Source organism: Microcystis sp. LE19-8.1F, from assembly GCF_027531715.1.
In the GTDB taxonomy this organism is placed as follows: Bacteria; Cyanobacteriota; Cyanobacteriia; order Cyanobacteriales; family Microcystaceae; genus Microcystis; species Microcystis wesenbergii_A.
On record NZ_JAPZSO010000078.1, the window covers coordinates 1 to 40400 of the forward strand.

Annotated in this window: 35 protein-coding genes and 1 pseudogene; 11 read left to right on the forward strand and 25 right to left on the reverse strand. The window is 45.0% G+C overall.

Translation table 11 applies throughout. From position 1 onward, the window contains the following. Window positions 1-27: 27 nt before the first annotated feature. The 14 genes from O9334_RS07945 to O9334_RS08010 all read right to left on the reverse strand — a co-directional run bounded on the left by O9334_RS07945 (window position 28) and on the right by O9334_RS08010 (window position 16507). Window positions 28-324: a DUF4164 family protein gene (locus O9334_RS07945; protein WP_045358785.1), complete on the reverse strand. Its 297-nt coding sequence runs from the start codon at window positions 322-324 to the stop codon at window positions 28-30. Between the two features lie 85 nt (window positions 325-409). Continuing rightward, window positions 410-709: a replication protein RepU gene (locus O9334_RS07950; protein ID WP_045358786.1), complete on the reverse strand. Its 300-nt coding sequence runs from the start codon at window positions 707-709 to the stop codon at window positions 410-412. Window positions 710-776: 67 nt separating this feature from the next. Next, complete coding sequence (locus O9334_RS07955; RefSeq protein WP_190358322.1) at window positions 777-1841, reverse strand: glycosyltransferase family 4 protein; 1065 nt, start codon at window positions 1839-1841, stop codon at window positions 777-779. Window positions 1842-1919: 78 nt separating this feature from the next. Beyond that, window positions 1920-3203 (reverse strand): serine hydroxymethyltransferase, encoded by a 1284-nt coding sequence (glyA, locus tag O9334_RS07960; RefSeq protein WP_287999794.1) that lies wholly within the window; start codon window positions 3201-3203, stop codon window positions 1920-1922. Between the two features lie 689 nt (window positions 3204-3892). Continuing rightward, window positions 3893-6949 carry a phosphoenolpyruvate carboxylase gene (gene ppc, locus O9334_RS07965; RefSeq protein ID WP_045358790.1) on the reverse strand — a complete coding sequence of 1019 codons (3057 nt, stop codon included), beginning with the start codon at window positions 6947-6949 and terminating at the stop codon, window positions 3893-3895. 303 nt (window positions 6950-7252) lie between these two features. Continuing rightward, entirely contained in the window at window positions 7253-7441 is a 189-nt protein-coding gene (locus O9334_RS07970; protein WP_045358791.1) for a hypothetical protein, read from the reverse strand. Continuing rightward, the gene (gene minE / locus O9334_RS07975) at window positions 7438-7725 is read right to left on the reverse strand and encodes a cell division topological specificity factor MinE (protein ID WP_045358792.1); all 288 of its coding nucleotides are present in this window, start codon (window positions 7723-7725) and stop codon (window positions 7438-7440) included. Before minE ends, O9334_RS07970 begins: the two co-directional genes overlap by 4 nt. Window positions 7726-7754: 29 nt before the next feature. Next, a complete protein-coding gene (gene minD, locus O9334_RS07980) occupies window positions 7755-8555 on the reverse strand; it encodes a septum site-determining protein MinD (RefSeq protein ID WP_045358793.1) in 801 nt (266 codons plus the stop codon). 180 nt (window positions 8556-8735) lie between these two features. After that, window positions 8736-9563 carry a septum site-determining protein MinC gene (gene minC / locus O9334_RS07985; protein ID WP_045358794.1) on the reverse strand — a complete coding sequence of 276 codons (828 nt, stop codon included), beginning with the start codon at window positions 9561-9563 and terminating at the stop codon, window positions 8736-8738. Window positions 9564-9740: 177 nt separating this feature from the next. Beyond that, complete coding sequence (locus O9334_RS07990) at window positions 9741-10649, reverse strand: LysM peptidoglycan-binding domain-containing M23 family metallopeptidase (RefSeq protein ID WP_045358795.1); 909 nt, start codon at window positions 10647-10649, stop codon at window positions 9741-9743. A 19-nt stretch (window positions 10650-10668) separates the two neighbouring features. Continuing rightward, the gene (locus O9334_RS07995; protein ID WP_045358857.1) at window positions 10669-11967 is read right to left on the reverse strand and encodes a homoserine dehydrogenase; all 1299 of its coding nucleotides are present in this window, start codon (window positions 11965-11967) and stop codon (window positions 10669-10671) included. A 384-nt stretch (window positions 11968-12351) separates the two neighbouring features. Beyond that, on the reverse strand, window positions 12352-13515 hold the full coding sequence (locus tag O9334_RS08000) for a putative hexosyltransferase (protein ID WP_287999795.1): 1164 nt from the start codon (window positions 13513-13515) through the stop codon (window positions 12352-12354). Between the two features lie 340 nt (window positions 13516-13855). Beyond that, window positions 13856-15211 carry a (Fe-S)-binding protein gene (locus tag O9334_RS08005; RefSeq protein WP_045358796.1) on the reverse strand — a complete coding sequence of 452 codons (1356 nt, stop codon included), beginning with the start codon at window positions 15209-15211 and terminating at the stop codon, window positions 13856-13858. 9 nt (window positions 15212-15220) lie between these two features. Beyond that, window positions 15221-16507, reverse strand: a complete 1287-nt coding sequence (locus O9334_RS08010; RefSeq protein ID WP_287999796.1) for an FAD-binding oxidoreductase — start codon at window positions 16505-16507, stop codon at window positions 15221-15223. Window positions 16508-16884: 377 nt separating this feature from the next. Between O9334_RS08010 and O9334_RS08015 the strand changes: the two genes are divergently transcribed. Then, window positions 16885-18072 carry an aspartate aminotransferase gene (locus O9334_RS08015; RefSeq protein WP_287999797.1) on the forward strand — a complete coding sequence of 396 codons (1188 nt, stop codon included), beginning with the start codon at window positions 16885-16887 and terminating at the stop codon, window positions 18070-18072. 97 nt (window positions 18073-18169) lie between these two features. Then, complete coding sequence (gene radC / locus O9334_RS08020; protein ID WP_287999798.1) at window positions 18170-18901, forward strand: RadC family protein; 732 nt, start codon at window positions 18170-18172, stop codon at window positions 18899-18901. An 83-nt stretch (window positions 18902-18984) separates the two neighbouring features. Here the strand turns inward: radC and O9334_RS08025 are convergent, their stop codons facing one another. Then, the gene (locus O9334_RS08025) at window positions 18985-19275 is read right to left on the reverse strand and encodes a DUF4164 family protein (RefSeq protein ID WP_287999799.1); all 291 of its coding nucleotides are present in this window, start codon (window positions 19273-19275) and stop codon (window positions 18985-18987) included. 502 nt (window positions 19276-19777) lie between these two features. Here O9334_RS08025 and purM point away from each other — a divergent pair. Beyond that, complete coding sequence (gene purM / locus O9334_RS08030) at window positions 19778-20803, forward strand: phosphoribosylformylglycinamidine cyclo-ligase (protein ID WP_287999805.1); 1026 nt, start codon at window positions 19778-19780, stop codon at window positions 20801-20803. A gap of 29 nt (window positions 20804-20832) precedes the next feature. Here purM and cofH read toward each other — a convergent pair whose 3' ends face one another. The 3 genes from cofH to O9334_RS08045 form a co-directional block, all read right to left on the reverse strand. Continuing rightward, the gene (gene cofH / locus O9334_RS08035) at window positions 20833-21969 is read right to left on the reverse strand and encodes a 7,8-didemethyl-8-hydroxy-5-deazariboflavin synthase subunit CofH (RefSeq protein WP_287999800.1); all 1137 of its coding nucleotides are present in this window, start codon (window positions 21967-21969) and stop codon (window positions 20833-20835) included. A gap of 137 nt (window positions 21970-22106) precedes the next feature. Next, the gene (psb29, locus tag O9334_RS08040; protein WP_287999806.1) at window positions 22107-22793 is read right to left on the reverse strand and encodes a photosystem II biogenesis protein Psp29; all 687 of its coding nucleotides are present in this window, start codon (window positions 22791-22793) and stop codon (window positions 22107-22109) included. A gap of 11 nt (window positions 22794-22804) precedes the next feature. Further along, window positions 22805-22936 (reverse strand): hypothetical protein, encoded by a 132-nt coding sequence (locus O9334_RS08045; RefSeq protein ID WP_274518336.1) that lies wholly within the window; start codon window positions 22934-22936, stop codon window positions 22805-22807. Window positions 22937-23009: 73 nt separating this feature from the next. Between O9334_RS08045 and smpB the strand changes: the two genes are divergently transcribed. Then, on the forward strand, window positions 23010-23474 hold the full coding sequence (smpB, locus tag O9334_RS08050) for an SsrA-binding protein SmpB (RefSeq protein WP_045358804.1): 465 nt from the start codon (window positions 23010-23012) through the stop codon (window positions 23472-23474). A gap of 118 nt (window positions 23475-23592) precedes the next feature. After that, window positions 23593-24141: a DUF2808 domain-containing protein gene (locus O9334_RS08055; RefSeq protein ID WP_287999801.1), complete on the forward strand. Its 549-nt coding sequence runs from the start codon at window positions 23593-23595 to the stop codon at window positions 24139-24141. 111 nt (window positions 24142-24252) lie between these two features. Here the strand turns inward: O9334_RS08055 and O9334_RS08060 are convergent, their stop codons facing one another. Continuing rightward, window positions 24253-24570 carry a KGG domain-containing protein gene (locus tag O9334_RS08060; RefSeq protein WP_045358806.1) on the reverse strand — a complete coding sequence of 106 codons (318 nt, stop codon included), beginning with the start codon at window positions 24568-24570 and terminating at the stop codon, window positions 24253-24255. A gap of 884 nt (window positions 24571-25454) precedes the next feature. Here O9334_RS08060 and O9334_RS08065 point away from each other — a divergent pair. Further along, complete coding sequence (locus tag O9334_RS08065; RefSeq protein ID WP_045358807.1) at window positions 25455-26636, forward strand: cysteine desulfurase family protein; 1182 nt, start codon at window positions 25455-25457, stop codon at window positions 26634-26636. A 212-nt stretch (window positions 26637-26848) separates the two neighbouring features. Here the strand turns inward: O9334_RS08065 and pdhA are convergent, their stop codons facing one another. Continuing rightward, entirely contained in the window at window positions 26849-27883 is a 1035-nt protein-coding gene (gene pdhA / locus O9334_RS08070; protein ID WP_045358808.1) for a pyruvate dehydrogenase (acetyl-transferring) E1 component subunit alpha, read from the reverse strand. A 247-nt stretch (window positions 27884-28130) separates the two neighbouring features. On the opposite strand from pdhA, the gene O9334_RS08075 reads away from it, so the two are divergent. Beyond that, window positions 28131-30374, forward strand: a complete 2244-nt coding sequence (locus O9334_RS08075) for an IMS domain-containing protein (RefSeq protein WP_190380765.1) — start codon at window positions 28131-28133, stop codon at window positions 30372-30374. 366 nt (window positions 30375-30740) lie between these two features. Here the strand turns inward: O9334_RS08075 and O9334_RS08080 are convergent, their stop codons facing one another. Then, window positions 30741-31487 (reverse strand): SIMPL domain-containing protein, encoded by a 747-nt coding sequence (locus O9334_RS08080; protein ID WP_045358810.1) that lies wholly within the window; start codon window positions 31485-31487, stop codon window positions 30741-30743. A 747-nt stretch (window positions 31488-32234) separates the two neighbouring features. On the opposite strand from O9334_RS08080, the gene ffh reads away from it, so the two are divergent. Beyond that, the gene (gene ffh / locus O9334_RS08085) at window positions 32235-33671 is read left to right on the forward strand and encodes a signal recognition particle protein (protein ID WP_045358811.1); all 1437 of its coding nucleotides are present in this window, start codon (window positions 32235-32237) and stop codon (window positions 33669-33671) included. Between the two features lie 3 nt (window positions 33672-33674). Here ffh and thiL read toward each other — a convergent pair whose 3' ends face one another. The 3 genes and pseudogenes from thiL to O9334_RS08095 form a co-directional block, all read right to left on the reverse strand. Next, on the reverse strand, window positions 33675-34643 hold the full coding sequence (thiL, locus tag O9334_RS08090) for a thiamine-phosphate kinase (RefSeq protein WP_045358812.1): 969 nt from the start codon (window positions 34641-34643) through the stop codon (window positions 33675-33677). A 319-nt stretch (window positions 34644-34962) separates the two neighbouring features. Next, a pseudogene (locus tag O9334_RS23125) lies at window positions 34963-35180 on the reverse strand (hypothetical protein). A gap of 145 nt (window positions 35181-35325) precedes the next feature. Beyond that, window positions 35326-35997: an MBL fold metallo-hydrolase gene (locus O9334_RS08095; protein ID WP_190381894.1), complete on the reverse strand. Its 672-nt coding sequence runs from the start codon at window positions 35995-35997 to the stop codon at window positions 35326-35328. Between the two features lie 104 nt (window positions 35998-36101). Here O9334_RS08095 and O9334_RS08100 point away from each other — a divergent pair, with 104 nt between their 5' ends. The 3 genes from O9334_RS08100 to cax all read left to right on the forward strand — a co-directional run bounded on the left by O9334_RS08100 (window position 36102) and on the right by cax (window position 39483). Beyond that, window positions 36102-37586: a site-2 protease family protein gene (locus tag O9334_RS08100; protein ID WP_287999802.1), complete on the forward strand. Its 1485-nt coding sequence runs from the start codon at window positions 36102-36104 to the stop codon at window positions 37584-37586. A 157-nt stretch (window positions 37587-37743) separates the two neighbouring features. Further along, the gene (locus tag O9334_RS08105) at window positions 37744-38367 is read left to right on the forward strand and encodes a YdcF family protein (RefSeq protein WP_287999803.1); all 624 of its coding nucleotides are present in this window, start codon (window positions 37744-37746) and stop codon (window positions 38365-38367) included. Window positions 38368-38394: 27 nt separating this feature from the next. After that, entirely contained in the window at window positions 38395-39483 is a 1089-nt protein-coding gene (gene cax, locus O9334_RS08110; protein WP_045358817.1) for a calcium/proton exchanger, read from the forward strand. Here the strand turns inward: cax and rsmG are convergent. Then, a complete protein-coding gene (gene rsmG, locus O9334_RS08115; RefSeq protein WP_287999804.1) occupies window positions 39480-40163 on the reverse strand; it encodes a 16S rRNA (guanine(527)-N(7))-methyltransferase RsmG in 684 nt (227 codons plus the stop codon). The genes cax and rsmG overlap by 4 nt on opposite strands. Window positions 40164-40400: the final 237 nt, after the last annotated feature.

Here is a 40400-nt window from a genome sequence, read left to right on the forward strand (position 1 = left end):
GCTTATTTTATCTCTAAAGGACAACTTTTAGGGATTAGGGAAAAAGACGATTTTTCCCAGAATGCCTAGTATTCCTGTCACCAAAATTCCGACAATGCCAAGAAATCCATTAGTGGTAATATTCACCCTTGCATTCAGGTCGTCAATACGCTTTTCTATTTCCATAACTTTAGAATCTAGGGCTTTAATATCCCCTTTTATTTCCGATTGTCCTATCTCTAGCTTAGTGAGACGCTCATTAACATCTCTTTGTAAAGAGTCGATTTTTCCCTCAATCCTTGTCAGGACCGTTTCAAGGGAATAAGTTACAGTTTCGTTAGACATTTGCTAAACTCCTACTTTTGATAACTTTAATTAGGGCTTGCTGAAAAAATAAGATAGGAAAAATTTATGATGCTAAGGGCAACTTCTAGGGGTTGCCAATAAACCCAAAAAGTTTAGCTGCTCCTCCTAAAATAGCAACAACAAGGGCGATCAAAATGCCTCGATTAGTAAACTCTTGATAGGCAACTCTAGCGGTCAATCCGTCAATTTTTGTGCTTAGTCGCTCATCTAAAGCTTTAATTTCTCCTTTAAGTTCTGCCTGTCCGATTTCTAATTGTGTCAGACGTTGATCGATTCTATCAGCTTTGTGGTTGACTTCCTTGATGCTGTCTTTGATTTCCTTAAGAACCGTTTCAAGGGAATAAGTTACAGTTTCGTTAGACATTTGCTAAACTCCCAGAGTTATCCTGCCGCTATCTTAATTATTAATCTTTTTTCTAGTTTAAGATGGCTTACGGTTCACCGCCACGATTGCGCCAGACTTGCCAACCGACGTAACCGAGGAGGAGAGTCGCACCAAAGGCAAAACCCCAACCACTGGGAACATTGGAGAAACCGAGGGCTAAACTGCCCACCCAGAGAGTTAGGGCGTAGATAAATAACACTGTCAGACGGTGAGAGATACCAGCTTTCAGTAAACGGTGGTGTAAATGACGTTTATCAGCCACAAAAGGGGATTTTCCGCGTTTGAGACGGGAAATAATCACCGTGGACATATCGAGGAGAGGAACCGCAAGGATGAGATAGGGCAATAGGACGGCGGTAACGGCAACAGTAGTCACAGCAGTAGTTTTCGCCAATCCAATCACCGCCACACCCGCCAGGGTAAAACCCATAAAATAGGCCCCACCATCCCCCATAAAAATTTGAGCGGGGTTAAAATTGTAACGCAGAAAACCCAAGGCCCCACCCGCTAAAGCGGCGGCGATAATAGCGGCGGCCGGTTGTCCCATCACCAAAGTTACAATCAAAATCACCACGGCAGATATACCCGAAACTCCCGCTGCTAATCCATCTAAACCGTCAATCCAGTTAATAGCGTTAGCCATCCCCACTAACCAGAGGAGAGTAATCGGTAAACTTAGCCAATGAATTTGTAATAAATCGCCGAAGGGAATAGAGAGGAAATCGATCCTCACCCCAGCTTGCCAAGCTAGAAAAGCGACGCTAAACTGCATTACCAGACGATTGAGGGGCGAAAGATTAAAAAGATCATCCGCTAGACCGATGAGGAAAAAGCCCAAACCGCCTAGGGTTACGCCCCACACTTCCCATTCTCGATCGCTGTTTAAACCAGCAAACCCTCCTAACCACCAAACGATCAGGAGGGCAGTTAAAGCGCCGATAAAGATCGAAACTCCCCCCAGTCGAACCATAGGCTTTTCATGGACCTTCCTTTCGTTGGGTTTATCGACGTAACCGCTTTTCAGTCCGACGGTTCTGACGAGGGGGGTACTCCAAAGTACCACGGTATGGGCGATCAGAAAAGCAATTAGATAGTATAAATCTCCGGACATGGGAATTGGGGGGCGATTTAATTCACAATTGGCAACTGACGGGCAATCGCCAATTATGAGTTTTTATTATCTCTCGTTTTAGGCCAAGGCGGGGACGGAAATATGGAGATGGGGATAGAGGGGGAAGCTTTCACAGAGTTTAGCTACCCGTTGACGGCAAGCAGTTCTCAGGGCTTCATCACCAGGATTAAGGAGAATATCGGCGATGATGTTGCCAATCTCGATAAATTCCGTTTCTCCTAGTCCTCTGGTGGTCATAGCCGGGGAACCCAAGCGCAGACCACTGGTGACAAAAGGAGACTCGGGATCGAAGGGAACAGTGTTTTTATTAGCGGTAATATTGATGGTACTGACCAAGCGATCGGCTTCTTTCCCGGTCATGCCCACGGATCTTAAATCGAGTAACATCAAGTGATTATCCGTACCATCGGTGACAATTTTAATCCCTCTAGCCTTCAACTGACCGGCTAAAGCTTGGGCATTAGCGATTACTTGGCCCGAATAGATTTTAAACTCCGGTTTCAGGGCCTCCCCAAAAGCCACCGCTTTCGCCGCGACCACGTGTTCTAGGGGCCCGCCTTGGGTACCGGGGAAGACGGATTTATCGAATTTTTTGCCTAATTCCTCGTCTTTGGTCATAATTAAACCCCCCCTAGGACCGCGCAGGGTTTTGTGAGTGGTGGTAGTGACCACATCACAGTGGGGTAGGGGGTTAGGATGATGACCGGTGGCCACTAAACCGGCAATATGGGCGATATCTGCCATCAGGTAGGCCCCCACTTCGTCAGCGATGGCCCGGAATTTCTCGAAATCAATCCGGCGCGAGTAGGCAGAATAACCGCAGATAATTAGTTTTGGTTTTTCCTTGCGGGCGATGTCAAGGATGAGATCGTAGTCGAGGAGTTCGCTTTCGGGACTTACTCCGTACTGTACTACTCGGAACCATTTTCCGGAAACGTTAACGGGGGAACCGTGGGTAAGATGACCCCCGTGGGAGAGATCCATGCCCATAATCGTATCGCCGGGCTGCAAGAGGGTCAGGAAAACGGCGAAATTAGCTTGGGCGCCAGAGTGGGGTTGTACGTTAGCGTGGTTTGCCCCAAATAGTCGTTTAACCCGATCGATCGCTAATTGTTCCGCTTCATCAACGTATTCGCAACCGCCATAGTAGCGTTTTTTGGGCAGTCCTTCCGCGTATTTGTTGGTTAAAACCGAACCTTGGGCGGCCATGACGGCAGCCGAGGTAAAGTTTTCACTAGCGATTAATTCTAGGTGATCTCTTTGACGTTGCAGTTCTTTTTGCAGAATCCCCGCGATCGCTGGATCGGTCAAGGATAGTATATCTAAGTTCGTATCAGTCACGGTTACTCGATCCTTTCTTTAACAATTTACCTGTAATCATTGGGTCACTTTCTCCATTTTGGCACAATCTCTAATCTTCCGACACACCAGGGAGCTTAATTGCTTCTCTTCGGGATCGATGATCAATTGTCAACTGTTAGCGGTAAAATCTTCATTTTTAGTCAATAAGTGATATAGCGTTTTTCAGTCTGCTGAGGTACAAAAGTTATGGGTTTTAGGCAAAAGGCAAGAGGCAAAAGTCAAAAGGGAAGAAAAATATGTGTACCTCACTAGCTTAGGAAACGCTATAGTAATATTAGCCAATAGAACCCCCCAAAAGCTGGGATTGAGTGATAAAATCGGAAGTAATGGCCAATTTTATCGGGGAGTTTCCCTTTAAAAATAACAACTCAGTAGAAGTTCTACAAAAAGTTGACAAATCACAAAAATGGGGTGGATTACCTTCAAGACAATCCCCCCGAAAACTACCATTAATTAGGGTTGGCTGAATAAATCTAAAAACCTTGTTGGGTAACATTTTTAGACTTTTTTCCCCTCAAAAAGTGCCAGCCATTGCGGGTATCGGAGGGAAATTTCAAGGACTTTTTCCCTGAAAATTAGGTGGTTGACCCCCTCAAAATCCCTACACCCTACACCCCACACCCTGCCCCCACCAATACACTTTTTCAGCACACCCTAATTATCTGTAATCAACCAGTATTTCTCATCCCTGCGGCAATACCATTAATCGTCATTAAAGCACCCCTTAATAACTCCTCTTTAGAATAGCGGAAATGAATCACACCGGATTGAGCTTGACTATTGTATTGACGTAAACGCTTGAGGAGAGACACCTGTAGAAAACCGAGGGGAACGATCGAACCGTTGCGTAACTGCACCGAGCGCTGTAAATTCGGATCATTATCTAATAAATGTTTCTCGCCGGTGATCTGGAGAACAATCTCGCTAGTGCGATTATATTCCTCTTTGATCCTTTCAAACAGACGTTGAAAACGTTCTCGATCTTCCTGTTTAGAAAGTTCACTGACGTAGTGATAGGCCATCTGTAGGTCCACCTTCGATAGAGTCATGTCTGCCTTAGAAATCACCATCTGGAAGAAAGGCCACTTGTGATAAAAATGGCGTAACAATTCCAAATTTCTGCTAGGAGAATCATCGAGAAACATCTGTAAAGCTGTCCCTAAACCATACCAAGCCGGTAAAAGAAAACGGGTTTGGGTCCAACTAAATACCCAGGGAATTGCCCGCAGGGTAGTTAAATCCTGTTGACCACTTTTCCGGCGCGCCGGTCGGGAACTAATCTGTAAAAGACTAATTTCAGGAATGGGAGTTACAGACAGGAAGAAGTCTAAAAAGTCCGGTTCTTCATAAATCAAACTGCGATAGGTTTGCCGTGAACGGGTGGCCAACTCCTCCATGATGCGATTCCAGGGTTCGAGATCATCAAAACCACTGCCCAGTAAACTTGCCTGTATGACTGCCGTTACGGCCGTTTCGAGGTTATACAAGGCCAATTCTGGTAAAGAGTATTTCGAGGCTAAAACCTCGCCTTGTTCGGTGATTTTAATGCGACCGTTAATAGTTCCCCGGGGTTGGGCGAGGATAGCGGCGTAGGCCGGTCCACCACCCCGACCGACGGAACCGCCCCGGCCATGAAAAAGACGTAGATTCACGCCGTATTGTTTAGCGGTTTTTTGTAAAGCCTTCTGGGCCTTATGAATTTCCCAATTACTGCTCAAAAAGCCAGAATCCTTGTTACTATCGGAGTAACCCACCATAATCTCCTGTAAATTACCCGGTTCGAGGATGGCCGGTTCCGGGGTCACGTCCTCCCCGTTTAAAGCCGCTAAATGGTCGTAACCGCCGGCCAGGGCTGCTCGATAGAGGGGCAATTCAAACAAAGTCTGCATGATGCCGGGGGCGTGTTTGAGGTCATCGACGGTTTCAAAGAGGGGAACGATGCGGAGGGAACTGCGGCTAGTGGCGGGGTCGTATAAACCAGCTTCTTGGGCTAATAACAGCACTTCTAGCACATCGCTGACCTCGTTGGTCATGCTGATAATGTAGGTTTGGCAGATTTCCAGACCGAATTCCCCTTGCAGACTTCTTAAAACTCGCAGGGTTTCAATGGTTTCGCAGGTTCTTTCCGAGAAGGGCATTTCCCGGGGAATTAAGGGCCGACGGGTTTTTAATTCCCCCACTAACCAGGCGATTTTTTCTGATTCGGTTAATTTGCCGTAGGGTTTTGGTAAAACTCCGAGATAGGCGGCGATTTCTTCGATACATTCGGCGTGACGGGTGGATTCTTGCCGAAAATCTAACTGAGTCAGGACAAAGCCAAAAATCTCCACTTGGGCGATCAGTCGATCGAGTTCTTGACAGGAAAGACCGGTTTGCAAGAGACTGCGCTTTAATAGCTGTAATTCGGCTAAAAACTCGGAACCGGAGCGATAGATGTTGGTTTCGTTGAGTTTAGTTAATAATTGTCGTTCTTCCGGGTCATTGAGGCGATTATTGCGATCACGGGTATTTTCCAGACGTTTTTGAATAAAGGCCAATTTGAGGCGATAGGGTTCCTGACGGTAGCGGATTGCTAACTGGCTATAGATTTCAGGCATTTGCTGTTTATCTCTGTCCAGGGAGTCCAGCAACTCCGGCAAGACATGACACCAGTGCAGGGAGGCACTTAAAATACTGGTCAGGTCGCGAATAGCATCGAGATATTTTTTAATAACGAGATTGCGCTGATAACAGCAGGTTTTCCAGGTGACTTCGGGGGTAACGGAGGGATTGCCATCCCGATCCCCCCCAACCCAAGAACCGAAGCGACAGAAGTTATTTTTTGGCGCTTGTAAACGGGGAAAGGAGGATTCTAGACTTTGCTGCAGACGCAGGGTTAACTGGGGTAGGGAATCAAAGAGAACTTCATCGAAGTAGTGCAGGGCATAATCCACTTCATCGACGACGGTGGGTTTAAATTGGTGTAGTTCATCTGTTCGCCACCAAAAACGGATTTCTTCTTTTAACTGTTTGGTTACTGTTTGTGCTTCTCTGGAGTTGGTTAACCCCATACTGCGAAAGATTTCTTCTGCTTGGTCGAGTTTTTCGAGAATGCCTGAGATGCGGCGCTGTTTAATGCGAATGGTGTGACGGACAATTTCCGTGGGGTGGGCCGTAAAAACCAGACAAATATCTAACTGATCGAGAAGACGCTGGATTTCTTGGGGGGGGACGTTAACCTGTTTGAGATAGGGAAATAACCAGTGAAATAGTCCCGATTTTGGGCTGGAGTGATCGGACTCGTTCAGGGTTTTTTCTAGCCAATCGGCCCCGACAATGGTGGCTAAAATGCTTTTTTGCGTTGGGTCAGCCTTGGGACTTTCGTTTTCTTCCCCGATCACCGTCCGTCGCAGTAGTTGCTGATCCCTTTGTTCGTAGTGTTGTTCGATGATATTGATTAACTGGAAATAGAGGGCAAAAGCGCGGGTGACTTTGATCGCTTCCCCTAGTTCCAAGTCTTCGATCATTTTGGCGATCATTGCTTCTGGACTATCATCGGTCACTTGTCCTTCCTCAGAACAGAGATGGCGCAGTAATTCCAGTAAATCGACTAATTCTTGACCACATTCGGAGACTAAGACTTCTTTCCATAAATCTTCGATTAATTTCAGTCTTTGCTGCAGAAATAGGTTAGAAGTGGTGAAAATATCCGGTTCGGTTTCGGTTGAGGGGACAAGGACGCTCATAATTTTAATCAGTAATCGGTAATCAGTAATCAGTAATCAGTAATCAGTAATCAGTCAACAGTAAACAGTGATTCAGTGACCAGTAAAAATAGGGATTAACTGCCTTAAAATGAAAAACTCTATCAAACCAATAACTGATCACTGATCACTGATAGATCGGGATTAGTTCTTAGGGTTGGTTAAAAATGAGATTATATCCCCAAGAATCATATTTTTTCGGATTTTTAACAAAAATTTCACTATTCTTGCTTCTTTTCAGAGGGCAAAAGGATTTTTTTTCTTGGTGACTTTTTCCAGAAAAGATTATTGGTCACTGTTGACCGGCAACTGATCGGGAATATTGAGCAGGGGCAAGCGATCGCCGCGAAACAATTCCTCACTTTCTTGGCCCAATTCAATTAACCAATGATTGAGGGAACGCAAGGCCAGATAGGAGAGAAGAAAGGGACTGACCGCTAGACTAAGCCAAAGCTTGATCGGTTGAGTTTTCATGGCAATTTCTCGGTTAAAGGACGGCGTTTGATGCGACGAATCGGAAAATTAGCAATCAGGGCGGTAGTTCGTTGGTCACTTTCTAGGAGTAACTCGGTTTCCTCGGTGTCGATATCAAGATAACGACTGACCACTTCTAAGATTTCTTGACGCATCATATTGAGAAGTTCGGGACTAAGATCGGTGCGATCATGGGCTAAAATAAGTTTTAAGCGTTTTTTAGCTTGGTCGCCACTTTTGCCCGAACTGCGCCATGCAAGAAGTTTATCGATCAGGTCATTCATAGTAGGTTAAGGGGTTGAGATGAGAGAGTTTAAGGCCCAAATAAGCGACGACGCAGACGGGTAAGAAAACCTTCTTGACCGGCCATTAAATCTAGAAACGGCACATCGCGACCCTGTAAACGTTGGGCAATGTTTCTAAAGGCCATGGCAGGGGGAGAGGTCTTCTCCTCTAATACTAATGGTTCCCCTTTATTAGTGGAAATAATAATTCTTTGATCGTCGGGAATAATCCCTAAAAGGGGAATTACCAAGAGGTCGAGAATATCCTCAACGCTGATCATCTGGTTAAGTTGGATCATTTCCGGCCGCAGTCGGTTGACAATCAGACGGATACTTTTAATATCTTCGCTTTCTAGTAATCCCACCACGCGATCGGCATCTCTCACCGCCGACATTTCTGGGGTAGTAACGATGATCGCTTCTTGGGCAGGGGCGATCGCATTGCGAAAACCCATTTCAATTCCTGCCGGGCAATCAATCAATACATAGTCATAACTTTTTGACAATTGGGCGACTAAATCCTTCATTTGATCGCCAGTAATTGCCTCTTTTGTGCGATTTTGTGCTGCCGGTAATAGGACCAGATTTTCCTGTCTTTTATCCTTAACTAAAGCTTTATCAAGGCTACAATCTCCCGCCACCACATCGAGGGCAGTATAAACGATACGCTGTTCTAATCCTAACAATAAATCGAGATTTCTCAGTCCGAAATCGGCATCGACAAGGGCGACTCGACAGCCTAATTGAGATAAAGCTGAACCTAAGTTCGCCGTTACTGTCGTTTTACCGACTCCTCCCTTTCCTGATGTCACCACAATTACACGAGCCATAATTTATATCAGTTATCAGTTATCAGTTATCAGTTATCAGTTATCAGTTACCGGTTATCAGTTATCAGTTATCAGTTATCAGTTATTGGTTTGATAGAGTTTTTCATTTCAAAGCAGTTAGTCCCTATGTTTACTGGTCACTGAATCACTGTTTACTGTTCACTGTTTACCAGTCGCCGCTCACTTTTTTTCGACCCATCCCACTTGATCTTTAAAGGTGTAGGTTCTGGAAAAATTATAAGCCCCAATGATGCGAATTCCTCCTTCGCTGATACAGGCAATTTCTGGTTCCATGCGATCGCTATCTAAAGCCGGAGACCGTGCCACTAATTCGGCGATTCTCAGTTGAGTTAAGTCGATTCGCAGGGCCATAATTACCGCTGCTCGATCGCCGCGAAATCCGGCATGGGCCACACCGCGCAAACTCCCCCAAACTAATATATCGCCATCGGCGACGAGGGAGCCGCCAGGGTTGACATCGCCCATGACGATAACTGTACCGGGGTGACGGATTTCTACACCCGATCGCAGGGTGGTTTTTAAGTACAAAGGTTCGGCGAGGGGGGATTGGGGCGGTTGATTCTCCCCGAAAAACGTGGGATTCGAGCGCATTTGTTCGACATTGTAACCCATAGTTGCCGCTGCCACTGCGGTTTGTCTTCTTTGGGTTTGGATGGTGTGCAGGGGTAATTCGGCGCTGTCTAAAATTGTCGCAATCGCTTGTAGTTGGCGCGTATCCATCAGGCGATCGTTGGCCTCTAGGTGTACTGGTGTTCTAGGGGGGCAGTTTTGGCCGCTATTACGGAGATAATATTTCAATCCTGTCAAGATATCTGTCCAATCCTGACTTGTCTCCCTGGCACTGGTTTTGGGCAAAATTAGCACCAATTTCTCGCCCTCACTTTTTAGGTGGATTTGGGCGTATCTCGACCTTACCGAGGCTGATGGCTCAATTTTTTCGGTTTCTAAGTCAATTTCTTGATTTAATTCGGGTTTAGTTTCATCCATAGAGATAATTTTTTACTTAAAAAAGACAAAGGGCAAAATAGCGATCAGTAAACCGACGGAAGCGGTAATCAGTGAAGTGCCTCATACCATTTTTCAAAAGTAATAGCAGCGATGGTTAATGCCTGCTACAAATCAATAATTCTCTCATTTCTGCCGGACTTATTGCCCTTAGTCGGGTTACTTTTGACTTGATTGCGGGCCGATTTGGGGCAAATGCAAAGCGGGATCCTGCGCTATCCAACCGACGGGAGTATCTAAGCGCACCTCAAAATGAAGATGGGGGGGAATAATATCCGGTTGTCCCGTGGTGCCAACCGCACCGATAACGTCTCCTGCTCGTACCCGTTGGTCAATTCTCACTGTCACCCTGCTTAAATGGGCATAACGGGTCTGCCGGCGACCTAAATGATTAATTACTACCAAATTACCATAGGCCCCCTCCTGACCCACATAAATCACTAGACCATCCTCGGCCGCTAAAACACTTGTACCAATATCTGCGAGAAGATCAATACCACTATGAAAGAGATTTTTCTGTTCCGTGGGACTTTTTTGCCAACCGTAGGTTAAGCCAGCACTACTAGCAAAGGGTAAGGGATAAGAACTTAATCCAGTATAATCCGATCGCTTGCCCGTGGCGGACCAATTGGTGCCGGGGATAAAAACTATTGTCGGCCGGCGACCACAACCGTTAAGCTCAAAGAGTATATCGGCACGAATACCTGATGCCGCTTCTAAATCGCGCCAAGTGGAACCCTTGGGTGCTTCGATGCGAATGCCGTTCATCGGGGGAATAAAGATTTCTTTCCCGACGGGGGCCAAACCATTTTTGAGAATAGTCGGATTGAGTTTAATTATCGTTGCCGGGATGAGAGCGTATTTTTCGGCGATTGAGGCGATCGTTTCTCCCGCTTGGATTTTATGGCGTTGTAACCTTGATAAAATCGGCAGGGGACAAACATTATCAGACCCTTGGGCAAAAATTAATTTTTGATTTAAGGTCAAAAAACCTAGACAAAAAAACAAAATTGTGCTAATGAAACTTAGCCAACTTTTCTCACTTTTGATTCTCCGACCCATGACCATAAAAAAAGCGATTTCTTGACTACAAAACCCGGAGAATACTGGGAATACTGTCAATAGCTTCTAAAGACTCTATTGCTGCCAAAGCACTCCGGAAATTGCCCTCGCGTACATCGTGGGTGACAACGACAATTTCGGCTAAATCACCCCTAATACCAATTTGTACCACGGACTCTAGACTAACCCCATGGTCGCCGAAAGCCATACCTAAATGACCGATTACCCCCGGCACATCGCGACAGAGAAAACGAGCATAAAAACGGGTCGATAAATCCTCCATCGGGGCGATTTGACAATAATGCTGGTGAATACAGCTTAAAAGCGGGTCAAGTTCCCTGGTTTTGCCACTACTTTTTAAAATTCCGACGATATTCATCACATCCGATACTACCGCGCTGGCCGTCGGTCCGCTACCGGCACCCGGTCCATAAAACATCACTTGGCCCAAGGGTTCCCCCTCGACGAGAATAGCGTTATAGACTCCGTTAGCATTAGCGAGGGGATGGGTTTTCGGTACTAGGGTCGGATGAACCCGCAACTCTAGGGTATCGGAATCTTCCTTAACCGTATCTTTTGCGATCGCTAATAATTTAATCACAAATCCCAGTCTATCAGCGTAGGCGATATCGACGGCGCTAACTTGCCGGATACCTTCACAGTAAACATCTTCCCGTTTTACCCGACCTCCAAAACCCAAAGAAGCTAAAATGGCAATTTTATCGGCCGCGTCGAATCCATCCACGTCCGCAGTGGGATCCGCTTCTGCATAGCCTAATTCCTGAGCTTTGGCCAGCACTTCACTAAAATCTGCCCCTTTTTGGCTCATTTCCGTGAGAATATAGTTAGTTGTGCCGTTGACAATTCCCATGATGCTGCTGATGCGATTAGCGCCGAGGGATTGTTTTAAGGGTTTAATGACGGGAATTCCACCACCCACGGCCGCTTCTAGGAGGACATAAACCCCCTTTTCGTTGGCCTTGGCGTAGATTTCATCGCCAAAACGGGCAATAACCGCTTTATTTGCCGTAACAACGTGCTTTCCCGATGCGATTGCCTTGAGAATTAAAGAGCGTGCTGGTTCCAAACCCCCCAATAATTCGACAATAATATCAATTTCGGGGTCAGTAACGATCGATTCTAGGTCAGTGGTCAACAGCTGGGGAGAAAGCTCGATTTCTCTCGGTTTATCTAGGGATCTAACTCCCACTCGTCCAATGGTAATCTCTTTGAGTACGGGATGACGACCAAAAGGATCGAGGAGGATTTTCGCTGTTCCCGTCCCCACAACCCCGAAACCGAGTAAACCAATCTTAAAGGTCACGCTTTTATCTCCTGCTAGTCCGACGCAAAAAATACTAATGGCCAAGCTGTCGCCATTGTCGATTTTATCATTACAAGGTCTTTGTCTGTGGGGTTTTCTTTTGCTTCTGTTCAGGAACTGATGATGATCAATGTGCAGTATTTTTGTATTAAAATCAAGCCAATCTCGATCGCATTTAAACGCTTATCCTGTAATTGTGATTGATTTTATTGAGCGATATAGATATTCGGCAATGTGAGTAACATTTTTTATCATAACTCTAATTTATGATTACAATAATTCTCTATCTAGTTGATATTTTTGAACAAATCAATCGACTCTCTTTGAGCAAAGAGCTATGTTAGCATTATTAGTTGTGATAATTTGACTCAACTGCACGATCAACTAAGTTATCCAGCCCCAATTACCATACCAAAGAAATAGAATTGATAAAAAATAGGTAAAGAAGAATAACAGAAATCCATAAAAATAACGATTTTTTTTGCTCCAATATACAAGGATAATAAATATTGGAAATATTGTCATCATATACCTCATCATTGATTGTGTTGTTCCTGTACTTAAAGGTAAAAAAATGCTCAGAAAGGCAAAAATCAATAGGGAAATATTGAGAGGCTTTTTAATGATAGAGAATAGCAAGATACCTAAAAAAAAGGAGCTGAAAAAAGTATCTAGGAATCTCACTGCATTATTGGCATCTTTGGGAAACATAAAATTGATATTCTTCCAGTAGTTGATTAGAGTAATTAAAGGAAATACTCTCTCATTTCTACCCCACAGATCCTGAATTTTAACAAATGCCAAAGGTTCGTTGAATTTCCAAGCTAAAAATACCATATAAGCGATTAACCCACAGGGTATTAATAGGAGGAAAAGACTTTCTCTCTTGGGCAGTTCTTTTTTCTTTAAATATTTCCAGAGTAATTCGATAGCAAAAGCCAGAAAAATTATTACTCCTGTGACTCTAGTTAAACTGGCAAAAAATCCAAAAAATCCAGACCAAAAGTATTTCTTATTCAGGAAGAAATAAAAACAAGCAGCGGTGGTTAGCAAATATAAACTTTCTGTATAAAAACAGCTATAAAAAAAGGAAGTAGGAAAAACCAACATAAGAATTAAAACTTTTTCACAGCCTCTTTTATTCAGATAAATATTACTGATTTTATAAACAAAAAATAAGGCAAGTATTAGACATAAATTAGAAAGAAGAAGACCAGAAATAGGCACACTTAAGGAAGTTAAAGATGCAATTGCTTTGACTAAAATAGGATAGAGAGGAAAAAAAGCAACGTTCGATTGTTTTTCAGTATTGTATGAATATCCCCCCTGAATAATGCCGTTATACCAACCACTATCCCAACGAAAAAAAGAATCCAAATAATGATTATCGGGAAACGTCTGCCAAGGATATTCATTCATCTGACTAAAACTGAGTCCGATTAGGTGCATCAGTAAAAGTGTTCCTCTCCAAATGATGAAGATTTTTAATATATACAAGAAAAGCTTTCTTGATTGACTAAAGTTGCTAGTTTCGGCCTTTAATTCCATATTATTGATTTCTCCTAAAAAAATTTTATGGTTGAGTTTGAATTAGGAAATAAACAAATATGCCCAGTTTTAAGTCCGGGGTTTTCCCGAACCTTACCATAGGGAAACAAAAGTAAATTATCTTAGTAAATAGTTGAGTCTGATTGCTCCTAATTGTATTTTTCTGTGAACTGAATTCTAAGATAGAAAAGGGAACAATATTGTTCCCTAGATTTTTCTTGATGCTATTTCCACCGAGTAATAACAGAGGAGAGGTGAAACCCCTCTATCAAAATTCTAGGTGACAGGAAGGAAAAACTATCGAGAAAATTAGCGAAAATTAAGATAAAACGGGGATGAACTAGGAAATTTTCAGCCCGCGAATCGCATAATCTAATAATTCGATAGGATGAATAACGGGTGTATCTTTTCCCTGTAATTGTAGATGTTTTTTAATTTGTAGGGAACAACCCGGATTAGGAGAAGCAATCACCGCAGCCCCAGTATTTAATAAATTGCGTACTTTCTGCTGACCTAATTCATCGGCAGTATCTGGCTGTAGCATATTATAAACTCCGGCACTACCACAACACAGGGCCGCATCGATAGGTTCTTTTAAGTTAATATTGGGGATTTTTTGCAATAATTGTCGTGGCTGCACCGAGATTTTTTGTCCGTGTAAAAGATGACAGGCATCTTGATAAACTAGGGTTAATTCTGTCTCGGTAATCGGGGATAAATCAGCAGTTAATCCCACTGCTGCCAAAAATTCTTGAGCATCGCGTACTTTAGCCACAAACTCCTTAGCCTTATCTTTATATTCAGGATCATCGGCTAAAATATGATGATATTCCTTGAGAGTATGACCACAACCCGCCGCATTGATAATAATATAATCAACCTCGGTTTCTGCGAAACTATCGATCATTTGTCTGGCTAAACTTTGTGCTTGTTTTTCCTGTCCTTGGTGTGCGGGTAAAGCGGCACAACAACCCTGGGTTTTTGGGATAACCACTTCGCAACCATTGGCAGTTAAAACCCGCACTGTTGCTTCATTTACCGGCGAGAAAAAGAGGCGCTGCACACAACCTAAAACTACTCCCACCCGATAGCGTTTTTCCGTTTGGGAGGGAATAACATCGGCATAGTTTTTAAACAGAGAATTTAGAGTAATTTTGGGTAAAATTGATTCCATGGCCGCTAGACGGGGAAAGAGCATTTTTAAGATACCCGATTTCCTGACTAGGGTTTGTAATCCCAGGATTTGATATAACCAGAGGAAGGGTAAAAATAATTTGAGACGGACGGGATAGGGAAAGAGATTAAAAATGAGAAAACGAATAATTTTATCTTTAAAACTGCGGGGTTGATTGCGTTCCACTTGCGGACGAACTGCGGCGATTAATTGATCGTATTGTACTCCCGATGGACAAGTACTAACACAGGCTAAACAACCTAAACAAGTATCAAAATGTTGGCTAGTGGTTTCGTCTAAAACTGCCTCCCCTTTGTTAATGGCATTCATCAGATAAATTCTGCCCCGGGGGGAGTCCATTTCTTTGCCAATGACTCGATAACTGGGACAGGTAGATAGACAAAAACCACAGTGAACACAACTATCGATTAATTCTTGGGCTGGGGGATTCTTGGGGTCAAATCCTTGATTTTTTTGGTCGATTAATTCTTGAAAGTTAACGGAATTATCGGAGGTTTGCATGATTTTTAATTAGATTTTGTTAAGAAAGCGTTCAGGACTAAAAATACCGTGAGGATCGAATTTAGTTTTTAGGGTTTTCATCATGGTAATCGCGTTACCTGTATAGCCCCAAGGTTCAATTTTTTCTTTTAGCGATGGCGGCGCGGTTAACACCGTTAAATAACCCTGATTGCCATGGCATAAAGAGCGAATTTTGTCAAGATTTTCCTCCGATTTTAAGATAACTTTACCCACGCCGCTACTAATATTAATCGAGGCTAGTCCGTTAATTTGGTCGATAACTAGAGCTAAATTGCTAGGTAATAATCCTATTTTGCCGAAAAAATTGCCCTCTTGGTCATAATTATCGATTGTTTTTCGGTATCTTTGCCATAGAGAAATTTCTTCCTCATCCCGATAATAATTAGTCTGACAGTCTAACTGTTGCCCTAAATAACTCACCTGTTGCGATTGTTCGCTAATACTTTCGGGAATGCTTTGAAAACGCAGCAGTAAAGCGACTTTTTCCCCTAATCCTAGTGCTTGCGTCATCCCTGGGTTTAAACATTCAGCCACGGTGGGAGTTAGGGACGATTGCCGAATAACTTGACTCAATTTGCTAATATTTTCGCTATTTCCAGTGATTATCAGGGTTTCTGAGTTAGGGGTTTCGGGATAGAGTCGCAGGGTAATTTGATCGATAATCCCTAAAGTGCCGTAGGAACCCGTAAATAGCTTCATCATGTCGTATCCCGCCACATTTTTCACCACACGCCCTCCAGCTTTAGCAATCTCGCCATCGTGACGGATAAAGGAGAATCCTAGGATCAGATCCCGGACTCCACCGTATCTTTGCCGCCATGTTCCCGCATCGGCCGTGGCCATAATACCGCCAATCGTGGCATTATGGGCATAACTGGGATCAAGAGGAAGAAATTGACCGCTAGGAGCCAAAAAAGCCTGTAAATCTGCTAGTTTAAGACCAGCTTCCACAGTTATAGTTAAATCTCCCCTAGCATGGTCAATAATCCGGTTGAGATTTTGGCTACTAACTAAAATATCGGGCGACTCGACTAACCCACCCCAATCTAATTTACTGCCTTGACCGTAGGCCAGTAAAGACAGACGATTTTCGTTGCTAAAACGCACCAGAGAGGATAAAGCGGCCGTATTAGCGGGATAGACTATAATTTCAGGACTTTTGCCCCTAATTGCCCTTGATAATCTTTCTTGTTCCTCTTTTGGCACTTGTTGCCAGGCAATAACCGTCGTGTCGGGGGGTAAAATAGAAGTTATCTGAACAGCGATCGCAGTCATATTTTACAAAAGAATTGAGGAGTGAGGGGTGAGGACTTACCGGCCGATAATGGCGAAGAATGGGGGTAATGCTGGGGCTAATCAGTAATTTTCAGCCTCTATTAATCAGATTACCTTAGTTTGGCTCTCCATCTCCGATGTCAGGCAATTCTAGTCATACTGAAGCAGTAAAAAAGCTCTCTTGCATAAATCAAAAAATTTTCGGCAAATGTAGGGAAAAAGCGAAAGGTTAAAGGGAAAATTATCCTTTTGCCTCTTGCCTCTTGCCTCTTGCCTCGTCTCAACAAGCAATTTAAATTACGAACAGCTTAACTGCTAAATTAGCCATACACTCGTGTCATAATGTTAGATTACCTCGATCAGTAAGCCAAGAAGTAATGAGTGTAGATTGGACGAATAGCCGCGCCAAGCGATTAAGTGCCTTACCCCCCTACGTTTTCGCCCGCTTGGATGAATTAAAAGCCTTAGCCCGCAAAGAAGGACTAGATTTAATCGATTTAGGTATGGGCAACCCGGACGGTGCTGCCCCGCGTCCAGTTATCGAAGCGGCCATTCAAGCTTTTGAAACCCCCCAATTTCACGGTTATCCACCCTTTGAAGGAACCGCCAGTTTCCGAGAAGCGATCGCTAAATGGTATGATCGCTGTTATGGTGTGGAACTCAATCCCGATAACGAAGCTTTACCCCTGCTCGGTTCCAAAGAGGGCCTATCCCACCTGGCTTTGGCTTATGTTAACCCCGGTGATGTGGTCTTGGTTCCCAGTCCCGCCTATCCCGCCCATTTTCGCGGTCCGTTGATTGCTGGGGCGACGCTATACCCGATCATTTTAAAAGCGGAACAGGATTGGCTGATAGATATCGATTCTATCCCCGAAGATGTGGCTAAACAGGCGAAAATCCTCTATTTTAACTATCCCAGTAACCCCACCGCCGCCGTTGCCCCTCGGGAATTTTTTGAAAGAATCGTTGCTTGGGCCCGGGACTATGAGATTATGCTCGTCCACGATCTCTGTTATGCTGAATTGAGTTTTGATGGTTATCAGCCCACCAGTTTATTAGAAATTCCGGGGGCAAAAGAGATTAGTGTGGAATTTCATACCCTCTCGAAAACCTATAATATGGCCGGGTGGCGCGTCGGTTTTGTCGTGGGCAATTCCGATATTATTCAAGGGTTACGCACCCTGAAAACCAATCTCGATTATGGTATCTTTTCCGTCATCCAAAAGGCGGCCGAAACCGCCCTACAACTGCCGGATGAATACGTCAAACAAGTACAGGAAAGATACCGGCAGCGACGAGATTTTTTAATCAAAGGTTTGGGGCAATTAGGTTGGGATATTCCCCCCTCTAAGGCGACAATGTATCTCTGGGTTCCCTGTAGCGTCGGTATGACTTCCACGGATTTCGCCCTCAGTGTTTTGCAAAAAACCGGTGTCGTTGTCACTCCGGGCAATGCTTTTGGGGAGGGAGGGGAAGGTTATGTGCGCGTCAGTTTAATCGCCGATATCCCGCGATTAGGGGAAGCTTTACAGCGCCTCGAAGATGCGGGAATTCGCTATCAGTAAGGAGAGTTTTTCCCCTTGATTTACGGGCCAAATCCCTCTAGGCACTGGCTAAAATTGCGATTATGATGGAATTTTATCGCGGTAGCTTGCCACTTCCATGACCTACAGCTTAAGAATTGCCGATATTCCTGTCAGTGAAAGACCAAGGGAACGTTTAATCAGTGTCGGGGCGAAAAACCTCAGTAACGCCGAATTATTAGCGATTTTACTGGCTACAGGTCAAGGTAAAGGCAAACTCTCGGCAGTGGGTTTAGGACAGCATATTCTCAACGAATTGAGTAAATATCGCCGGGAGCCTTTGGACGTTTTGAGGGATATTCACCCCCAAGAATTAACCGCTATTCATGGCATTGGACCGGCTAAGGCTACTACTATTCTAGCGGCGATCGAATTGGGAAAACGAGCTTTTCAACGACGACCGACGGAAAAAATGGTCATCGATAGTCCCGATACCGCTGCCGCTATCCTTGGCCACGAACTAATGTATCAGTCTCAGGAACGTTTCGCAGTTATTTTACTCGATGTCAAAAATCAGTTAATCGCACTCAAAGTGATTACTATCGGCACAGCCACGGAAACACTGGTACATCCGCGAGAAATCTTTCGAGAAGTAGTTAAACAATCAGCTACTAAGTTAATTATCGCCCATAATCACCCCACCGGGTCACTTGTGCCTAGTCAAGACGATATTCTACTCACAGAACAATTATTACAGGGAGCTACCTATCTAGCCATTCCTCTCCTAGATCATTTGATCCTCGGTAATGGCAACTTCCAAAGTCTTCGCCAAATCACAGATCTTTGGGAAAAATATCCCCAAGAAGATTGACAGAAAAAACACTCGATCGAGTAGTTTAATTTTTTAGCCGTTTCAATTGGGCGTTAATTTCCTCAAACATTATGCGATCGCTGTCAAGGATTGGGGAGAAAACCAAAAATTTTGGCCGCTCCTCCTAAAATAGCAACAACCAAAGCTATCAGAATCCCCCGATTGGTAAATTCTTGATCACCGACCCTTGCAGTTAACCCTTTAATTTCTGCGGTTAGTCGCTCATCTAAAGCTTTAATGTCCCCTCTTAATTCTGATTGTCCTATCTCTAGCTTGTTTAAACGCTCGTTGACATCTCTTTGTAAAAAGTCGATTTTCCCCTCAATCCTTGTCAAGACAGCCTCAAGGGAATAAGTGACCGTTTCGTTAGACATTTTGCTAAACTCCTAATTAATTAGGGCTTGCTGAATAAATGTGAAATGTAGGCAAGGTAAGAGTTTTGTGGCTTTTCTTGCGAAACAGGTGCAAGATTTTGAGATAATCGTGCTTCAAAACCTGGCATCTTGAGCGGCGATTGCGTCCTGTAGGGGCGAAGCATTCGGGTAATAACCTATCGGTGAAACCGTAGATTTTCTATCCGAATGCTTCGCCCGTACTTTTTCAGCAAACCCTAATTAAGTAATCTCAATTAATTGTTAGATAGTGGCGCAGGCTTCTGATTCTTTGTATTTTATCTTTAATTGTAACTGGCTACTTAGTCGATGATAGGTGCTGGGTTACGACGGATTGTCACCTTCGAGTCAAACCAGCAATTTTGGCCGTCTCACGCACCCTTTCCTCCGCACTTCCCAATTCATAATTCATAATTCACAATTTATAATTCCCATGCGACCGAAATCTAGGTAAAATTTGAGAGATACAATCGGTCAATTGGGCATGGATTATAAAGAAGCGGGCGTGGATGTGGAAGCGGGACGCGCTTTTGTCGAGAAAATTCGCCAAAATGTGGAAAGTACCTTCCGTCCTGAAGTTATCGGCGGTTTAGGCGGTTTTGGCGGCTATTTTCAGTTACCTTCCGGTTATCGGCAACCGGTGTTAGTATCGGGAACTGATGGCGTAGGAACCAAGCTGAAAATTGCCCATAGTCTCAATTGCCATGATACGGTGGGAATTGACCTCGTGGCCATGTGCGTCAACGATGTCTTAACCTCCGGGGCTGAACCTTTATTTTTCTTGGATTATCTCGCCACCGGTAAACTGGAAGCGTCACAGTTAGCAGCGGTGGTATCGGGAATCGCTAGGGCCTGTCGTGATAGTGGTTGTACTCTTTTGGGAGGGGAAACGGCGGAGATGCCGGGGTTTTATTCGGCAGGAGAGTACGATTTAGCGGGTTTTTGCGTCGGTATTGTCGAAAAGAGTCAATTACTCGACGGCAGTAAGGTGCAAATCGGCGATGTGGCTATCGGTTTAGCCAGTAGTGGGGTTCACAGTAACGGTTTTAGTCTTGTTCGTAAGATTATCGACACCCAGGGCTTAAATTGGCAAGATTGCCCCGAAATTTTGGCCGGCTCTAGCTTAGGTGAAGTTTTGTTAACTCCCACTAGACTTTATGTCAAACCTGTGCTAGAACTGCTGCGCTCTGGGTTAGATATTCACGCCATGGCCCACATTACTGGGGGTGGTATCCCGGAAAATTTGCCCCGCTGCTTAGGTAAAGAGCATTCCGTGCAGATTTACCGCAAAAGTTGGCCAATTTTGCCGATTTTTCACTGGTTAGCCCAGATGGGATCGGTTAATGCCGAAGCCATGTTTAATACTTTTAATATGGGTATCGGTTTTGTGATCATTGTCCCATCAGATCTGGCTCGATCGACTATTAATCAACTACAATCCTCTGGGATTAATGCCTACCAAATCGGCGAAGTGATTGCCGGTAAGGGGGAGATTGTTGGGCTTGATTAAGCTAAAAAAACTTATTCAGCAAACCCTAGTTAATAGATTGTATCCCGTTGACGGGCGGGGCGATCGAGGGATTTAATCGCCGTTGCTAATTCCTCGACGGTCAAACAAGTACCGCCCAGCGCCCCGGCCATAGTGGTAATATGTTCTTCCATGAGAGTACCACCGAGATCGTTGCAACCCCAGTTTAAGGCTTCTGTCGCCCCCTGTAAGCCCAATTTTACCCAACTGGGTTGATGATTTTTAATGCTATTGCCCAAATAAATCCGCGCCACTGCTGTTAATTTTAATGTATCGGCTAAAATTGGTTGATCCCGTCCGACTCGATTTCTCAGGGGTTTGGGGGCTGATTGTCCCACAAAAGGCAATAAAATAAATTCGGTGATTTTGGCCGGATAATTATTTTCTAGGGCGATTTCTTGCTGTTTTCTAATTTTTTCAAGGTGCTGCACCTGTTGACTAGGGGTTTCAATATGACCGCAGAGCATGGTACTGGTGGTATATAACCCCAAGCGATGGGCAGTACCGACTATTTCTAACCAAGTGGCGGCATCGATTTTTTCTGGACAAATTACCCGTCTTACCTCATCGACTAACACCTCGGCAGCCGTCCCCGGGAGAGAATTGACTCCTGCTTCTTGCAGGGAAGCGATAACTTTTTCGTAACTTAAAGCGTCTTCTCTAGCAATAAATTGGACTTCTTGGGGCGAAAAAGCGTGTAAATGCAGGTCGGGAAAGGCTTGTTTCAGGTTTTTAACAATTTCGAGGTAATAGTCTAAGGAATTGCCCTTAATCTTGGCTTTTGGGTTTAATCCTCCCTGCATACAAATTTCCGTCGCCCCACGACGGACGGCATCCGCCGCTTTAGCGATAATTTCCTCTAAATTAAGCCAGAAGGCCCCTTCTTCATTTTCATCGCGTCTGAATGCACAAAAACTGCAATGCTGCTCACAAATGTTACTAAAATTAATGTTGCGATTGATAACGTAGGTGACGGTATCTCCCGCCTGTTGACGACGTAAAAAGTCGGCCGTTTCCCGAATCTGGGCAATTAAACGGTTATCGGTAGTTTCTAGCAAGATAATCGCTTCTTTCGCCGATAAATTCGCCCCTGACCGCGCTTTTGCCAAAATATCGGTTACGGGTGCGGTGATGGAGGAGTTAGTCACGGGAGATAAATATTAAGGGTTGCCGATCCTAATTGTAGAACGAGGTCAGAAGGAACAGTAAAGAAAGAGAGCCGATTTAATCCTTTTTCTGTTCCCTATTCCCTTGTCTGCACGCGGTAATTTCCGGTTGAGAGCCTTTATTGCGGGGTGGTTTGTTTTTCCTGTTCTTTTTGTTGACGTTTTTTCTTTTCTGCTTCTAGGGCATCTTCGATAACCTTGAGCAGCTGATCCATTTTATCGAGATTACCGCGATAAACATCGAGGTCTTTTTGCAGTTTCTCGCTGGAGAGATGGAGAATTTCTGAGAACTTTTGCAAAATTTGTTCGCGTTTTTCTTTTTCCTTGATCATGTCCGGTTGTGCTTCCGCTAAAATAGTATAAAGACCGATGGCAAACAGGCGACTATACTTAAACTTAGGCGCGTTGATCAGGGAAACTAAACTATCAGACAACTGATTGTTACCACCTAGAGCCTGGTTTTGCAGTTGGGAGAGCAAGGAATCAATATTAGTTTCTTTGGCAATAGCGATCATATTTTCGGCATCGCGACGATAGACTTCGGGATTACCGTTAACCGCTTGGCACAAAGCATTAAAAATATTCGGTTTATCCTCCCCCGGACGATAGCCTTCCATGAACTTCTCGAAAGAAGTAACCACACCAAGGGCATAAATTGGATCATAATGGAAATCTACATTAACGGAGAGCAGGTGCATCTCGACTAATAATTCCTCAACCACGCGCCGATACACCGAATTGATGGGGCGGGTGTGGCGAGTATAAAAATCACGCTTACTATCGGAAACAGTACGAATTTTGTCCACAGAACCAAACTTCATAAAAATTTAACACTGCTCTCATTTTCCCCTTTCTCGTTCCCCCTGACAAGGCCGGTGATCACCAAAGAGCCGCCAACGGTCAGTCCAGAGAGAGCAAAAGAGCGAGTAAGATATAAAGATAAGGACATGGGAAAATCGAGATAATTAGCCGATACTGCCTCTACCAATCGCTTTTTTACTTTTCACTTTTCATTTGACTATATGGCTAATCAAGACGACAAAATCAAAATTATCAGTGATAACCGGCAAGCACGCCATCTCTACGAGATTTTAGAGACTTTTGAAGCGGGGGTGCAGTTGCTGGGGACCGAGGTTAAATCCGTGCGTGCCGGTAAGGTAAACCTGCGGGATGGTTACGTTTTAGTCCGCAATGGTGAAGCGGTGTTAATTAATGTTCATATTTCCGCCTACGAACAGAGTAGCGAATATTTTAATCACGATCCGCGCCGGACGAGAAAATTGTTGATGCACAAAAAGGAAATCAGCAAACTCATCGGTCAAGTAGAACAGAAAGGCTTAACTCTTGTGCCTTTGAAGATGTATTTTAAAGGTAGTTGGGTAAAAATCAGCATTGGCCTCGGTAGGGGCAAGAAATTACACGATAAACGCGAAGATTTGAAACGTCGTCAGGATCAACGGGATATGGCACGAGCGATGAAGCGTTAACCAAGACACTTATCGGACTGGCAAAGGTCTAGGTAAGAAACGAGCGGGTTTTGTTACAGTTGAACTGTATTCGGCCCCTTGCGGCCATCACCATCTCCCTCACCTTGGGTTAAAATTTATGTTAAAAGTCTTGACAAAAGTAATTAAATATGCTAGGACACCCGCTTTGATTGCTCTATCCTTAGCTGTGGGTGCGGGGATTATTTTACCAAAAATAACTTTAGCCAATGGCAACCCCGGCCTAACAATTTTTAGTGGAGTCGATCGCAAGGATATCTTAGATTATTTCTTGCAATTCGGTGGCCGTCCCCAGCAAATGGATCGTTATAAACTCTATATCCCCCCGAAAAAACTCTCCCAAGGGGCTGCGGCTTTTTTTATTTCCTATCCCGATTATTTTAACGGCCAGTTTGACACCAATAAAATCGAGGTACGCATCAACAACAAATCTTTACCTTTAAAGGAAGTGGTTTGGGATAAGGATAGTCGCATTATTCAAATTGTCCCCGAACAAGCGATCGATCCGACCAGTAAAGTTGAAATCGTCATGTCTAATGTCAGAAATCCTGAATTAGGCACTTATTACTTTACCTGTGATGTGATTGCCTCTGGCAATATTCCCGTCCGTCTCTACGTTGGGACTTGGATTGTCAGTATCGAACCTTAAAGTATTTATTGGAAATAGGGAAATGGGGAGATGGGGAAATTCAACTAAAACCCCAACACCCCAACACCTAACCCCCAACACCCTCTTGGTCCGAGAAAAAGTCAACCAAAGTCAACTATTTGCCTCCGAGTTGCCAAAATCTGAGGAATTTTCAACCATAGACTCGTTGGCTGGGGAATTTACCTCGGAGTTTGAGTTTTTACGACTGCCTTTGTGGGAATTTTTGCCACCTTCCCGTCCGATGGCTGCCATGTGGGCGCGATCTTGGCTAACCGCTTCACCGCCTTTTCGTCCCGCTTCCCGGGCTTCTTCGGCGGTAAATTCGTGGGCTGTACCTTTTTGATGAGCAGCTTTACCACCTTTACTAGCGATTTCCCGTTGTTTAGCTTGATCCATAGAGGCAAAACCGCGTTTACTCTTACCTGTCATAATATACCTCCTGTGTGAATGCTGATTTTAAACGTTCTTAAAGATTTATGCGAGATTTTTAAAAGATCAAAATCATGGTCTTGTCGGTGGGCAAAACATTGAGATTGCCCCGCTTTCCTCCTCTAAGAACTATGGATTCCTATCTAGGATCATAACTCATTAGCTTGACTTCTAGGGAACCAATTACAGCAATCAAAGGGCGTATTTTATGTTAAAAAATATTAAGCGAATCGAGCATCTATCAGTCTAAAGATATAGAAGTTATCTTAATGGTAAGGTACAAAGTTGGCCTTTTGGGGGAGTCGGTCTTCAGTGATCAGTGATCAGTGATCAGTTAAACCCCATCCACAGGGAAAACCGTAGTTTGGCTTTTTCGGCTACGATCCTTGCATAGCAAGACTTTAAAGGCTTAGTGGCTTGACCGTGAAATTCCAGTTCTCTGGCTGGTTGCGGTTTATCAGCTTTTTTCTCCCTTCTCCCTGTTCACTGATTACTGATTACTGTTTACTGTTCACTGAAAAATCCCCACTTTCCACTGCCCACTTCCCTTGCTGCATGGGGCTTCTCAGAAAAAATTGACAAGCCGCCACTGGGTACATTTTCCCCTTGAAAATGGCTGTATCGGAGAAGGGAGCGAGTTGTTAAAGTTGGATTGGCAGTTAATCATAATGATGAAAAACGGATTTGGTATCATACATCATAACTACTCTAGAAGAGCCGAAAAAATTTACTTGGCAGATACAAAGTACCATCTTGGTAAATCGCCTTCAGTTTTTCCGTCATAGCTATTAGCGGTAAGTTTACAATAGGTAATACGGCTCGATTGCGTCAATTTAACCAGAATAACTATCACCTATCCTTCCTGATCCCCGCACGCGAAAAATATGTCTCAAAAGCCGATTTATCTAGATTGCCACGCCACGACACCGCTCGATCCGCAAGTTCTGGCGGCGATGTTACCCTATTTTACCGAACACTTTGGTAATGCCAGTAGTATTAATCATGTCTATGGTTGGACAGCCGAGGCTGCGGTTAAACAGGCAAGAGAAACAATCGCCGCTGCTATTAATAGTAGTCCCGAAGAAATTATTTTTACCAGTGGGGCAACGGAGGCCAATAACCTGGCTATCAAAGGGGTTGCCGAAGCTTATTTCGCCAAGGGACGGCACCTAGTTACGGTGGTGACAGAACATCGCGCCGTTTTAGATCCCTGTCATTATCTGGAAAAATTGGGTTTTGAGGTGACAATTTTACCCGTCGGTGCTGATGGCCTAATTGACTTGGAACTACTAGAAAAATCTTTGCGTCCTGACACGATTTTGCTGTCAATTATGGCTGCTAATAACGAGATTGGGGTGATTCAACCTTTAGCGGCAATTGGGGCGATTTGTCGCCAGTATCAGGTACTTTTTCATACGGATGCGGCCCAAGCAATCGGGAAAATTCCCCTAGATGTGGGGGAAATGAATATAGATCTGATGTCCTTAACTGCCCACAAAGTCCACGGACCAAAGGGAGTCGGTGCGCTGTACGTCCGGCGCCGGAACCCCAGAGTCCGTCTCGCCGCTCAAATTCAAGGGGGAGGCCAGGAAAAAGGACTGCGATCGGGTACGATATTTACACCGCAAATTGTCGGTTTTGCCAAGGCGGTAGAATTGGGTATCAAAGCGATCGAAGAAGATAACAGCTACTTAAATCAGTTAAAAGCCAGTTTATGGGAGATTATCAGTCAATTAGACAGAATCTATCTCAATGGTCATCCTAGCCAAAGATTAGCCGGAAATTTAAATATTAGTATTGAAGGAGTGGACGGTGCGGCGTTATTGTTAGGATTACAGCCAATAGTGGCGCTTTCCTCCGGTTCTGCCTGTTCTTCTAGCCATACCGCCCCCTCTCACGTTTTAACTGCCCTGGGTCGCCCCGAATCTCTCGCCTATGCTTCCCTGCGCTTCGGGTTGAGTCGTTTTAATACTTTAGAAGAAATTGAACAGGTGGGGGAACAGGTGGTTTTAACGGTTAATTCCCTCCGCAAAGCCAAAAATTTTAATTTTTGCTCAGACCAGTAATATCAAATCCTGTTCTAATAAAATGAGTAAAGACGAGGAGATAAAATACCCAAGAAAGCCTAATTAGCCGAATATCTAAGTTGAAAGTAACTGAAAAATAGATACAGAACCAGTCAAGATTTGGTGGAAAAAAGAAGATGGCACTTGTTGGGTCAAATATCTTGAGGAGGGACAATAACTGATAACCGATAACTGGTAACTGATCACTAAAATCACTCGTCTTCGGCGAAAATAAAGCGAGTTAGTTCACTAGGATCGGGTTCGGGGCTAGATTCGGCAAATTTAACCGCTTCCTCGATTTCAGCTTGAATTTTCTGCTCGATTTCTTTTAATTCCTCTCTCGTGGCCAAATCTCGCTCGTAGAGATAGGCGGCAAAGCGAGTGATCGGATCCCTTTCGCCCCAGAATTGTTTCTCGTCAGCACTGCGTAACTCGTCCGGATCTGCCAGAGAGTGACCCCGGAAACGATAGGTTAAGGCCTCAATTAAAGTCGGTCCCTCACCGGCGCGGGCCCGAGCCACGGCTTCTCTGGCGGCGGCATGAACGGCGACCACATCCATACCGTCCACTTCCACACCTACCATACTAAAAACACTGGCTTTTTTATAGATTTCCGGTTGAGAAGTGGCTCGATCGTGGGCCATACCGATCGCCCACTTATTATTTTCCACCACATAGATAATCGGCAACTTCCAGAGGGCAGCCATATTCAGACACTCAAAAAACTGGCCATTATTACTCGCCCCATCCCCAAAGAAACAGACCGTTACCTGATCGGCACTGGCATCAGCCATGGCTTCGCGACGGTATTTACTTTGAAAAGCTGCCCCGGTAGCGACGGGAATCCCCTCAGCCACAAAAGCGTAACCCCCTAAAAGCTTATGTTCGGCGGAAAATATATGCATGGAGCCGCCCCGTCCTTTACTACAGCCGGTAGCTTTGCCGAATAACTCCGCCATTACCTCTTTGGCGGGAACTCCGGCACTGAGGGCGTGGACGTGATCGCGATAGGTGCTAGAAACGTAATCTTCTCCCTGACGCAAGGCTTTAATAATACCGCTAGATATCGCTTCTTGACCGTTGTAGAGATGGACAAAACCGAACATTTTGCCCCGATAATACATTTCGGCACATTTATCTTCAAACATCCGCCCCAAAACCATATCTTCGTATAGGCGAAGACCTTCAGCTTTGGTAATAATGATGGAAGCAGGATTAAAGGTTGGTAAAGTACGTTCGGAAATCATAGGGTCTGTAGTATCATTTAGACAACAAAAAGGCAAGGGGAGAGGAAGCGGTAGATTTTTCGAGAATTCTGGCAGTGAATTTTTTAGTCTTAAACCAGGGAGTTCTTGGTATTTTCTCTCTCGAATCTAATCTTAGTCAGTCAGAGATTGGCTAGGATAGAATGGTATCTTGTTATTTTACTCGCTCCGCTCTCACTTACATCATTTAATTCACTAAGGACTCTCCAGAGTTGAGGTACAGCTAACCGTGCGAATTCCTCTTGACTACTACAGGATATTGGGAATCCCCTTTCAGGTGAGTGCCGAGCAAATTGATTTGGCCTACGCCGATCGGGGACGGCAATTGCCCCGTCAAGAATACAGTCAAACAGCGATCATTGCCCGTCAGCACTTGTTAGATGAAGCTTACCAAGTGTTAAGTGCTGCGGATCGCCGTCGTGATTACGATACCCAATTGTTCGACTCCAATCCCCTGCTTCTCAACCCAGAAAGCAGCGCCGAAAACCTAGATTCTCAAGGTGGGGAGGTGGCGGCGGCTTCCTCAGAATATCTCACTTCCCAGATTACTATTGCCCCCGCCGATCTGGTGGGAGCTTTGCTCATCCTGCAAGAGTTGGGAGAATACGAGTTAGTGATTCGTTTGGCCGAAACTTATCTAGATTTAGAGCCAATTACTCGCCCAGACATGATCTTAACCCTGGCTTTGGCCTACGGGGAATTAAGTCGGGAATATTGGCAGGATAAAAATTATGAACAGGCGGCCAGCACTGCGGCCAAAGCCCTGACTTGGTTGGAAAAAGAACAAATGTTCCCGCAAGTGGCCAGCGAGATTCGCCATGATTGCGATCGCCTGCGTCCCTACCGGATTCTGGAATTGTTATCCCAAGAAAAAAAACCTAGTCTTGCCCGTCAGCGCGGCTTAAATCTCTTGGAGGAGATGTTGGCCGCTCGCGGCGGCATCGATGGCCAGGGCGATGATCGCTCTGGGTTAGGGGTGGATAATTTTTTACGCTTTATTCAACAGTTACGGGTTTATTTAACTCAGGCTGAACAGGAGAAAATTTGGGCAAAGGAGGCACAACGCCCCTCGGCGGTGGGTAATTATCTGCTGGTCTATGCCTTGATCGCCCGCGGTTTCGCCCAAAAACAACCCGCCGCTATTGTGGCAGCCAGCGAGCGCCTACAGCAATTACAAAAACATCAGGATGTCTCCCTAGAGCGATCGATCTGCGCCCTACTGCTCGGTCAAACCGAACAAGCAAGCACAATTTTAGAAAAAAGTCAAGAGCAAGAAATATTAAATTATATTAAGGAACAATCGGGGCAATCTCCCGATCTTTTACCTGGGTTATGTCGTTACGGTGAGCGTTGGTTACAAACAGAAGTTTTCTGCCATTTTAGTGATTTAGTCGAGGAGAAAGCCTCACTCAAAGAGTATTTTGCTGAGGAAGAGGTACAAAATTATTTAGAAGAATTGTCAGGTTTTCCTGACAAAAAAGTTCCTGTGCCGGTTCGAGAAAAGCCCAGCGAACCTTTAGAATCGGAAGTAAATGTTCTGAAAACCCACACCCCCCCCACCCATTTAAACCCAGTGCCAGGAGTGACACCGATGAGGGAATCTGCTTATTCTTCTTCCCACTCTCGTCCCCAAAAACCGTCTTTAGCTAGAGCTAACGGTGAGCGGGCAAGCACTGCTGTACCTGCCCTGAGAGTCACCGCTCAGGAGGAAACTCTCACCCCCTATACTCAGGGTACTGTGGTGGTGACAGCAGCCTATCGTCAACCGGCACTTAATCCCCGCCGTCGTCGTCCTAGTCGCCCGCGCCCCCAAGCAGCAGGCAACTCCGGGCCGGCAGCCCTAGAAACGGCAAAAACTGCCGTAGTCGCACCGAAACGGAGACGACCAGCCCGCAGAAAACTGCGACTCGATCGAGTGGCGATATTAGGGGTAGGATTAGTGGGAACAATCGCGGTTTTGGCCCTGGGGGTAAAGGCAATTGTCGATAGTCAATCTCCTTTGGCAGCCTTGCAAGGGGAACAGTTACCGATTTCTTTAAATACTCCCATACTAGAAATTCCCTCGGCTAATGCGGAAGTGATGGAAGGGATTCCCTTGGACAAGGAAACAGCAAAGGAGACGATTCAAGCTTGGTTAGAAGCAAAATCGGCCGCTTTTGGCAGTGAACACCAAAAAGAGCAATTGAAAGAGGTTTTAACGGGTTCAGCCTTAGAAATTTGGCAAAAACGAGCGGCGGCTTTACAGGGAAATAACTATTGGCGCTACGAGCATCAAGTGGATGTGCGCTCGGTTACTAATAATGCGAAAAATCCTAATTTAGCGACGGTGGAAGCGATAGTAAACGAAAAGGCGATGTATTTTCATAATGGCAAAGAAATTGTCAATCGTTCCTATAATAAGTCCTTGAACCTGCGCTATGATTTGGTACGGCAAGGAGATAAATGGTTGATCGAAAACACCCAAAGGAGATAAATGGTTGATCGAAAAAACCCAAGTTTTACGGCCCAACTAAACTTACTCAAACTTACTTAAAAGCCAGCAATGTTGAATCCGTAGATAAAACTTTACATACAAGCTGACTAGAACAGGTGTTCGCTGAGAGAGATTAAATTTCCCTTTTGCGATCAAATTAACGGCTCTCTTGGGTTTGGTGGGTAAAATGTATTGTTATGATACAGTCCTGCCAGCGAGCGACTGGAACGAACCACAAAGACACGAAGGACACAAAGAGACAACTCAAACAGAGGTTCTCTGTTGGCTAAAATTACTCTCATGGTCAAGTCTAGATCTAGCACAGACGCTCCGCTGTTTGGACAGCAGTAAGGAGTGGGTTGTCATTCACTCGATCCCGAACGTCACCGAAACGACCGCGGTAATATCTTTGTCGATCGAGGAAGTGTCGTAAACTCCCCAATCGCTCACGTCGGTGGAATTGCGCGAGGTGATCTGAAAAACTCCCGTTTTTGCATCGCGCACCCTTCCCACCCGACTGCCGGTGCTACTGGCGATCGCTTCGGCTCTCGCTCTGGCGTCCTTGGTCGCCGCGGCCACCATTTCCACCCGCAGTTTATCGAGTTGGGTGTAAAGGTATTGCGGGGGTTCGGAGACGAGGTTAATTCCCTCCTCGATCAATTCTGTTACCTGCCTAGAAAGTTCCTTGTAACGGGCCACATCGCTCCCTCGGATCTCGAAGCGTTGGGTGAGGCGATAGGCGAGAATTTGCCCAGTTTCCTGGCCGTTCGTTACTTCAGGAATCGGCATCGTCTCGATCGCGTTGGTGGTGATTGCGTCGTCGGGAACTTGTTTTTCTTTGAGATAAGCTCGTATCCGCTCGGTTTGCCGAATCAGATCGCGGTAGGCATCGCGGGCGGTGGGTTGTTGACTGGAAACCGATAAACGCCAGAGAAGATAATCCGATGTAATCGCCCTTTTTGCCGAACCGGTCACGACAAAAACATCGCCGGCCTGTTTCACCGCCAAGATCGCTCGCGCCGCTATCCACGAACTGAAGACGAGTGCGATCGATAGCGCCGATAAACCCGCGAATACCTGCGGGAAACGTCGGAATATAGAACTGTCTTTCATCGTCACCCCTCCTGGAAATCCGATGTTTCTATCCTATGCTAGTAGCGAGTGCGTTGAAACTATTATTTACAAAAATCAATTTTTCTCGCTTGAGGTCGATGGGCTTTGACAGCGAAAATTATTCAGCCCTTACTGGATTTTTAGGGCAATGGTGACTTAATAAATCTGACCAGAAAACCGGCGGAGAAATTATGGTAATACTCAATCCTGTGGAAAAAGTATAGGAGAGTAGGGAGTGGGAAGAAGAAAGCGGGTTTTTAAAGTTGGATTGGCATTTAATCATACTATTAAAAACCGATTTAGTATAACTCATCTTTGGTGGTCTGTTGGGAAAGGAGGTCAAAATAACCTAAATAATATTCGATTATTTGTCGAGCCTGGCGGTTACTTGAATCGCTTAAAAGATTGGCTCTGTGTTTTCTTAACTCCTCGACTAATTCACTACTTTTCTTTTCTATATACTCAACTTAATCGATTGATAAATTCTCGGCTGGAAACCGTTTTTACCTGTCATTTCTGTTTTTCCGTTCCCGAGAGAGACAGAAGAGGGATATAAAGACAAAATTACAGCATTTCTCCGATAGATGAGGTGCGTTTTGGCCCCTGAAAACCTTGCCGAAGCCAGGTTTAATTTATACTTCAGCTTGACGAGAAACGCTGTAGTCAACAGCTGACAGGGTAAGAACGGGGGTCTTCAGCCCGACATTGAGATAAAATCGATCTAGTTAAAAATTTAATTCCGAAACTATGTTCGACGCACTGGCCGATCGCTTAGAAGACGCATGGAAAAAGTTACGAGGTCAAGATAAAATCTCCTCGGCCAATATACAAGAAACCCTCAAAGAAGTCCGGCGGGCTTTACTGGAAGCAGATGTTAACCTACAGGTAGTTAAGGGATTTATTGCTGAGGTCGAGAAACAAGCCCTTGGCGCTGAAGTTATTTCTGGAGTCAATCCCGGCCAGCAATTTATCAAAATTGTCTATGATGAATTAGTCAAAATTATGGGGGAAAGCAACGTTCCCCTAGCCCAGGCCGATAAACCCCCCACCGTAATTTTAATGGCCGGGTTACAAGGGACAGGAAAAACCACCGCCACCGCCAAATTAGCCCTATACCTCCGCAAACAGTCCAAAAGCTGCCTGATGGTGGCTACCGATGTTTACCGTCCAGCGGCCATTGACCAATTAATCACCCTCGGTAAACAGATAAATGTTCCCGTCTTCGAGATGGGTTCTCAGGCTAATCCCGTCGATATCGCCCGTCAAGGTGTGGAAAAAGCCAAAGAATTGGGCGTAGATACCGTTATCATCGACACCGCCGGTCGTTTGCAGATAGATACCCAGATGATGGGCGAACTAGCACAAATCAAGAAAATTGTCAACCCCGACGACACTTTATTAGTGGTGGATGCGATGACCGGTCAGGAAGCGGCCAGTCTTACCAACACTTTTCACCAACAAATCGGCATCACGGGGGCAATTCTCACTAAACTCGATGGCGATACTCGTGGTGGGGCGGCCCTATCAGTGCGGCAAATATCGGGACAACCGATTAAATTTGTTGGGGTTGGGGAAAAAGTCGAGGCTTTAGAGCCATTTTATCCCGATCGCCTTGCCAGTCGCATCCTCAATATGGGTGATGTCCTGACGCTAGTGGAAAAAGCTCAGGAACAGTTAGACCTAGAAGACGCGGCCAAAATGCAGGCCAAGATTTTAGAGGCTAAGTTTGATTTTAATGACTTCCTCAAACAGATGCGGCTGTTAAAAAATATGGGTTCCCTGGGGGGAGTCTTAAAGTTAATACCCGGTCTGGGCAAACTGAGCGGGACAGACATCGAAAAGGGCGAAAAAGAGCTAAAACGCACGGAAGCGATGATTAATTCCATGACCACGGAGGAACGCGCTAACCCCGATTTATTGGCTAAGTCTCCTAATCGTCGTCGTCGCATTGCCAAAGGTTCGGGACATCCGGAAACGGAAGTTAACAAACTAATTACTAATTTCACCAGAATGCGATCGATGATGCAACAGATGGGACGGGGACAAATGCCCGCTATGCCTGGGATGCCCGGGATGGGTGGCGGAATGTTTGGGGGTGGCAATCAACCGGGGTTCCGCGGTCAAGGTGGCAGCCCGAAAAAACCAAAGAAAATCAAGAAAAAGAAAGGTTTTGGCGATTTATAGAGGCTAAAAATGTTGAAATCCAGAGCTTAAACTGAGGTTTCTACCGTCGGCTAATTTTATCTCTTTCCCCCGGACAATTTGACCGATTATCGCCCCCTCTTCCCCCACTTTCTCCAGCAATTCTCTGGCACTGTCCGGAGGCAAACACAAAACTAACTCAAAATCTTCACCGCCGTATAAAGCCCATTCTAGAGCTTTTTCGGCTCCTACATATTCTTTCAGGGTTGGATGCAGGGGAATCCTCTCGATTTCGGCACCAACCCCACTACAGCGACAAATTTGCATGATGGCATCTGCTAACCCGTCACTGCTATCCATGCCGGCGATGGGAAATTGCTTGACAATTTTTTGTAAATGTGGTATGCAATCAAGTCTCGGTCGCGGGCGTTGATGGGCTTGGATTAATCGCTTTTTTTGGGCGGAATTTAAATTCCTCCCGGTTTCAGGGTGAAAGAGTAACTCTAATCCGGCCCGCGATAAACCGTGATAACCAGTAATAACGATACTATCGCCAACTTTTGCGTTAAAACGTCTAATTTCTTCATTTTTTGCCACTTGTCCCAGGGCAGTGATGCTGATGTTAATCTCCGTGGCCCGACAGACATCGCCACCAACGATCGCCGTCTGATATACTTGCAGACAAGAGCTAAGACCCCGATAGAGTCCTTCTAGCCAATCGATGGCTAGATCGGGAGTTAAAGCCAATCCTACCGTAATTCCCAGGGGTTCTGCCCCCATAGCCGCTAAATCGGATAAATTAGCCGCCGCCGCTCGCCAGCCCACATCTTCCGGAGAGGTGGTAATATCGCTAAAGTGGACGTTATTAACTAAAACATCAGTGGTGACGACGAGAGAGTAACCCTCTTTCAGGGATAAAATCGCCCCATCATCACCGATAATCTCCGCAGGACAATATTTTTGCAGAATCGGTAGCAATCCCTGTTCACCCAAATCTTTAACGGTTAAATTCATAATTTCTGGGAATTGAACGATGCAGCTTCTAAAAAGTCTTTAGTTACGGCTGGCTGAATAATGGTAAAACCCTTTTAAAATAAGGCTTTTGACCTGTTAAAATCCGATGTTAGTCCAAGAAAATAGGATTGAGACCTTCAAAAACCTTGCATTATCCTTGTCATAGTACAAAACTAATACAAAAAGCAGGGCAACAAAGCTTGAAACTCCTGACTGACTGGAAAATAGAAGCTGAAATAACGCAAATTCGTCAATCATACTAAATCCCTTGAGTATAGGCCACATATCAGGAGAGGCACTCCTGCAAGGGGAGTGACTCTTAAATTATTACAGATGTATCAGCAGCTGCGTGTAAGCATCCCACCGAAAAACTAATGCGCGGGGGGTTTGGGGGCGGCACTTCGACACATTTCGACAGGCTCAATGTAAAGGCTCAGTGGCCGCGCCACGCCCCCAACGGGGGGTTTGGGGGGTAGAACCCCCCAAAAGCTTGGATTGAGCGATAAAATCGGAAGTAATACTAAATCCGTTGAGTATAGGCTACATATCAGGAGAGGCACTGACTGGAAAACGGGGAATAAATAATCAGTTTTTAATAACCGGATTTAGTAGGGCCAGATGAAAATCAGTGAAACCCTACACCCCAAACCCTGCCCCCACGAGAAACTTTTTGCCGCAAACCCTAGTTAAGAGGATTGGCGCTGATTTTTTCGTAGGCGCGATCGATAATTCCCCGACCACGCAAAAAGCCGGTATTAGCCCCCGGACAAAGATAGGAGAGGGTTTCCGGACTAAAACGGTCTAAAATGGCCTGTTGCGATCGCAATTGTCGCGGCCAGTGGAAAGTTTTCGCGGTCTGTCGGGGTCGCGGTTGACCCTTAGTGTCGGGGAGAAGATGACGACCAGTAAATAAAACCCCCCCGTGACGGTTCCAGTAGAGACAGGAGGAACCGGGAGAATGGCCGGGAGTCCAAAAACCGCTACAAGTGGGAGATAACTGGATTTGCTGCTGAAAAACGGTAATTTGACGGTGAGGAAGCAGATAGGCTTCCTGTTCCTGTAGAATAATCTCACAATCAAGTAAACTTTGCAGAGAATCGCTCTGTTTACCCTGACCCCCGCGATGGGTAAAAAATAGGTAACGGACACCCTTTTCTAGGAGAAAATCTCGCTCGCTCTCCTCACAGCTAGGACAATCCACCAGAATATTGCCGGTATTTTCTACAATAAGATAAGAGGTTCCCCCTAGGGTTTCCCGATTAGGCGAGAAAGCGTATAAACCTTCTAGAATTAATCGGGGGGGTTTTGTGGTTTTGCTAACCTCTAAAGGAGACGATTCGGTTTCCGATCGCATGGTTTGCCTATCCAAATCACAATCAATGCGGTTTATAACTTAGCACGATCGATGACCGGGCCGGCTGAAATTAGCCGCCTTTTACTCAAGAGAAAAGAGCCGATATGGAAATGTGGTTGTTATTAGGGATTCTGGGCGGTTTCACCTATTTTATCGTCAAGCGTAGCGTGGCCAAAATCACGACAACACCAATATGGTTAATTTGGTTAGTCCTGATGACTCCGGCTCTTATTTGGACCGGCTGGACGTTAATCTATGGAGAGGATACCCCCATGCCGGCATTTTTGCTGTTCGGTCCCTTTGTGATCTGCCCTTTCTTGTACTGGTGGTTAGTACAAAAGGGTCGAGTTACTCCCCAAGAAAGCCCCCCATCACCACTGGAAACAGCGAATTTAGTCCTAGAAAATATCGATAATCCTGCGCCTAAAAATAATTTAAAACCGATCACTGCCGCAGAGGAAAAATCCCTAAGAGATTGTTTTCCTTGGGGTGTTTATTATCTGCAAAATATCGATTATCGTCCCCAGGCAATTCTCTGTCGGGGGAAATTGCGGGCGGTTCCCGAAGAAGCTTATCAAGTGATTAAAAACAATGTGGAAAAGGTTTTTGGGGATCGCTTTTTATTGCTTTTCCAAGAAAGTTTTCAGGGACAACCTTTTTTCGCTCTTGTGGCTAATCCCTGGCAGCAAAAAACAGAAACTATAGAAACTGAAAAAGTTACTCGCCCCCTTCTTGCCCTGGGTTTATTGTTATTAACTCTCTTAACTACCACGGTCATCGGTGCGGGATTAAGTGGCATTACCGCCCAACAATTAGAAAATAATTCTAGTTTATTATTGCAAGGTTTACCCTATAGTTTAGGCTTAATTGCTATTTTAGGACTGCACGAATTTAGCCATTATTTGACAGCAGTTAAATATAAAATTAAAACTACCTTGCCCTATTTTATCCCCTTTCCTTTCTTCCTAGGCACCTTCGGGGCTTTTATTCAAATGCGATCGCCTGTACCCACCCGTAAAGCTTTATTTGATGTGGCAGTGGCCGGTCCGTTGGGGGGTATAATTATCGCTATTCCTCTACTGTTTTGGGGATTGTCCCTCTCGGAAATAGTTCCCCTAACCAATCAAAGCAGTTTATTAAATTTTCAGGCCTTAAATCCGCAGTTTTCTTTTTTCTTGTCTATCGTAGCTAAACTAGCTCTCGGCAGTAATTTAATCGCAGGAAAAGCCATCCATTTACATCCTTTAGCGGTGGCTGGTTATGTGGGAATTATCGTTACAGCCCTAAATTTAATGCCCGTGGGTCAATTGGATGGTGGTCATATTGTTCACGCCATGTATGGGCAGAAAACCGCCATAATTATCGGTCAATTAACTCGATTATTCATGTTTATTTTAGCCCTAGTGCAACCAGATTTTTTACTCTGGGCGATTATTCTCTTATTAATGCCGGTCAGCGATCAACCGGCTTTAAATGATGTGACGGAATTGGATAATAAACGAGATTTATTAGGCCTATTTTCCCTGGCTTTGTTATTAAGTATTTTGCTGCCCCTTCCCGAAGCGGTGGCCCGTTGGTGGGGGATGTAAGCGACCCCATCAATCAACCTGAGTTCCAGGAAAATTATCGGTCAGTTGGGGAATAAAATCCCTATCTCCTACGTCAATGTGAGTTCGATGACCCTCATCCTCGATCACTTTAATCCACAAAGCTGAAGGCTGACAACTGATCACCGATCACTGATATATGGTTCTCAAGGCTAATTCTCGCAGAAAAAAGCGAGTTTCTCTGAAAGCGAAGTTAGGCAAATCTAGGTTAAAATGGCTGGCTATTCCGCTAATTTTGGCGATTTTAGGCTGGTTATACCACGATTTACGTTACCGGTGGGTAAAACCGGAAGCGATTTTTGTTTTGGGAGGTCATGCTGATCGAGAACGTTTTGCGGCAAAATTAGCGAAGGAATATCCTGATCTACCGATTTGGGTGTCTTCCGGTAGTCCGCGACGATATGTGAAAAAGATTTTTAAAAAAGCGGGAATTCCCCTAGAACGTCTCCATCTCGATTACAATGCGCGAGATACTGTCACTAACTTTACTAGCCTAGCCGATCAACTGAAAGCCCAAGGTATTGATAGTGTCTATCTAGTCACTTCCGATAATCACATGAGAAGGGCGCGATTAGTGGGAGAAATTGTTTTTGGTAGTCGTGGAATCGTGATTAAACCGGTGACTGTTCCCTCCCAATCACACCCCGAACCCCTAGAAAAGTCGCTCAGAGACGGTTTTAGGGCAATATTATGGATAATAACCGGTTCTACTGGGGAATTTTGGCTAGAATCCGATTCTAGTTCCCATCTCCGATCAAAATAAAATTATCTTGACAAAATTACCCACTTTATGTTAAGCAAAAATACCATTTTCGCCATCTTATTGATTTTTGTGCCGCTATCGATCGCCGGTTCGCTGTTACACTGGGGCGGAACGGTAGTTTTTATCACCGCTTGTCTAGCTATTATCCCCCTAGCGGCCTATATGGGGGAAGCCACGGAAGCGATTGCGGTGGTGGTTGGGCCAAATATTGGCGGTTTGATGAATGCTACTTTTGGCAATGCCACAGAATTAATTCTTGCCTATGTCGCTTTGCGGGAAGGGTTCATCGATGTGGTAAAAGCGACGATTACTGGCTCAATTATCGGTAATTTACTCTTAGTTATGGGATTATCGATGTTTTTAGGCGGTTTACGCTTCAAAGAACAGGAATTTCAACCGATAACCGCCCGTTTAAATGCTTCAGCCATGAATTTGGCGGTGGTGGCGCTCCTTTTACCCACTGCCGTGCAATTTACCTCCACGGGAGTCGGGGAAGCAGTCCTGCAGCGTCTATCCGTGGCCGTGGCAGCGGTGTTAATTTTCGTCTATGGTTTAAGTCTCTTATTTTCCATGAAAACCCACACCTATCTCTATGATGTCGGGGTTGCCGGTATCGAGGAGGAAAGTACCGGAGAAAGCACCGCAAGGCCGAAAATCTGGTTTTGGTCTTTGATTTTATTGATCGTTACCATCGCCGTGGCCGTAGAATCGGAGTTATTGGTGGCATCCCTAGAGGAGGCTACGGAACAGCTAGGTTTAACGGCGCTGTTTACCGGGGTGATTCTTTTGCCTATTATCGGTAATGCGGCCGAACACGCTACGGCTGTCACCGTCGCCCTTAAGAATAAAATGGATCTATCGGTATCTGTGGCCGTTGGTTCCAGTATGCAGATCGCCCTGTTTGTGGCTCCGGTTTTGGTTATCATGGGTTATATTATCGGTCAGCCCATGGATCTAAATTTTAATCCCTTTGAGTTGGTGGCAGTGGCTGTAGCGGTGTGGTTGGCTAATTCGATTAGTAGTGATGGGCGATCGAATTGGTTAGAGGGAATGTTACTCTTAGCTACATATACTATTCTGGCCTTGGCTTTCTTTTTCCATCCTCTCACCGCTTAAAGTTGTTTCTTAGAGATATATAGACAATGACGGACGCTTTCGCTTAAGGGAGTGGTGAAACTGGCAATTTCGAGGATTTTACCGCCAGCTTTCCCTAGATTCTTCTCTAAACTCGAACTATCCTCCGACGACCACTGACCACGATAGAGGATAGCGATTCCGGTCTTTTTCAGGAAAGGCAAAGCATAGTTAACACAGATATCCACATTAGCTACCGCTCGCAAACAGACGATATCGTAAGCACAGTTATGTTTAGGGTTTTTCCCGACGATTTCCGCCCTACCTAAACGAGTTTTCGTGTTATTTAACTCTAATTTGTCAATAACTTCTTCAAGAAAATTAATCTTTTTTTGGGTGGAATCCAAGAGAGTCACCGACCAATGGGGATAGGCGATCGCAATTGGCACCCCCGGAAATCCGGCCCCAGTCCCCAAATCGATGACTGATAGGGATTTTGTCAATAAATCTGGCTGGGATTTTTGTAACCAAGCTAAACCCGATAAAGAATCCCAAAGATGTTTTTCCCAAAACTCCTCCGGTTGGGTAATTCGGGTGAGATTACAACGTTGATTACCCTCTAAAATCAACTCATAAAGTTGTTGAAATCGCGCTTGTTGGGCCCCATCGGGTTGCCATTCTAGGGTTTCTTGCCAAAGGTCAAATAATTCAGGAAGGATCATTAATTCAGTTATCAGTTATCAGTTATCAGTTATCAGTTATCAGGTATGAGGGGAGTGGGGAAATTTCAACTAATACCCGAAAACCCCAAAACCTCAACTATAGCGTTTTTCAGTCTGCTGAGGTACAAAAGTTATGGGTTTTAGGCAAAAGGCAAGAGGCAAAAGTCAAAAGGGAAGAAAAATATGTGTACCTCACTAGCTTATAGCGGTGTGCAGTCGTATTAGGTACAGTGTCAC

Bases quoted from the DNA above. Each gene is read 5' to 3' on its own strand.
- O9334_RS08095 (WP_190381894.1), bottom strand. From the start codon at position 35,997: ATGCGATCGGAAACCGAATCGTCTCCTTTAGAGGTTAGCAAAACCACA.
- O9334_RS08000 (WP_287999795.1), bottom strand. From the start codon at position 13,515: ATGGAATTAAAGGCCGAAACTAGCAACTTTAGTCAATCAAGAAAGCTT.
- O9334_RS07990 (WP_045358795.1), bottom strand. From the start codon at position 10,649: ATGGTCATGGGTCGGAGAATCAAAAGTGAGAAAAGTTGGCTAAGTTTC.
- minC (WP_045358794.1), bottom strand. From the start codon at position 9,563: ATGGATGAAACTAAACCCGAATTAAATCAAGAAATTGACTTAGAAACC.
- O9334_RS07955 (WP_190358322.1), bottom strand. From the start codon at position 1,841: ATGTCCGGAGATTTATACTATCTAATTGCTTTTCTGATCGCCCATACC.
- O9334_RS07970 (WP_045358791.1), bottom strand. From the start codon at position 7,441: ATGAAAACTCAACCGATCAAGCTTTGGCTTAGTCTAGCGGTCAGTCCC.
- minE (WP_045358792.1), bottom strand. From the start codon at position 7,725: ATGAATGACCTGATCGATAAACTTCTTGCATGGCGCAGTTCGGGCAAA.
- radC (WP_287999798.1), top strand. From the start codon at position 18,170: ATGACCTACAGCTTAAGAATTGCCGATATTCCTGTCAGTGAAAGACCA.
- ppc (WP_045358790.1), bottom strand. From the start codon at position 6,949: ATGAGCGTCCTTGTCCCCTCAACCGAAACCGAACCGGATATTTTCACC.
- cax (WP_045358817.1), top strand. From the start codon at position 38,395: ATGTTAAGCAAAAATACCATTTTCGCCATCTTATTGATTTTTGTGCCG.
- O9334_RS08005 (WP_045358796.1), bottom strand. From the start codon at position 15,211: ATGCAAACCTCCGATAATTCCGTTAACTTTCAAGAATTAATCGACCAA.
- O9334_RS08105 (WP_287999803.1), top strand. From the start codon at position 37,744: ATGGTTCTCAAGGCTAATTCTCGCAGAAAAAAGCGAGTTTCTCTGAAA.
- O9334_RS07950 (WP_045358786.1), bottom strand. From the start codon at position 709: ATGTCTAACGAAACTGTAACTTATTCCCTTGAAACGGTTCTTAAGGAA.
- pdhA (WP_045358808.1), bottom strand. From the start codon at position 27,883: ATGATTTCCGAACGTACTTTACCAACCTTTAATCCTGCTTCCATCATT.
- O9334_RS08010 (WP_287999796.1), bottom strand. From the start codon at position 16,507: ATGACTGCGATCGCTGTTCAGATAACTTCTATTTTACCCCCCGACACG.
- minD (WP_045358793.1), bottom strand. From the start codon at position 8,555: ATGGCTCGTGTAATTGTGGTGACATCAGGAAAGGGAGGAGTCGGTAAA.
- smpB (WP_045358804.1), top strand. From the start codon at position 23,010: ATGGCTAATCAAGACGACAAAATCAAAATTATCAGTGATAACCGGCAA.
- O9334_RS08100 (WP_287999802.1), top strand. From the start codon at position 36,102: ATGGAAATGTGGTTGTTATTAGGGATTCTGGGCGGTTTCACCTATTTT.
- O9334_RS08025 (WP_287999799.1), bottom strand. From the start codon at position 19,275: ATGTCTAACGAAACGGTCACTTATTCCCTTGAGGCTGTCTTGACAAGG.
- O9334_RS08055 (WP_287999801.1), top strand. From the start codon at position 23,593: ATGTTAAAAGTCTTGACAAAAGTAATTAAATATGCTAGGACACCCGCT.
- O9334_RS08080 (WP_045358810.1), bottom strand. From the start codon at position 31,487: ATGAAAGACAGTTCTATATTCCGACGTTTCCCGCAGGTATTCGCGGGT.
- purM (WP_287999805.1), top strand. From the start codon at position 19,778: ATGGATTATAAAGAAGCGGGCGTGGATGTGGAAGCGGGACGCGCTTTT.
- O9334_RS08015 (WP_287999797.1), top strand. From the start codon at position 16,885: ATGAGTGTAGATTGGACGAATAGCCGCGCCAAGCGATTAAGTGCCTTA.
- O9334_RS08065 (WP_045358807.1), top strand. From the start codon at position 25,455: ATGTCTCAAAAGCCGATTTATCTAGATTGCCACGCCACGACACCGCTC.
- thiL (WP_045358812.1), bottom strand. From the start codon at position 34,643: ATGAATTTAACCGTTAAAGATTTGGGTGAACAGGGATTGCTACCGATT.
- O9334_RS08045 (WP_274518336.1), bottom strand. From the start codon at position 22,936: ATGTCCTTATCTTTATATCTTACTCGCTCTTTTGCTCTCTCTGGACTG.
- ffh (WP_045358811.1), top strand. From the start codon at position 32,235: ATGTTCGACGCACTGGCCGATCGCTTAGAAGACGCATGGAAAAAGTTA.
- rsmG (WP_287999804.1), bottom strand. From the start codon at position 40,163: ATGATCCTTCCTGAATTATTTGACCTTTGGCAAGAAACCCTAGAATGG.
- O9334_RS08060 (WP_045358806.1), bottom strand. From the start codon at position 24,570: ATGACAGGTAAGAGTAAACGCGGTTTTGCCTCTATGGATCAAGCTAAA.
- O9334_RS07945 (WP_045358785.1), bottom strand. From the start codon at position 324: ATGTCTAACGAAACTGTAACTTATTCCCTTGAAACGGTCCTGACAAGG.